The organism is Pseudosulfitobacter koreensis, assembly GCF_024733015.1.
Classification (GTDB): Bacteria; Pseudomonadota; Alphaproteobacteria; order Rhodobacterales; family Rhodobacteraceae; genus Pseudosulfitobacter; species Pseudosulfitobacter koreensis.
In genome coordinates, this window is record NZ_JANKJG010000001.1 from 506147 (window position 1) to 562566 (window position 56420).

The 56420-nt window shown below is 62.5% G+C and carries 54 protein-coding genes (2 of these 54 running past the window's edge); 29 read left to right on the forward strand and 25 right to left on the reverse strand.

The features are described from left to right. Positions 1 to 2187 carry the 5' portion of an FdhF/YdeP family oxidoreductase gene (locus tag NTA49_RS02560; RefSeq protein ID WP_258293081.1) on the reverse strand. It extends 111 nt beyond the left edge of the window, so 2187 of the gene's 2298 nt are visible here — the first part of the coding sequence; its start codon is at positions 2185 to 2187; its stop codon lies beyond the left edge, outside the window. A 638-nt stretch (positions 2188 to 2825) separates the two neighbouring features. Between NTA49_RS02560 and NTA49_RS02565 the strand changes: the two genes are divergently transcribed. Continuing rightward, entirely contained in the window at positions 2826 to 3608 is a 783-nt protein-coding gene (locus tag NTA49_RS02565) for a hypothetical protein (protein WP_258293082.1), read from the forward strand. A 99-nt stretch (positions 3609 to 3707) separates the two neighbouring features. Here NTA49_RS02565 and NTA49_RS02570 read toward each other — a convergent pair whose 3' ends face one another. The 9 genes from NTA49_RS02570 to NTA49_RS02610 are packed head-to-tail and all read right to left on the reverse strand — an operon-like array spanning position 3708 to position 13283. Beyond that, complete coding sequence (locus NTA49_RS02570) at positions 3708 to 3980, reverse strand: hypothetical protein (RefSeq protein WP_258293083.1); 273 nt, start codon at positions 3978 to 3980, stop codon at positions 3708 to 3710. Between the two features lie 27 nt (positions 3981 to 4007). Beyond that, positions 4008 to 4763, reverse strand: a complete 756-nt coding sequence (locus NTA49_RS02575; RefSeq protein ID WP_258293084.1) for a TIGR04290 family methyltransferase — start codon at positions 4761 to 4763, stop codon at positions 4008 to 4010. After that, positions 4763 to 5779, reverse strand: coding sequence for a UDP-glucuronic acid decarboxylase family protein (locus NTA49_RS02580; protein WP_258293085.1), 1017 nt, complete (start codon positions 5777 to 5779; stop codon positions 4763 to 4765). The genes NTA49_RS02575 and NTA49_RS02580 overlap by 1 nt, the downstream gene beginning before the upstream one ends. A gap of 22 nt (positions 5780 to 5801) precedes the next feature. Further along, positions 5802 to 6893: a CgeB family protein gene (locus tag NTA49_RS02585; protein WP_258293086.1), complete on the reverse strand. Its 1092-nt coding sequence runs from the start codon at positions 6891 to 6893 to the stop codon at positions 5802 to 5804. Next, complete coding sequence (locus NTA49_RS02590; RefSeq protein WP_258293087.1) at positions 6890 to 7981, reverse strand: CgeB family protein; 1092 nt, start codon at positions 7979 to 7981, stop codon at positions 6890 to 6892. Before NTA49_RS02590 ends, NTA49_RS02585 begins: the two co-directional genes overlap by 4 nt. Next, positions 7978 to 9090, reverse strand: coding sequence for a CgeB family protein (locus tag NTA49_RS02595; RefSeq protein WP_258293088.1), 1113 nt, complete (start codon positions 9088 to 9090; stop codon positions 7978 to 7980). The genes NTA49_RS02590 and NTA49_RS02595 overlap by 4 nt, the downstream gene beginning before the upstream one ends. 1 nt (position 9091) lies before the next feature. Beyond that, positions 9092 to 10165: a glycosyltransferase family 4 protein gene (locus tag NTA49_RS02600; protein WP_258293089.1), complete on the reverse strand. Its 1074-nt coding sequence runs from the start codon at positions 10163 to 10165 to the stop codon at positions 9092 to 9094. Positions 10166 to 10176: 11 nt separating this feature from the next. Further along, on the reverse strand, positions 10177 to 12183 hold the full coding sequence (locus tag NTA49_RS02605) for an NAD-dependent epimerase/dehydratase family protein (protein ID WP_258293090.1): 2007 nt from the start codon (positions 12181 to 12183) through the stop codon (positions 10177 to 10179). Further along, the gene (locus NTA49_RS02610) at positions 12180 to 13283 is read right to left on the reverse strand and encodes an NAD-dependent epimerase/dehydratase family protein (protein WP_258293091.1); all 1104 of its coding nucleotides are present in this window, start codon (positions 13281 to 13283) and stop codon (positions 12180 to 12182) included. Before NTA49_RS02610 ends, NTA49_RS02605 begins: the two co-directional genes overlap by 4 nt. A gap of 204 nt (positions 13284 to 13487) precedes the next feature. Here NTA49_RS02610 and NTA49_RS02615 point away from each other — a divergent pair, with 204 nt between their 5' ends. From NTA49_RS02615 to NTA49_RS02625, 3 genes are all read left to right on the forward strand, one after another. Continuing rightward, positions 13488 to 14492, forward strand: a complete 1005-nt coding sequence (locus tag NTA49_RS02615) for an MDR/zinc-dependent alcohol dehydrogenase-like family protein (protein WP_258293092.1) — start codon at positions 13488 to 13490, stop codon at positions 14490 to 14492. Beyond that, entirely contained in the window at positions 14483 to 15505 is a 1023-nt protein-coding gene (locus NTA49_RS02620; RefSeq protein ID WP_258293093.1) for a Gfo/Idh/MocA family protein, read from the forward strand. Before NTA49_RS02615 ends, NTA49_RS02620 begins: the two co-directional genes overlap by 10 nt. Positions 15506 to 15898: 393 nt before the next feature. After that, complete coding sequence (locus NTA49_RS02625; RefSeq protein ID WP_258293094.1) at positions 15899 to 16213, forward strand: hypothetical protein; 315 nt, start codon at positions 15899 to 15901, stop codon at positions 16211 to 16213. A gap of 124 nt (positions 16214 to 16337) precedes the next feature. On the opposite strand, the gene NTA49_RS02630 is transcribed toward NTA49_RS02625, so the two are convergent. After that, complete coding sequence (locus NTA49_RS02630; protein WP_258293095.1) at positions 16338 to 17636, reverse strand: surface lipoprotein assembly modifier; 1299 nt, start codon at positions 17634 to 17636, stop codon at positions 16338 to 16340. Positions 17637 to 17714: 78 nt separating this feature from the next. Continuing rightward, positions 17715 to 18404 (reverse strand): hypothetical protein, encoded by a 690-nt coding sequence (locus NTA49_RS02635; RefSeq protein ID WP_258293096.1) that lies wholly within the window; start codon positions 18402 to 18404, stop codon positions 17715 to 17717. 234 nt (positions 18405 to 18638) lie between these two features. Here NTA49_RS02635 and NTA49_RS02640 point away from each other — a divergent pair, with 234 nt between their 5' ends. The 4 genes from NTA49_RS02640 to NTA49_RS02655 all read left to right on the forward strand — a co-directional run bounded on the left by NTA49_RS02640 (position 18639) and on the right by NTA49_RS02655 (position 22678). Next, positions 18639 to 20855, forward strand: a complete 2217-nt coding sequence (locus tag NTA49_RS02640) for a sensor histidine kinase (RefSeq protein ID WP_258293097.1) — start codon at positions 18639 to 18641, stop codon at positions 20853 to 20855. Then, positions 20852 to 21490, forward strand: coding sequence for a response regulator transcription factor (locus NTA49_RS02645; protein WP_258293098.1), 639 nt, complete (start codon positions 20852 to 20854; stop codon positions 21488 to 21490). Before NTA49_RS02640 ends, NTA49_RS02645 begins: the two co-directional genes overlap by 4 nt. A 172-nt stretch (positions 21491 to 21662) precedes the next feature. Then, positions 21663 to 22151, forward strand: coding sequence for a DNA starvation/stationary phase protection protein Dps (dps, locus tag NTA49_RS02650; RefSeq protein WP_258293099.1), 489 nt, complete (start codon positions 21663 to 21665; stop codon positions 22149 to 22151). 185 nt (positions 22152 to 22336) lie between these two features. Then, a complete protein-coding gene (locus NTA49_RS02655) occupies positions 22337 to 22678 on the forward strand; it encodes a DUF2853 family protein (RefSeq protein ID WP_258293100.1) in 342 nt (113 codons plus the stop codon). A 59-nt stretch (positions 22679 to 22737) separates the two neighbouring features. Here NTA49_RS02655 and NTA49_RS02660 read toward each other — a convergent pair whose 3' ends face one another. Genes NTA49_RS02660 through tsaD form a run of 4 tightly spaced genes read right to left on the reverse strand, consistent with a single transcriptional unit; the run spans position 22738 to position 25460 of the window. Further along, the gene (locus NTA49_RS02660) at positions 22738 to 23157 is read right to left on the reverse strand and encodes an EVE domain-containing protein (protein ID WP_258293101.1); all 420 of its coding nucleotides are present in this window, start codon (positions 23155 to 23157) and stop codon (positions 22738 to 22740) included. Then, positions 23157 to 23429: a YciI family protein gene (locus NTA49_RS02665; RefSeq protein WP_258293102.1), complete on the reverse strand. Its 273-nt coding sequence runs from the start codon at positions 23427 to 23429 to the stop codon at positions 23157 to 23159. Before NTA49_RS02665 ends, NTA49_RS02660 begins: the two co-directional genes overlap by 1 nt. A 1-nt stretch (position 23430) precedes the next feature. Continuing rightward, on the reverse strand, positions 23431 to 24393 hold the full coding sequence (locus NTA49_RS02670) for an NAD(P)H-dependent glycerol-3-phosphate dehydrogenase (protein WP_258293103.1): 963 nt from the start codon (positions 24391 to 24393) through the stop codon (positions 23431 to 23433). After that, positions 24390 to 25460, reverse strand: a complete 1071-nt coding sequence (tsaD, locus tag NTA49_RS02675; protein WP_258293104.1) for a tRNA (adenosine(37)-N6)-threonylcarbamoyltransferase complex transferase subunit TsaD — start codon at positions 25458 to 25460, stop codon at positions 24390 to 24392. Before tsaD ends, NTA49_RS02670 begins: the two co-directional genes overlap by 4 nt. A 99-nt stretch (positions 25461 to 25559) precedes the next feature. Here tsaD and NTA49_RS02680 point away from each other — a divergent pair, with 99 nt between their 5' ends. The 4 genes from NTA49_RS02680 to NTA49_RS02695 all read left to right on the forward strand — a co-directional run bounded on the left by NTA49_RS02680 (position 25560) and on the right by NTA49_RS02695 (position 29507). Then, complete coding sequence (locus NTA49_RS02680; RefSeq protein WP_258293105.1) at positions 25560 to 26237, forward strand: uroporphyrinogen-III synthase; 678 nt, start codon at positions 25560 to 25562, stop codon at positions 26235 to 26237. Between the two features lie 71 nt (positions 26238 to 26308). After that, positions 26309 to 27640 carry a COG4223 family protein gene (locus NTA49_RS02685; protein WP_258293106.1) on the forward strand — a complete coding sequence of 444 codons (1332 nt, stop codon included), beginning with the start codon at positions 26309 to 26311 and terminating at the stop codon, positions 27638 to 27640. Between the two features lie 10 nt (positions 27641 to 27650). Next, entirely contained in the window at positions 27651 to 29132 is a 1482-nt protein-coding gene (locus tag NTA49_RS02690) for a heme biosynthesis protein HemY (RefSeq protein WP_258293107.1), read from the forward strand. 231 nt (positions 29133 to 29363) lie between these two features. Then, a complete protein-coding gene (locus NTA49_RS02695; RefSeq protein WP_258293108.1) occupies positions 29364 to 29507 on the forward strand; it encodes a hypothetical protein in 144 nt (47 codons plus the stop codon). A 103-nt stretch (positions 29508 to 29610) separates the two neighbouring features. Here NTA49_RS02695 and ahcY read toward each other — a convergent pair whose 3' ends face one another. Together ahcY and NTA49_RS02705 are read right to left on the reverse strand one after the other, a co-directional pair. Further along, entirely contained in the window at positions 29611 to 31002 is a 1392-nt protein-coding gene (ahcY, locus tag NTA49_RS02700) for an adenosylhomocysteinase (RefSeq protein ID WP_258293109.1), read from the reverse strand. A gap of 176 nt (positions 31003 to 31178) precedes the next feature. After that, the gene (locus NTA49_RS02705; RefSeq protein WP_258293110.1) at positions 31179 to 31466 is read right to left on the reverse strand and encodes a hypothetical protein; all 288 of its coding nucleotides are present in this window, start codon (positions 31464 to 31466) and stop codon (positions 31179 to 31181) included. A 66-nt stretch (positions 31467 to 31532) separates the two neighbouring features. On the opposite strand from NTA49_RS02705, the gene NTA49_RS02710 reads away from it, so the two are divergent. Continuing rightward, positions 31533 to 32141: an HD family hydrolase gene (locus NTA49_RS02710; protein ID WP_258293111.1), complete on the forward strand. Its 609-nt coding sequence runs from the start codon at positions 31533 to 31535 to the stop codon at positions 32139 to 32141. Then, the gene (locus NTA49_RS02715; RefSeq protein WP_258293112.1) at positions 32138 to 32626 is read left to right on the forward strand and encodes a GNAT family N-acetyltransferase; all 489 of its coding nucleotides are present in this window, start codon (positions 32138 to 32140) and stop codon (positions 32624 to 32626) included. Before NTA49_RS02710 ends, NTA49_RS02715 begins: the two co-directional genes overlap by 4 nt. A 4-nt stretch (positions 32627 to 32630) precedes the next feature. Here NTA49_RS02715 and NTA49_RS02720 read toward each other — a convergent pair whose 3' ends face one another. Continuing rightward, a complete protein-coding gene (locus NTA49_RS02720; RefSeq protein WP_258293113.1) occupies positions 32631 to 33185 on the reverse strand; it encodes an ActR/PrrA/RegA family redox response regulator transcription factor in 555 nt (184 codons plus the stop codon). Positions 33186 to 33255: 70 nt separating this feature from the next. Continuing rightward, positions 33256 to 33873 (reverse strand): SCO family protein, encoded by a 618-nt coding sequence (locus NTA49_RS02725; protein WP_258293114.1) that lies wholly within the window; start codon positions 33871 to 33873, stop codon positions 33256 to 33258. 94 nt (positions 33874 to 33967) lie between these two features. Between NTA49_RS02725 and regB the strand changes: the two genes are divergently transcribed. The 8 genes from regB (at position 33968) to trxA (ending at position 45872) form a co-directional block, all read left to right on the forward strand. After that, entirely contained in the window at positions 33968 to 35353 is a 1386-nt protein-coding gene (gene regB, locus NTA49_RS02730) for a sensor histidine kinase RegB (protein ID WP_258293115.1), read from the forward strand. Between the two features lie 77 nt (positions 35354 to 35430). Further along, positions 35431 to 36975 (forward strand): PAS domain-containing protein, encoded by a 1545-nt coding sequence (locus NTA49_RS02735; RefSeq protein WP_258293116.1) that lies wholly within the window; start codon positions 35431 to 35433, stop codon positions 36973 to 36975. 53 nt (positions 36976 to 37028) lie between these two features. After that, a complete protein-coding gene (gene tsaE, locus NTA49_RS02740) occupies positions 37029 to 37502 on the forward strand; it encodes a tRNA (adenosine(37)-N6)-threonylcarbamoyltransferase complex ATPase subunit type 1 TsaE (protein ID WP_258293117.1) in 474 nt (157 codons plus the stop codon). Then, a complete protein-coding gene (locus NTA49_RS02745; protein WP_258293118.1) occupies positions 37499 to 38512 on the forward strand; it encodes an aminoglycoside phosphotransferase family protein in 1014 nt (337 codons plus the stop codon). The genes tsaE and NTA49_RS02745 overlap by 4 nt, the downstream gene beginning before the upstream one ends. Beyond that, complete coding sequence (locus tag NTA49_RS02750; protein ID WP_258293119.1) at positions 38494 to 39177, forward strand: nucleotidyltransferase family protein; 684 nt, start codon at positions 38494 to 38496, stop codon at positions 39175 to 39177. The genes NTA49_RS02745 and NTA49_RS02750 overlap by 19 nt, the downstream gene beginning before the upstream one ends. Beyond that, positions 39170 to 42127 carry a double-strand break repair protein AddB gene (gene addB, locus NTA49_RS02755; protein WP_258293120.1) on the forward strand — a complete coding sequence of 986 codons (2958 nt, stop codon included), beginning with the start codon at positions 39170 to 39172 and terminating at the stop codon, positions 42125 to 42127. The genes NTA49_RS02750 and addB overlap by 8 nt, the downstream gene beginning before the upstream one ends. Further along, positions 42124 to 45513: a double-strand break repair helicase AddA gene (gene addA, locus NTA49_RS02760; RefSeq protein ID WP_258293121.1), complete on the forward strand. Its 3390-nt coding sequence runs from the start codon at positions 42124 to 42126 to the stop codon at positions 45511 to 45513. Before addB ends, addA begins: the two co-directional genes overlap by 4 nt. 38 nt (positions 45514 to 45551) lie before the next feature. Beyond that, positions 45552 to 45872 carry a thioredoxin gene (gene trxA, locus NTA49_RS02765; protein ID WP_258293122.1) on the forward strand — a complete coding sequence of 107 codons (321 nt, stop codon included), beginning with the start codon at positions 45552 to 45554 and terminating at the stop codon, positions 45870 to 45872. Positions 45873 to 45923: 51 nt separating this feature from the next. Here trxA and NTA49_RS02770 read toward each other — a convergent pair whose 3' ends face one another. Beyond that, on the reverse strand, positions 45924 to 46835 hold the full coding sequence (locus NTA49_RS02770) for a glycosyltransferase family protein (RefSeq protein ID WP_258293123.1): 912 nt from the start codon (positions 46833 to 46835) through the stop codon (positions 45924 to 45926). 100 nt (positions 46836 to 46935) lie between these two features. Between NTA49_RS02770 and hslV the strand changes: the two genes are divergently transcribed. The 5 genes from hslV (at position 46936) to NTA49_RS02795 (ending at position 52303) form a co-directional block, all read left to right on the forward strand. After that, complete coding sequence (gene hslV, locus NTA49_RS02775) at positions 46936 to 47526, forward strand: ATP-dependent protease subunit HslV (RefSeq protein ID WP_258293124.1); 591 nt, start codon at positions 46936 to 46938, stop codon at positions 47524 to 47526. Further along, complete coding sequence (locus tag NTA49_RS02780) at positions 47513 to 48583, forward strand: hypothetical protein (RefSeq protein WP_258293125.1); 1071 nt, start codon at positions 47513 to 47515, stop codon at positions 48581 to 48583. The genes hslV and NTA49_RS02780 overlap by 14 nt, the downstream gene beginning before the upstream one ends. Before the next feature lie 13 nt (positions 48584 to 48596). Then, on the forward strand, positions 48597 to 49901 hold the full coding sequence (gene hslU, locus NTA49_RS02785) for an ATP-dependent protease ATPase subunit HslU (protein ID WP_258293126.1): 1305 nt from the start codon (positions 48597 to 48599) through the stop codon (positions 49899 to 49901). 69 nt (positions 49902 to 49970) lie between these two features. Then, positions 49971 to 51059: an alpha/beta hydrolase gene (locus NTA49_RS02790; protein ID WP_258293127.1), complete on the forward strand. Its 1089-nt coding sequence runs from the start codon at positions 49971 to 49973 to the stop codon at positions 51057 to 51059. Positions 51060 to 51061: 2 nt separating this feature from the next. Next, a complete protein-coding gene (locus tag NTA49_RS02795) occupies positions 51062 to 52303 on the forward strand; it encodes an MFS transporter (RefSeq protein WP_261368068.1) in 1242 nt (413 codons plus the stop codon). On the opposite strand, the gene NTA49_RS02800 is transcribed toward NTA49_RS02795, so the two are convergent. Genes NTA49_RS02800 through NTA49_RS02810 form a run of 3 tightly spaced genes read right to left on the reverse strand, consistent with a single transcriptional unit; the run spans position 52300 to position 54589 of the window. Next, the gene (locus NTA49_RS02800; protein ID WP_258293129.1) at positions 52300 to 52890 is read right to left on the reverse strand and encodes a Smr/MutS family protein; all 591 of its coding nucleotides are present in this window, start codon (positions 52888 to 52890) and stop codon (positions 52300 to 52302) included. The genes NTA49_RS02795 and NTA49_RS02800 overlap by 4 nt on opposite strands. Next, complete coding sequence (gene mltA / locus NTA49_RS02805) at positions 52887 to 53879, reverse strand: murein transglycosylase A (protein ID WP_258293130.1); 993 nt, start codon at positions 53877 to 53879, stop codon at positions 52887 to 52889. The genes NTA49_RS02800 and mltA overlap by 4 nt, the downstream gene beginning before the upstream one ends. A gap of 53 nt (positions 53880 to 53932) precedes the next feature. Continuing rightward, a complete protein-coding gene (locus NTA49_RS02810; protein ID WP_258293131.1) occupies positions 53933 to 54589 on the reverse strand; it encodes a Tim44/TimA family putative adaptor protein in 657 nt (218 codons plus the stop codon). Positions 54590 to 54695: 106 nt separating this feature from the next. Here NTA49_RS02810 and NTA49_RS02815 point away from each other — a divergent pair, with 106 nt between their 5' ends. After that, positions 54696 to 55175, forward strand: a complete 480-nt coding sequence (locus tag NTA49_RS02815) for an FxsA family protein (RefSeq protein WP_258293132.1) — start codon at positions 54696 to 54698, stop codon at positions 55173 to 55175. Between the two features lie 85 nt (positions 55176 to 55260). Then, positions 55261 to 55752 (forward strand): protein-export chaperone SecB, encoded by a 492-nt coding sequence (secB, locus tag NTA49_RS02820; RefSeq protein WP_258293133.1) that lies wholly within the window; start codon positions 55261 to 55263, stop codon positions 55750 to 55752. 28 nt (positions 55753 to 55780) lie between these two features. Here the strand turns inward: secB and dnaQ are convergent, their stop codons facing one another. Next, a protein-coding gene (gene dnaQ / locus NTA49_RS02825) for a DNA polymerase III subunit epsilon (RefSeq protein WP_258293134.1) crosses the window boundary here: on the reverse strand, positions 55781 to 56420 show its 3' portion. 47 nt of this gene lie beyond the right edge of the window; 640 of the gene's 687 nt are visible here — the last part of the coding sequence; its start codon lies beyond the right edge, outside the window — the gene reads right to left on this strand; the stop codon is at positions 55781 to 55783.

The window sequence follows — 56420 nt, forward strand, 5'->3', positions numbered from 1 at the left end:
GCCGTTGGGCAGATCGAACGGCGTGACGGTCAGGCCGGTAATCCGCCGCTCTACCCCATCGTCCAGATCGGACACCAACGCGACTTCCTGTCCTTCCTCGAGGTCCAGACGGGCCATCTCTTCACGGTTGATCAAGATCACATCGCGAGAACCCGAAAGCCCCCGCAGACGGTCGCTGAAGCCGTAGATAGTCGTGTTGAACTGATCGTTCGACCGCAAGGTGATCAGGGTCAGACGGCCTTCGGCCTCTTCGGCACCGATGGCCGACAGCACCGTCGGCGCCGTAAATTCGGCCTTGCCGCTTTCTGTCTGCCAATTGCGTTCGCGCGCAGAATTTCCGCGGTAAAAGCCACCCGGCTCGAACATGCGCCCGTTGTAGTCGCGGAAGTCGTCGGGATAGCTTTGCTCGACAAGATCACGGATCAGACTGTAATCCGCCGTCCATTCATCCCACCTTACTTTGGGGTTATGGTCCAGCGTCGCCTTGGCCATGCCCGCAACAATTGCCACCTCGGATTTCAGATGCTCGGACGCAGGCTTGGCCTTGCCGATTGAGCCATAGATGTGACTGAGCGAGCATTCGATGCTGATCGACTGCGGCCCGCTTGCCTGGATGTCTTCGTCCAGCCGACCAAGGCAGGGCAAAAGGTAACAGGACTTGCCCGGCTTAAGGTGCGTCCGGTTCAGCTTTGTGCCCACGTAAACCGTCAGATCCAACGATGACCACGCCTCCTCGATCCGTTCGCGGTCGGGCAACGCGCGGACCAGATTGCCACCCATCAGGATCATGGCCTTCACCGATCCCTCCAACAGTCCTTCGCAGGCTGCCACTGCATTCATCCCTTCGTCGCGCGGGCTGGTGAAGTCGAACATTTCCTCCAGCTTCTCGATCGGCACCAGCTTGGGCTTTTCCGCGATCCCGACCGTGCGCTGCCCCTGCACGTTCGAGTGGCCACGCACCGGGCTGATGCCAGCACCGGGACGTCCGATATTTCCCCGCAGCAGCAGCAGGTTCACGAGCATCCCAAGGTTCTGAAACCCATGGACATGCTGCGTAAGCCCCATCCCGTAGATTCCGATGACCTTTTCGGATTGCATGTAGATATCCGCCGCGCGGCCAAGCATCTCTCGCGTCAGCCCCGAGGCATGTTCGATCTCGTCCCAACTGATCGCGGCGACGGCCTCCCTCATCTCGTTGAAACCGCCCGTCTCGTCGTCGATGAACGCCCGGTCCAGCACCGTTCCGGGCGCCTGATCCTCCGCGTCGAGAACCAGCTTGATCATCCCGATCAAGGCCGAAATGTCCCCGCCGGGACGAACCTGAAAATATTCGGTAGAGATTTTTGTCGGTGTGCCCACGGTCATCTGAAGCAGATTTTGCGGATCGACAAATTCGATCAGACCGCGTTCACGCACCGGATTGAAGGTGACGACCTTGCAGCCCCGCTCGACCGCGCGTTTGAGTGGATGCAAAAAGCGCGGGCTGTTGGAGCCGGGGTTCTGGCCAAAGAAAAAGATCGCATCACATTCCTCGAAATCATCCAGAACGCAGGTACCGACAGGGGTGCCGATGATCTCGTTCAGACCGACGCTGGTGGTCTCATGACACATGTTGGAAGACTGCGGCAGGTTGTTGTGCCCGTATAGACGCGCAAACAATCCGTACAGGAATGACGCTTCCAGACCGGCATGACCCGACGAATAGAAAACCGTCGATTTGGGGTCGAGATTTCGGAGTTCGGCGCCGATGGCGGCGAAAGCTTCCTCCCATGACACCGCAACATACTTGTCGCTGTCCGCATCATAGCGCAGCGGGTGGGTCAACCGACCCTGCTGTTCCAGATCATAGTCATGCCAGTCGCGCAATTCCTCCAGCGTGTGTTCGGCAAAAAACTCCGGCGTGCAGCGGCGGCTGGTCAATTCCCACAAGGTCGCCTTGGCACCGTTTTCACAGAATTCCGCCAGATGCGGCTTGGCCGGCTTGGCCCAGGCGCACGAGGTGCACATCACGCCTTCCGGCTTGTTCTGCCGCTCCAGCGTCCGCAGCGCTTCGGGTGTGCTTGCCTCCTTGCCGAATATCCGCGTGAGGCTTTTCAGCGACCCCCAACCGCCGGTCGAGTGCTTGTATTCGGGGGTTTGCGCATCGTGTTCGGTCGGAAGATGATCGTCTTGGTCATGGTCAGACATGGCACCGCTCCTGTGACTTTCGGGCAGAGCTCTGGTGCTTCAGGCGTCCCGCTCCAGAGCAATCGTGGCCAGGAACGTCATCCCTGCGCCTTGGATCGGAACGTTTGGTTTCGGCGATGGTTCCACCTGAAGGGCACCTTGTGTCCGCGTTCAAAGGGTTGTGGCGCGGAGCGATAAGCCTTGAACGACTGCATGAACTGCCCTTGGGTTTCCGAGAGGATAAAATCCTCAGCGGTGAGATCCCGAAGACGGCCCCACCGCCATGCAGCGATTGCGCGCACTCCCGAGCTTGTCTCGGAGCATGCTAGGCAGGACGCTGTGGACCTCGAAAAGATCAAGACGTCACACGGCAAGAGCCGGGGGCGCCTCTGTGTCCGAAGCGTCTTCCAAGTCCATTTCCGTGGCTGGAACCTGCAAACACATGTGAACGACAGACATCAATCTTAAGCTGAACATCGCACCCCATGTGCTGGATTGAAAATTCACAATGCCCTGCCCGCGAATGGTCCAAGGCTTCGGCAACTGGCAAAGACGGAACCCTGGCGGGAGCCGACGGGTTGAGTGATCGACACAAACGGCAGCGCGAATGAGCGCCGTCCCACACGCTGTTGCCATCCCACAGGCTTGGAAGACCCCGGATGAACGACCTTGAAATCCAGATGCTCGGCTTGTCACGCAGCGGCAATCACGCCATCGCCAACTGGATCTGGCTACAGGCAAAAGGTCCGAAAGTGCTGCTGAATTGCTGCGAAGGAAAGACGAACCCCTACCTGTCGTGCCGTCCGATGGAAGCGCACTTGAAGGGATGGCGCGAAGACGGGCCGGGGCTCTATTCTGGGGGTCGGGATGGGCAACACGCCGATGTCGGGCTGTTGATGCATACCTATGAAGACAGCTGGTTGCGGTATGCTTTCAGCAATGCGCTGCAAGACCAGCATGATACTTGGCTTGGCCTCACGCGGCGCAAGATTTCACTGATTGTCCTGCGCGATCCCTTCAACCTCTTTGCCAGCCGACTGCGGGCGGGCGAAACTATGGCGCCGCATGTACTGCGACGGATGTGGAAGCAACACGCGCGTACCGCGTTTGGTGCAAATGGCACTCTGCCCGGTGAAGTCTGCGTCGTGTGCTACAACGACTGGACCCGTGACCCTTCCTACCGAGCGCGCTTGGCAGCGCGCCTCGGGTTGACCTTTACAGATGCCGGCGCCAACCGCGTGCCACCGACCAATGGCGGAAGCTCGTTCGACGGCACGGCCTTTGACGGCGATGCGCGTCGGATGGCAACGCGGGATCGCTGGCGGCACTACGTCGGTGATCCGTCGTATCGCGCGCTCTTCGACCCCGAGATGGTCGAGATGTCCGCAAAGCTGTTCGGTTCGCCCCCGGATTGGGCTCGGACATCTGCAAATCCTACATGAGAGACCAGTTCGCATGACCGGGCTCCCTTGCGTGGACGGTTACTGAAAGCGTGCGGATTTCCCTGCAGGCGCAGGCCCTTGGGTCAGGTTGCGTCAGGATCACGCATGATCACGCTCCACCAGCTTGTTGAACCGGCTGGTGCTGCCATCCTCCAGCGTGTCCTGATAGACGAGAGCCAGATTGTTCGCCTCGAAGATGCGGAAAAATTCGTCCCACGATATCTTTTCAAGCCGCTCCTCAGGCTCATTGAAATCAATGCGCAGCAGCCCTCCGGTTTCGCCGGTGCCTGTCACGCGGGCGGGGTGGCCGTCGCGCGCCTCGGCCCACTGGCGTATTGTTTTGTGGTCGGTGGTGGTTTGCGATGCAGTCATGATGGTTCTCCTTTGCTTGTGCGGGAATTACCGATCCGCCGCGACAATGCGGGGCGGTTGGTCGGTGTGTTCGGGGCGCGCCTCGCGGCGGCAGAGATAGACTTCGGGCTCGGGATGCGCCTCGATGGCGAAGCCCGAACTGCGCAGCATCGCCTCGGTGGCCGCGCGGTTGGGCACGAACCAATTGGTCGGATCGTGGGCAAAACGGTGTTCGATGAAATGCAGACGCGGCGCGGCATCCTGATGAAACAGGGTGTCGTCGTCGAAATCATAGTCGTGGGCCAGATTGGCCACCGCCTGCGTGCCGCGCTGCATGCACTGGAACAGCATCTGCTTGCCCACCACATGTTCGTGCAGCAGGTCCAGCGCCAGAAGCGGATGGCGCAGGTGGTAAAACACGCCCATGAAGATCACCAGATCGAAACGCCGACCCAGACTGCCAACGTCATAGACGGACATCTGTCGAAAGGTGATATCGGCATCCGCCTGTTCAGCCGCAAAGCGGGCCTGCCGCAGGTAATGCGCGTCACTGTCAATAGCGACCACCTCGGACGCGCCGCGCCGCGCCATTTCAAGCGCGTAGAACCCCGCATTGCAGCCGATATCCAGAACGCTCATGCCGCTCGTGTTCTCGGGCAGAACATGACGGAAACCCTGCCACTTGAACGCGGGGTAGTCCCCCAGAAAATGGTCGGGAGCGGTCTGGATGCCGCCGATCCGCAGGTTGTGAAACCACGGACCCAGCTCGGCGATCCGCCGGGAGAGATCGTCGCTTTCGTCCATCAGGCCTGTGCCCGAGACAACGGCGCGCCTGGGCCAGGTTGAACGCCTGCCGCGCCCACCGCCGCGGCGAACCAGGCGGCAGTTTGCGGCAATCCCTGATCCAGCGTGACCTTCGGGGACCAGCCCAACAATTCGCGCGCCCGCGAAATGTCCGGACGTCGCCGAGTGGGGTCGTCCTGAGGCAGCGGGCGAAACACCAGACGCGCTTGTCCCGGAACCAGCGCCTGCACCTGACGCGCAAGGTCGAGAATGGTGAACTCTTCGGGATTGCCGAGATTGATCGCGGTTTTCGGCGGCTCCGCGACCTCCATCAATGCGTGCAGACCAGCAACCAGATCCGAAACATAGCAGAACGACCGCGTCTGCTGCCCCTTGCCGTAAATCGTGATGTCGTGCCCCTGCAGCGCCTGCACCAGAAAGTTCGACACCACGCGCCCGTCATCGGGGCGCATGCGTGGCCCGTAAGTGTTGAAGATGCGTGCCACCCGCACATCAAGCCCGGCGCGCGCGTAATCGAAACACAGGGCTTCGGCAGCGCGCTTGCCCTCGTCATAACAGGCGCGCGGACCGGTGCAGTTGACGTGGCCAGCGTATTCTTCGGGCTGCGGGTGAATCTCGGGATCGCCATAGATCTCGCTGGTCGATGCCTGAACGAAACGCGCACCGTGATCCCGCGCCAAATCCAGAAGGCCCGCAGTGCCTTCCACATTGGTCAGCATCGTGTGGATCGGATCGGCTTGATAGTGCGGCGGCGAGGCGGGACTGGCGAGGTTGTAAATCCGCTCAAGCCGTTCGCGCAGTATAACGGGCGCGCGCACGTCGCCCCGGACCATGCGGAAATCGCGATAATTGCACAACGGCAGGATGTTTTCCTCGCGCCCGGTCAAAAAACTGTCGAGGCAGATCACCCGATGCCCCTGCTGCAGCAGCGCTTCGCACAGATGTGAGCCGACGAAACCGGCGCCGCCGGCAACCAGGACGGTCTTCTTGGTGGATGGTACAGGTCTCGGGGTCATCGCAAGTCTCCTTTTCTACATGTTACGTTCGCTGCAATCTGTCGGCCCCGACACCGTGCAATACGGCGGCAAGTTCGCGCGCCCGTGCCTGTCCGGTGTGGTTTGCCAATACGCGGCGGCGCGCCGTGTCTCCGAGAGAGCGGCGGGTGGGATCGTCCAGTTCGGTCAACGCGGCCACCACGTCGTTCGTGTCTTGCGCAATCACGATCGCCTCGCCGTCGGGCAGCAGCTCTTCCAGCCCCGGCCATGTGTCGCTGATGATCGGCGTGGCGCAGGCGCCTGCCTCGAACAGGCGGACGCTGGGCGACCAGCCCATCCGCCGCATCGCGTCGCGGGTGACGTTCAGGGTAAAGCCTTGGGCGTTGTAGAATTCCGCGTGGCGCGCGGGCGGCAGATGCTCGATACGCTCAACGTTCTGCGGCCAGTCGATGCTGTCGGGATATTGCGGCCCGGCCACCACAAAACGCCGGTCCGGCAACTGTCGCGCCGGTTCCAGCAGCAGCGCCTCAAGGGTCGGCTGGCGGTCGGGACTATAGGTGCCGAGATAGCCCAGATCCCATCTTTGCGGCACGTCCTCTGGTTCATAGCGATCGGCATCGACCGAACAGTAGAGCGCCTCGGCCCGGCGTGCGCCGCGTTCTTGCTCCAGATGCTCCAGCACCGCGCCGCCTGCAAATGAGAAGTAGATGTCAAACAGCGGCACCTGCCGCGCCGCGATATATTCCGCATCACCCTTGTCCAGCCGGTCCAGCGTCACCGGTGTGTCGATGTCGTAAAAGCACAGAAGACGCGGGTTCAGCCCATGCAGCGCGTCGATGATGCTTATGCCATCCGGCACATATGAACCGACGATGACAGCATCGGCGCGAGCCAGCCTCTTGCCGTGCCGGTCCAGCATCGCAGCGGGGTCGTCGTAAAGCTCAAGCTCGCAGAAATCCGGATCGGGCAGATCACGGTGGGGGGCATACCACGGCACATCGCGTTCCAGAAACAGCACGCGATGGCCCTCGGCCGCCAACCCGCGCAGCAGTGCGCGAAAGGTGGTGGCGTGACCGTTGCCCCAGGACGATGTCAGCGACAGGCCCAGAATGACGATGTCGAGCGGGGCGGTCATGCGATTGCCCTCGCGGCTTTCAGGCGGGCGCGGAACAACTCGTCGGCCAGTTCTGCCCGATCGGTATAGGTGTGTTCGCGCAGAACCCGCATCAGCGCGCGCCGCCCGATCCTTGCGGCATCCTTTGGGGGTGTGTCCCTGACCAGGTCGGCAACGTCCTGCCCGTCGCGAGCGACGAGGATTTCCTTGCCGGGCTTCAGAAACAGTTCGACCCCTTCCCAGGCGTCAGTGACGATGCAGGCCCCTGCTCCGGCGGCTTCGAAAACGCGGGTCGCGGGTGAAAAACCGGTTTCGGCCATGCTGTCGCGGGCGATGTTCAGCACCATGCGCGCGCTTGCGTTCAGCGCGTTGTGATCGCGCGTGGGTACATGGCCCAGCGCGCGGACATTTTCAGGCATCGGATGCCCCTCCCATCCCGATCCGCCCAGCACAAAGCGCGCCTCGGGGCAGGCAGCGGCGGGGGCAAAGAACCAGGCGGCCACCCGCGCGTCGCGGTCGGGCAGGCGATTGCCCAGAAACGCCATGTCGCAGGTCAGCCGCGCTTCGGGGGGGACCGGGTGGTGGGTATCGGGATCAAGCGCATTGTAGACGGGTACGCAATCGCGCGCGCCCAAGGCACGGTAGGCCGCGATGACCGGATCGCCGCCGCCATAGGTCAACACCAGATCAAGTTCCGGCAAGGCTGCGCGCAGCGGGTGATCGGGGGACGCGTGCAATTCGGCCAGCGTGGCGGGCGCGTCCACATCCCAGAAGATGCGCAAGGCACCGGGGCGGGCTGCGGCCATGACTTCGGCAAGCAGCAGGTCGTCCTGAAACCCCACGCCGCTGGTCTTGACCACGATATCGGCGTCGCTGGCGTTTGCTGCCGCTGCGCGCAGGGCAGGAACCGTGCCGTCATAGACCACCACACGCGCCCAGTCGGGCGGGTCGATGTCGCGGTTTTTCTGCCGGTCATGTACATCCGGCTCGTAAAAGGTGATGTCATAGCCGCGTGCGGCAAGCGCCCGCAGGATACCGCGGTAATAGGTGGCCGCCCCGTTCCAATAGGCCGACAGCAGGCTTGATCCGTAAAAGGCGATCTTGGTCATGCGAGGCGCTCCTGTGTCTGTACGTTGATGCCAAGCCCCGTCAGGATCGCCAAAAGTTCCTCGGCGCGGTGACGGCAGGTGTGTCGCGTGCGGATCGTTTCAAGCCCCGCAGCGACGACTTCGTGGCGCATGTCGTCGTCATTCAGCAGTGCCGACAGCTGCGTGCGCATTTCGCTTCCGTTGCGGGCGCGCAGGTGATCAATGCCGGGGCGGAACATCTCTTCGCAATCGTCCCAGGGTGCGCTTACCAGCGGGATGCCGCAGGCCAACGCCTCGAACATCCGGATGGTGGGGATGCCGGGCAGCGCCTCGACATAGGGCGCACGCGGCACGTGCACCGTCACGCGGTGACGGGCAAATTCCCGTGGCACGTCAGCGTTTGCCACCCAACCGCCATAGGCGATGCCAGCACTGGCAAGCCGCTCCAGCGCCGCGTCTGGATAGCGCACGCCGCGCACGGTGGCCGAAAGCTCAAGCGCGGCGACCGGGTCAATCAGGAATTCGGTCAATTCGGCGCTGCGTTCGCCATCGCCCCAGTTGCCGATCCACACCAGATCGGCTTCGGGCGTTTGCGCGATCGGACGAAACAGCGCCACATCCGCCGCCTCGTGCCAGGTAAAGACCTGCCGCCCCCAGCCTGCATCAAGATAGCGGCTTCGCAGGGTCTCGCCAAAGGCCAGGACAGCATCATAACCCGACAGGTCAAGCGCGCCGATCTCACCAGCGGCGCTGACCGCGCGGTGATGGGTGTCGTGAAACAACAAAGTGAAGCGCCCGCCGTGCCGCCGCACTGCGCCAAGCTCGGCGATCAAGGACGGGTCGGTCCACTCATGCACCACCACCACGTCGGCATCGTCCAGCAGATCTTCGTGGCGGGTCCGGTTATCATAGCGGCGCGTGTGCAGCGTCGGAAAGGTGCGGTGAAAGGCGGCGATCGCGTCGGGGCCTTGGTCGGCCAGCAGATTGTCGCGTGACCAAGACACCTCCGGTTCAAGCGCCAGCGCCTGATGCCCGAGGCCCTGCAGTTCCCGCATTACGCCGCGCAGGAAATGCGCGTTGCCGTGGTTCCAGTCCGAGATCAGCGAGTGGGTGTAAAACAGAAAACGCATATTATCGCACCTCCATACCAATGGCATGGGCCGCGCGTGCCCTGTCATAGATCGCGGCCATCGCTTTGGCTTGTGTGGACAACGCGTAGCGTGCGGCGCGTTCTTGTGCCGCTGCACCAAACTGGGTACGCAAGGCCAGACCATCAATCAGACGGTTGACCGTCGCCGCCAGCGCAGACGCGTCACCGGGCGCATAGAACATCGCAGCACCCTCCCAGAGTTCGCGGTAGGTCCGGATGTCGCTGAGCACCAGCGGCACGGCAGCGCGCGCAGCTTCGGCCACGGCAAGACCGAAAGGTTCGTAACGCGAGGACGAGACAAAGATGCCCGCGCCCTGTATCAGCGCCAGCGTATCGCGGTGCGGCAGTGGCCCGAGTTCTTCGGCGTGGGGCAGATCGACCCGCGCGCCATTGCCACCAGACACCGGTCCGGCCATCCGCACCGGCCATGCGATCTGTGATGCGGCAAGGTCCAGCGTGGCTGCGTCCTTGCCCTCGTCCCACCAGCGCGCGGCAGCGGCCACATAGGGGCGCGACTGCGTCTTGCCCTCCGCCTCGGGGCTGGCGTTGTGCACCACCTGCAGGCGGTCAATCGTACCGTAGCGGGCAATCAACGCCTTGGCGTGGGCGCGTGAGGGGGCGATAACGGCATCTGCCGCGTCAAAGCCCGCCCGCGTCAGTTGCGCCTGCCACTGCCAGCTTTCAGGCAATTCGCCGCCCTTGACCGCAGCGAACCAAGTGACAATGCAGGAATGCGAGACCGTAACCACGGGTATATCCAGATCTAGCCCCACGGCCTGACTGGGCAGGTTAAGATGCAAAAGATCGACACGGTGCCGCCGGGCCAATGCCGCGATCTGGCCGGGCACATCGCGCAGGGCGTCAGCGTCCTGCACCATCCAGTCCAACGGCCCGTCGCACCATTCCAGCTGGCCCACCGCTTTGGCCTCTTCGCGTTGTGCCTCGGTGGGGCGGGGACCGAACCCGACAAAGATGACCTCGTGGTCCCGCGCCCGCAGGCCTCGGCCAAGGTCGAGCGCGTAGCGCCATACACCGCCTACTGCATCAAGGGTCATCAGCAGCCGGGTCATGACGCCACCGCCCGCTGCGCGCGGGTGTCTTCGGGCGAAAGCCCCCGGTTCAGGCGCAGCCAATCGGCCAATTGCGCAAGCCCTTCCTGCCAGCCGATGCGCGCCTGCCAGCCGGTGCGCGCGCTCAGCAAGCCGGTGTCGGCGACAAACCACAGCTGATCGCCCTGTCGCCAGCCATGACGGGTGATGTCGCAAGGCCGACCTGTCAGCGTTGCGATCTGGTCCAGCACCGCGTTCAGACTGACCGCATTTCGCGCGCCGCCGCCAAGATTGAAAGCGGTGCCGCTTACCCTGTCGATGTTGTCCAGCACGCTGCGATAGGCTGCAACCGCATCGTCCACGTGCAGCACATCGCGCACCTGCTTGCCGTCGCCATAGATCGAGATCGGTGCGCCTTGCAGCGCCCGGATCAGGAAATGTGCCACCCAGCCCTGATCCTCGGTGCCGAACTGGCGGGGGCCATAGATGCAGCTCATCCGCAAAACGGCGGCCGGAATGTCATAGGATTTCGCGTAGTCCAGTACATATTGGTCGGCCACGCCTTTGGAACAGCCGTAGGGCGTGCAAAATTCCAATTTGCGGTCCTCGCCTATGCCGCCCTCGCGGATGGCCCTGTCAACGGGCAAGTGGCGGTCGGCGTGTTCGGCCATTTCGATATCGTCGAGCGCACCGTAAACCTTGTTGGTGCTTGCAAAGAGCACCGGCAAGCGACGTCCGGTGGCGCGCACCGCCTCAAGCAGGTTCAGCGTGCCCCGCGCGTTGATCTCGAAGTCCTCCACCGGATCGGTCAGGCTGGTGGTCACCGCAGTCTGCGCCGCCAGATGCACCACCGCGGCGGCGTCCTGCGTGGCCGCGCGCAGGCTGGAGACATCGCGCAGGTCCGCTGGCACCGGATGCAGCCGCGCACCGTGGCGGTCGGCGAGCCAGTGCATGTTCTGCTCGACGCCGGGGCGCGCAAGATTGTCATAGACGATCACCTCGCGGCCTTCGTTCAGGAAGCTGTCCGCAAGATTGCTGCCGATAAAGCCGCTGCCGCCGGTGATCATCACGGGACGGGCGGCAGTTTTCAAAGCCGGAGCGGCAAGACGCGTGACCTCGCGCACCCGCTCCACCCCGCCCGACGCCAGCATGCGGGCCAGCAGCTTTGGCCGGTTGCGCGCGTCGACCGCGCCCATGTGATAGTGACGTGGATCGAACCAAAGCCCTTCCTGCACCGCCACGTCCTCGGGCAGGTCGCGCCAGCCGTACCAATAGACACGGTCGGCACCCGCGTCGTAGGCCTCGATGAACCGGCGCATCTGCACGGCTTCGTCCCCGCGCCAGGTGGAATAGCCGGTTTCGGTCAGCCAGATTTCCGCGCCGGGATTGTATCGGTCAAGGATTGCGCGGGTTTCGCCAAGCGCCGCGCTCCAGCCCTGCCACGATCCCTCTTCGCTGTCCCATGTGCCCGGAAAGCCGTGCACGCCGACGGCTGCCATTTCGGCCAGCACGCCTCGCTGACCCATCAGATCCAGCCAGATCGGATCAAACGGAGCGGGTCCGCCCAACACTGCATTCCAGCCGCGCTTGTTGATCCAATGGGCGGCGCCGCCCACCATTTCGCAGAACATCTGGTGATCTGTGTCATGCCTCCAGTCCCAATCCAGCAGGTTGTTGGGCTCGTTCCACAGCTCAACATGGGAAAAGTGACGTCCGTGCCGCGTCAGCACTTGATCAATGAAATCGGCATAGGACTTCAGGTCGTGCGGCGGACCGGAGCTGCGTCCGGTGCGCGACAGCGAAGGCGGCGTGTAGTGCACGCACGGCAGCAGGTCGATCTCGCGCCCCAGATAGGGCAGCAGCCAATCGTACCACGCGGCACCCCCCGGTGCATGATATTCTGCCCACGACAGATGTGTGCGCAGATAAGTCGCCCCGGCGGCGCGCATGTCCGCCAATGCCTGCTTGACGCGCGCGTGTTCATTGGGACGAAACCATTCGGCAAAGCCATATGCGCTGGTCACGATACCAGCCTCCGGGTTTCAAGCTGGCGGCGCATCTCGTTGCCGCGGTCGATGACGGTCTGGCCGCGCACCCAATCGACAAAATCGCCAAGCGAGTTTTCCAGCCGCAGCTCCGGAGAGAAGCCCAGACGCGCCTGCGCCTTTGAGATATCGGCAAAGCAGTTGCGGATATCGCCCGCCCGTGAGCGCCCCAAAATCTCAGGGGTCAGATCGGGGCGCCCCATTTCATCGGCCAGCAGGGCCGCGACGCGGGCGATGCTGTAGGCGTGCCCAGACCCGATGTTGAACACCTCGCCACCGATGTCCGGCGTTTCGAGCGCCAGCCGAAAAGCACGGGCCACGTCCGCCACATGCACGAAGTCACGCTGCTGCGCGCCGTCTTCAAAGATTGTCGGCCGCTCGCCGCTGGCCAGACGCGAGGCGAAATTCGCCAGCACGCCGGTATAGGGGTTGGACAGGGCCTGTCCCGCGCCGAACACGTTGAAGAGCCGCAACGCCACGGTGTCGGGCGCATAGGTGTTGCCAAAGATCAGGACGGCGCGTTCCTGCGCATATTTCGTAAGCGCATAGATCGACGCCAGATCGACATGCTTTGTCTCGTCGGTGGGCACCGCGCGCAAGGGTGCCTCGTCAGGCCCGAGTATATCCCACTGACCGGCGCGCACGGCGGCGGGGTCGCGGCGCGCATCATCGACTGTGTCACCGGCGCTGGTCACATACCGCCCCTCGCCGTAGACGCTCATCGACGAGGCGACCACAACCCGTTCCACCGGATGATCCAGCAGCGCTTCGAGCAAGACCGCAGTGCCCAGATCATTGGCGCCGACATAGCGCGCAATCTCGTACATCGACTGGCCCACACCGACTTCCGCCGCCAGATGCACCACCGCGTCGCACCCCTCCAACGCGCGGCGCAGCGCCTGCGCATCGCGCATGTCGCCGCGGACGAAATCGACATCTTCGGGAAGCGGCGCGGCGTCCTGGTGCACCTGTTCGATCAGGGCATCATACACGCGGACATCATGCCCGTTTTCCATAAGTTCCTTACTGACTTCGCGGCCTATAAACCCGCCGCCGCCGGTGATGAGTACACGTGCCACTTCAACCTCCTCGTCGTATTTTGTCAGATTTAATGGGCGCCTGATTTGGTCTCCCAATCTGGTTCTGTAACCCCCAGTTGTGCGAACGGTTCCCGAATTTTGCTGCAGCATCAGCAGGAACCAAAATCCGTTCCAGTCGTTGGAAATCGAAATACTGGCGGCGCGTTACAGACGGATCTGCTGCCAGACGTGCTGGAGATTTTCATGGACGCCAAGTCACCAAAGGAAATGCAGAGGGCCGGATCAAAGATGATGCTGGCCGCAAGGATGGTCGGGCCGGGGCAAGTCGATCTGGTCGAGCGGCCCATGCCGGTACCGGGTCCCGCACAGGTGCGGATTGCGCTCGAAGGGTGCGGTGTCTGCGCCTCCAATCTCGGTCCATGGGCGGGGCCTGACTGGATGGAATTCCCAACGGAAAGCGGCGCACCCGGCCACGAAGGCTGGGGGCATATCGATGCCTTGGGCAGTGATGTGACCGGGCTGAAGGTGGGCGAGCGTGTCGCCTTTCTGGGGCAGCACAGTTACGCCACCTTCGATCTCGCGGATGCGCGCCACGTGGTGAGGTTGCCGCCGGAACTGGACGGCCTGCCGTTTCCGGGCGAGGCCTTGGGCTGCGCGATGAATATCCTTGCGCGCAGCGGGATCAAACCGGGCATGCGGGTTGCCATCATCGGGATCGGTTTCTTGGGTGCTGCGCTGACCAGACTGGCCGCAAACGAGGGGGCCGAGGTGATCGCCATTGCGCGGCGGGACCTGTCACTGGCGCTGGCGCGACAGATGGGGGCGGCCCATACGATTGCGCTGGAAGACCACTGGGAGACCATCGAAGAGGTGCGCGCGCTGACCGAGGACACGCTGTGCGAGGTGGTGATCGAAGCGGCAGGCGCGCAATGGCCGCTCGATCTGGCCGGGGATCTGGTGGGCACACACGGACGACTGGTGATCGCGGGTTATCACCAGGACGGCCCCCGGCAAGTGAACATGCAGAACTGGAACTGGCGCGGGATCGACGTGATCAATGCCCATGAACGCGACCCCGCCACCTGCGTCGCGGGCATGGAACGCGCGGTAAAGGCCGTGGTCGCCAGAAAGCTGGACATCGCGCCGCTTGTGACCCATCGGTTCGCGCTTGATCACCTGGGCGCTGCGCTTGATGCCACCCGAGACAAGCCCGACGGTTTCGTCAAGGCGTGGGTCGCATGTCGCTAGACGCTGCCGCCATAGCCCGCCCCCGGCTTGGATTTCTAGGTCTGGGCTGGATAGGACGACATCGGATGCAGGCGGTCGCCGAGACCGGTCTGGTCGAGATTGCGGCGCTTGCCGATCCGGTGGCGGACTGTCTGGCCGAAGCCGGAGCACTGGCACCGGATGCGGCGCAGGGCAGTGACATGGAAACCCTGCTTGCCGAAGACTGCGACGGGATCGTCATCGCCACACCCAGCGCGCTTCACGCCCGGCAGACGATCCGCGCGCTTGAGAGCGGCGCGGCGGTGTTTTGCCAAAAGCCGCTGGGCCGTGATGCGAACGAGGCCACACAAACGGTTGCTGCCGCCCAGAAGGCGGACCGTCTGCTGGGCCTCGATCTGTGCTATCGCAAGACCGCCGCTATGCAAGCGATCCGGGATGTCGTGCGGCGCGGCGACATCGGCGACGTCTTCGCCGCCGATCTGGTGTTCCACAATGCCTACGGGCCAGACAAGCCGTGGTTTTACGATGCCGCACTTGCCGGCGGGGGCTGCGTGATGGATCTGGGCGTGCATCTGGTGGACCTGGCGCTGTGGATGCTGGATTTTCCTGTGGTTAAAGACATGTCTGCGCAGCTTTTCGCAGAAGGAAAGCCGCTGTCCACGCGTGACCAGGTCGAAGATTACGCCACCGTCACGCTGCAACTGGATTCTGGCGCAGCGGTGCGTATCGCCTGTTCGTGGAACCTTTCGGCAGGACAGGACGCGGTGATCGGGGCCGATTTTCATGGCACGCGTGGTGGCGTTTGCATGCGCAACCTTGGCGGCTCCTTCTTCGACTTCGAAGCCTGTCACCACACCGGCACGACCAGCCGCCTGCTGTGCGCGCCGCCCGACAACTGGGGTGGACGCGCAATAGAAGAATGGGCAGGACAGCTGGCGCAAGGGGCCTGCTTTGACCCCCGCGCCTTCCACTTCATTCAACTCTCGGAAACAATCGACCGCATCTATGCCGGGTCGCTTCAACAGCGCTCATAAGGTCTTTTGAAGCGACAGCATCGGTGCGACGGCGGGCCGGTTCATCAGCAGTGACATCATTGAGCATCTGCGATCTGGGCAGCTAAATTCTTGAACAATTCTTGGTGGTCTGGCGGCGCAGGCGCCCTGAAACAGGATCGTGGCCGACCTCTTGGAACTTGCAGGGTCTCCTTCAAGCCTTGCTTGGATTGGGTCCGGTGCTGCCTTTCGCCTGCACGGTCAGCGGCTTGCCCCGCTTGCTTGGCGGTGAATGTGGATTTTGGTTTTTCGGGTGTTCAATTAGACCTGCATGATAATGGCGGCGTTCAACCTCGCGCAGAAGCGTCAGACCCGCATCCGAACTCAACTAGGCCCGAGCGTAGAATATAGAGGTTTCCACTGCGGTCTCCTTCCATGCGCTTTGATTCTGACGCACAACCTGAGGTGCTTGTTCCGCACTGCATGGCTGTCGTGGAAAGCGTCGTGGCCAGAGGCGCGGCGGGCGGGAACATTGGCGAACGTCCTGTGTTGTACTTATCTGACGGACAGAGCCATGCTGACAGACAGGCCAGTGCGATGAAGATACCCAAAGACGCCGCCTTCGACAGCACCATGACGCGTAGCCTGTCCTACACTGTGCGAGATCAGAATACAGACCTGGCGGTCAACAGAATTCCTGCGCGCCCCCCGTCGGGGTTTCGCATGACAGAAATCATGGTTCAAAAATGACTGTGGGCCATTCGCTCGCGGAAGAGGCTGACGCTGCCGACAGATCGAAAATTTGCTATTGCGGGTGCATTATGTTCGTCAGAGACGGGCGACGGCGCCCCAGCGAGCGCAAGGACACCATGCCTTAGAACGACCGTGTGACCCCAAGACTGGTCGAGACGTTGCGATAGCTGTTGATGACGATGTTTGAATTCTGACGCTCAACACCAAACTTGATCACAGGGGCGAAACCGCGATAGCTCCAATTCTGGTTGGTGATGTGCACGGTCGCGGCGGTTTTTCGGTCCATGCGCTGCACGCCGTACAGGGGATGAATGCCGTCAAAGTCGTTGTGATCGTAAGAAAGATCCAACCCAACCCGCAGCCCGCCGACAAAGGTGTAATCGCCCCCGATGGACAGCCCCTGTGCGTGGCCCGCAGCGAGGGAATAGGCGCTGGACCGGTTTTCAAACCGCGCACCGGCTCGCAAGACCAACTGCGCCGATGCGGCATAGGCAAGCTGCACGTTTGCCGCAGCCCGGCGCACATCATAGGCGCTTTGGACATAGGAAAGCTGTTCGTGCTGCACGCCGAACGACAGGCGCGCCCGTTGGCCCAACGCAAAGCCATAGCCCAGTGCCAGCCCCTGCGAGCGGGTGTAGGTGCTGTTGTCCAGTCGCCGTTGCGTCGCGAAGACGTCTGCAGTCAGCCTACGCCCCGACTGGTCAAAGTGCACGATCCCCGCGGTTGCGCGCAGGAAAACGTCGTCGGGCGCGCGTCCGTCGAACAATCGCGCCTGCGCGTCGATCCCAAACCTTGCGCGTGTGCGTTCGCCGATCATCGGCAACGCGGCCAGGCCAAAGCCCAGCTCGACGCCGGTGGCGGGTTCTTCGCGGGCGTTTGGGTTGATGTTAAAGACCAGCCCGCCCAGGTTCACGGTTTCCGCCTGGGTCCGCCGTGCGGCGTTGCTTTCTGGGGTCAGGGCAAAGCGGAAATATCCCTGCCAGTTCTTCGAGCGTTCCAACCGGTCGATCTGGTTTTGAACCTGGGTCTGCACCTGCGGCGGCAAGTCCGCCCCCTTGACCTGTTCAAGGTGATAGCGCGCGCGCTTGTGCTGGCCCGATGCGACAAGCGCGCCTGCCAGTTCCAGCCGGAACATGGGGTTGGCGGGCACTTGCGCCACCAGTTTCGACAGCGGCGCCACCGCTGCGTCGGGGCGCCCCGCGCGGGCATTGGCCACACCCAGAATCCACAGACGCCGCAGCGCTTCGGTCTGCGATTTCGGGGCATAGGCTTCAAGCTGCGGGATGACCTGCGCCGCCTGACCGTCGAGAACGGCCTTTTCCGCAGCATCCAGAGTGAAGGCATGGCCAGATTGCGGCCAGGCCAGCGCGACCGCCGTAACCAGAGAAAAAATCAGGAAAAACCGCGCACCGAACGTCAAATCATACCCTTCCCCGTCACACGCCAAAGCGATGGGCGAGAGACCCCGCCCATCTGTTTGGCGCAACGACCTCTTGCCTCATTGCGTTGCGTAGAAGGTGCCACCGATGCCCGCATCGAAAATCTGCTGGCTGGGATTGTCTACATCGTTGATGCCGCCGCTGACCGCACCCACCATCGCGTTGCCACCCGGACCAAAGAAGTTGCCCCCAAACTGCAAGGTTGCGTCGCCCTCGCGGCCTTCGGCATCCACGCGACCGCTCATGTGGAACACGAAGGCACCGGTATCAAGCGCGGGGATGTTTTGTCCCGCGACCACGGTGGCGGGCATGCTGACACGAGAGATCGAGGCCGGCAGGCCACCGTCGACGTTCAGCTCTCCGTTGATTGCCGTCGTATTGGATGTGCCTGCTTCGGTTGCGACGATATTGCTTGCCGTGCCAGAAAACGGGTTGGAAGTCTGACCTTCCGCCCAGGCGACGCTGATGTCGAGATCACCAATGATTTCTGCCATTTGCGGATCGGCATCGGGGCCGAAAATCTCGGCTGTTCCGCCGTTCACGCCAACCTTGAACTGGCCCTGGTAATCAGCGTTGAGGCTGGTGGGCATGTCGGTCGTCGGTGCGCGGCTGGAGGCAGCATCGAAGGCGGCCTCGTAATTTGCCGATCCGCCGACGCCGCCAGTCCCGCCGCCACCGCCCGAAAGGCAGCCCGACAGGCTCATCATCAATCCGGCCGAAATGGCCGCCAAAGAAATTACTTTGCTCATTCTTATTTTCCACTCACAGTATGTTGAAGCTATGCGGCGGACTATCTTGGGCGATGCGCGTGGCGTCTCCCCCCTGTTCAGGGGGGTGCCGCACATGCGTTAGCGGTTCATCATGCAACCGACGCGCAAACCAAGGGAACAAAACGTCAAATTTGCAAACAGGCACACCGTAAAAAAGTGTCTGGAAACACGGTCAGGGCCGCGGAACGGTCATTGCCAACGGGTCAAGGGGACATGATCTTGCGACGCTACTTCGCTCCGGGAACGCATTTTGCGGGGGTTGTACTCGCGGCGCTTGCGCTGGCTGTCAGTTTGACCTGGATCGCCACCAAACAACCCTGGCTGGGCCTGGTGCTGGAGGCTGACAGCTCTGACGGGGTCACGATCGTCGAGGTTGCACAGGGTACACCGATTTCGCAGGATGTGACGGGCGCGCAGCTTTGGGCGCTTGCGCCTGCGCAACCCAGTGGGGCCGATGCGCCCCGCGGGCTGGACATCGAGGCGGTGGATATCATCGAAGAGCCCGACGCCATTGCGTCGGCCGAACTGCTGCAAAGGTTTTATGACCGGCAGGACCAGATCACCACCGCACTGCGCAGCGGGCCAGTCGCCTTGACCATAGAGCGCGCGGGCAGGTTCGAGACCGTGACCGCCACCGCCGCATCGACGCGACCGCTTGCGGATTTGCCCGTGAAATTCTGGCTGCAATTGTTCGTGGCCCTGACTGGTGGCCTTGTCGGGGCATGGGTCGTGTGTCTGCGCCCCAGAGACGCTGCCGCATGGATGTTTCTGGTGGCCGGTGTCGGGCTTGCCATGGCATCGGCTGCCGCGGCGCTCTATAGCGCGCGCGAAATCGCGCTGGGTGCAACGCTGTTTACGACCGCAAGCCGGATCAACAGCAGCGGTTCGCTGATCTTTGGCATAGGGATGGTGACGCTGTTCCTGCTCTATCCGCGGCGGATCGTGCCGCGCCCTGTGCTGTGGCTTCCGGCAATAGCAATCGGGGGCGCGATTGCGTTCATTCAATTGAACAATTGGCCGCGCCATTATGGTTTGCTGCAGGATTTGATCGCGGCGACCATGCTGGTGTTGCTGGCGGTCATCGTTGCGCAGGTCGTTGTGAACCGCAAAGATCCGCGCGCGCGGGCGATGCTGGGCTGGCTGGGTCTGTCCATCGGGGTCGGCGCTGGCGGTTTCGTCATCACCTCCATCGTGCCGATCCTGTTGAACGTGCCGCCCGTTCTGGAACAAAGCACTGCGTTCCTGTTCTTTCTGCTGATCTATGTCGGCATGGCGATGGGCGTGCTGCGTTATCGTTTGTTTGATCTGGCCACATGGTCGTTCGGGATCATGTTCTATGGGCTGGGCATGGCGCTGCTGCTTTTGCTGGACGCGGCGCTGATTTACGGCCTGTCGCTGGACAGGGCCCCCGCACTGGGGATCGCCCTTGCGGCGGTTGGCATTGTCTATCTGCCGTTTCGCACAGCGGTCGGGCACTGGCTACGGCGGGATCGCAGGCTTTCTGCCGAAGAGTTGTACAAGAGAGTGACCGAAATAGCGCATGCAATGGACGCGACAGAGCAACAGAACCTTCTGATCGCTTTCTGGACCGATCTGTTCAACCCGCTGAAAGTGACCCCCATGAACCGGGGCGAAGGGCGGGCGACCAGGCTGATCGACGATGGTGCGTCCTTGACCCTGGGAGCGATTGCGGGGCTGAAAGGCTTGCGTCTGGACTGGGCGCACCAAGGTGCGCGCCTGTTTTCCTCTGCCGATCTGGCGCGGGCCAAGGCGTTGAATGCCATGGTCGAACAAAGTCTGGAACAGCATCAGGTCTATTTAGAAGCAGTGACGTCAGAGCGGATGCGGATCAACCGTGACATGCACGACAACATCGGCGTTCTGTTGTTGGGCGCGCTGCATGCCGCGTCACCGGACCGCAAGGATCTGCTGATCCGCCAAACGCTTTCGGATCTGAGGGAAATCATCTCGAACCCACTGCAGAACAGCCTGCCCCTGCCGCAACTGGTGGCCGACCTGCGCGCCGAGATCGCGGGCCATCTGGAAGCCGCGGAAATCAGGGTCAACTGGCGGGACCACAGCCTTCCCAACGCGCTTTTGCCCGCGCAGCATGTGCATACGGTCCGTTCTTTCCTGCGCGAATCCACCAGCAACATCGTGCGCCACTCTGCCGCGCGCTCTGTCGATGTGGACCTGTCCGAAGCTCAGGGACTGATGACGATCACCCTGCAAGATGACGGTCATGGTTTTGACGTCGAGACCGTGAAGCTGGGTAACGGATTTATCAATCTGGCGGCGCGGGTCGAACGGCTGGGCGGCACGTTTGATCTGACCAGCGCCCCGAGCGGCACCCGCATCAGCGCCTGCATTCCGCTGGATGCCGGGCAAACGACATTGCGAACCCCCGGCGACAGGGAAGCCGCCGAATGAAACGCGTGCTGATCGTGGAAGACATCGCTGAAACCCGCCGCTGGCTGGCCTCGCTGGTGCTGGAAACCTATCCGCAGGCCGAGATTGCACTGGCCGAAACGGTGCGTGGCGCTGCGAAACTGCAGGACCAGTCCTTTGATCTGCTGTTGATTGATCTGGGTCTTCCGGACGGGTCCGGGTTGGAGGTGCTGCGCCTGATGCAGACTTGCAGCCCTGCCGCGATCAAGGTCGTGACGACGGTGATGGGGGATGACGCCAGCATTGTGGCGGCGCTTTCGGCAGGTGCAGACGGCTATCTGCTAAAAGAAACCGCGCCTGCCGTGATTGCACGGCAATTGGCCCAGTTGTCGATCGGAATGCCTGCAATCTCTCCTGCCATCGCGCGGCGGATCATGGAACATTTCCGCTTTACCGGCCCGACGGCGGGCGTGGATGCACAGCTGACCGAGCGCGAAACCCAGGTGCTGGGCCTGATTGCGCGCGGGCTGCGCAATGCCGAAGTGGCGCATGAGATGGGCATCGCGGAAACAACCGTGGCGGGCTATATCAAGATCATCTACCGCAAGCTGGGCATCGGTTCCCGCGCCGAGGCCGCATGGCACGCCAACCGCCTTGGCCTGCGCATGGGAGAGTGATCGAAGCCAAGCGATGCGCGGGTTTCACCCCCGCTGACACTCCGGCAGCCATCCACAGCCCGTCTGGAACCCAAGCGGCCACTGCCGCGTAGTCTCATCATACACTGCGCGGCAAGACAATGCGGCGACAATTTCTGTCGGCCATTGCCGCAATTGACGGAAAGGCATCCACATGACCGAGAAGTTTACAGACTACCTCACCGATAACGCGCGCGAAGCGTCGATCAATCATCTGAACACCTCGCTGGCCACGGGCATTCAGTTGCAACTGGCGATCAAGCAGGCGCATTGGAACATCAAGGGCCCCAGCTTTATCGGCATTCACGAATTGCTGGACGACGTGCGGGCGCGGCTGGACGATCATGTCGACACCATCGCCGAGCGGATCGTCATCTTGGGCGGCACTGCCGACGGTACCGAGGCCGGGATCGAAAAGAACGGCCAGCTCGAAGCCTATCCGCGCGATGCGGTGCATCAGGACGTGCATATCGAAGAGTTGAAAAAGCGCATGATGCATTTCGTCAAACTGGCGCATGAGGGTTTGACCGAAGCCGGTGACGCCGGTGACGAGGAAACCGCCGACCTCTACACCGCCGTCAGCCGTGGTGTCAGCAAGGACGCGTGGTTCATCGGCGCGCATCACACCAACGCCAAGAAGTAACCAGTTTTGCGTCGCAACCTGATCAAGGGGGCGGCCGCTGGCTGCCCCCTTTCGTTTATGAGGGCCGTAGGTAACGCCGTTCGATATGGAACTTTGCAAATTATGTCTTTGTCCACGCTTGGATAGACCTTAGGCTCTGGTCCAAGGCTCAATTTCGGGGCCAGGTCCAAAGTGGGAGACTTAAGATGGGCAAACGTGACGACCTGATTGCGCAATATGCGGACGATCTGAAGAACAAATGTGGCATGACACCGGACATGGACCTGCTGACCAAGGTCACGATTGGCTGCGGGCCTGCGATCTACAACGCCGATGCATCCACAGTGGCCGCGTCTCAGCCTGCCGAACTGGAAACCGTCAAAGAGAATTTTTTGATCAAGAAGCTGGGTCTGGCCGATGGTCCGCAGCTGATGGAAGCGATCAACAGCGTCATCGAGACCTATGGCAAATCCGAGCGCAACAAGTACCGCGCCGTCGTCTATTACATGCTGACCAAACATTTTGGCAAAGACAGCGTTTACGGCTGATTTCGCCCCGTCAGAGACTGGTTCAGGCCCGCATCACGCGGGCCTTTTCTTTTGTCGGGTCAGGGGTCGATCCCGGCAAGATCACAGATGATCCGCCATTCGGCATCGGTGACAGGCTGCACCGACAGACGCGAATTGCGCACCAGTATCATGTCGTCCAGCCGCCCGTCGGCCTTGATCATATCCAGCGTCACCGGTGTCTGTACCGATGCGATGGCCTTGATGTCCACGCACTCCCAACGGTCATCGTCGGTGCTGCTGTCGGGGTGCGCTTCGGCAATCACCTCGACCACGCCGACGACGGCCTTTTCGGTTTGCGAGTGGTAAAAGAAGCCACGGTCCCCGAGCTTCATCTCGCGCATGAAATTGCGCGCCTGATAGTTGCGCACGCCGTCCCATTCCTCGCCCGCGTCGCCCTTGGCCTGCTGGTCGTGCCAGCCCCAGGTGGATGGCTCGGATTTGAACAGCCAGTACGCCATCAGCCGATGACCTTTTTCCACGCGATCAGCTTGACGTCGGCAAAGAGACCAGCCAGCGCATAGGGGTCGTTGTCCGCCCACATCTGCGCGTCGGCCATGCTGTCGACCGACAGGATCACCAGCGATCCCGCCATCTCGCCGTCGCTGTCCAGCAAGGGGCCCGCCTGGGCAACCACGCCTGTCTTCTCGATATATGCCAAGTGGTTGTCCCGGTTGGCCTTGCGCACGTCCAGCGCGCCTTCCTTGTCTGTGGCAATCAAAGCGATCAGCATGTCATTCTTCCTTGAGTGGGCGCGACAACAGGGCCGCCATGGAGGTGGGCACATCCGCCGTGCCATCCAGCAAGCGGGCGACGGTCTGTGTGATTGGCATATCAACTCCGCTGGCGCGCGTCATCTGCACAATCGCGCGGGCTGTCGCCGCCCCCTCGACAGTGGTGGAATGGTCAAAGCTGTTGCCTGCCCCCAGCGACAGGCCAAGCCGATAGTTGCGCGATTGTTCAGACGTGCAGGTCAGCACCAAGTCGCCGAAACCTGACAATCCGGCCAGCGTATTGGCGTCGGCACCCAGATGCTGCGCAAGGCGGGTCATTTCGGAGAACCCGCGCGTCATGAGCGCTGCACGCGCGCTCTGGCCCAGACCGGCACCGATGGCGACCCCGCAGGCGATGGCGACCACGTTTTTCAGCGCACCGCCCAGCTCAGCCCCTTGGGTGTCGGTGGTGCGGTAAAGACGCAGGTTTTGGGTTGTCAGGGCCTGTTGCAGCATCTGCCCTGCCGCATCACTGGCGCAGGCAAGGGTCAGCGCGGTGGGCAAGCCGCGCGCGATATCGGCGGCAAAGCTGGGCCCGGTCAGGATCGCGGCCGTGGCACGCGGGGCGGCATCCCGGATGATGGTGACAGGACCGCGCCCGGTCGAGACCTCGAACCCCTTGCAGCAGGCGACCAGATTGGCGGTACTGCCTTGGGGGATGTGATCGGCCAGAAACCCGGCAAGGTGCTGCATCGGGACGGACAAAAGCACAACATCGGCCACAAGTGCATGTGCGATATCGCCTGTTAGAGACAGGTTTACGGGCAGTTGCACATCCGGCAGACGCGTCATGTTCATGCCCGTCGCCTGCATCTCGGCCACATGGTCGGGGTTGCGCGCCCAGAGGGTGACAGCGCCCTTTCCCGCCAGAGAAATCGCCAGCGCCGTGCCAAAGGCCCCTGCCCCCAGAACCGAAATCTTCATGCCTTGGCCCCTTTTTTGCCACTGCCCAACATCGCGCGGCTGTCCGTGTCCAGCGGCATGCGGGGCCGTGCGGACAGGTCCATGCCATCCGGTGCGCGTGTCTGCATCTGTTCGATGGCGGCATAGGCGATCATCGCGGCATTGTCAGTGCACAGCGCCAGCGGCGGCGCGATGAAGGGAACACCCCGCCCATGCGCAACAGTCTCTAACCCGACGCGAATTGTCTGGTTTGCGGCCACACCACCCGCGACGCACAGGGCGGTGATCGGACCGCTGGCAGCAACCGCGCGACGGCACTTTTCCTGCAAGACATCGGCCACGGCGGCCTGGAACCCGGCAGCCAGATCGTTCTGATCCTGCCCGGTCAGCCCGCCCTTTTGCGCGACCACCTTGTCACGCGCCCGCAGGGTCGCGGTTTTCAGCCCGGAAAACGACATGTCGCAGCCTTCCCTGTCCAGCAGCGGACGCGGCAGCGCAAAGCGTTTCGGGTACCCCTGCAAGGCCGCGCGTTCGATCGACGGTCCGCCGGGCTGCGGCAAACCGATCAGACGCGCCACCTTGTCGAACGCCTCGCCCGGTGCGTCGTCGATGGTGCCGCCAAGACGGCGGAACGTGTCCGGCCCTGACACTTGCAGAAACTGGCAGTGCCCGCCCGACACCAGCAACATCAGATAGGGGTATTCGACCGCATCCGTCAGCCGGGGGGTCAGCGCGTGCCCGGCCAGATGGTTGACGCCGTACATCGGAATATCCAGCGCTGCGGCCATCCCCTTGGCCAGCATCACGCCCGACACCACGCCGCCGATCAGCCCTGGCCCCGCCGTGACCGCAATAGCGTCGATTTCGCCCGCTTTAGTGCCTGCTTCGCGCAGCGCCTGCCGGACCACATCATCCAGTTTCTCGGCGTGGGCGCGCGCTGCAATCTCGGGCACGACGCCGCCGAAGTCGGCATGCAGGCTGGTTTGCCCCAGAACCACCGAAGACAGCACGCTGCGTCCGCGCAACACGGCCGCCGCCGTATCGTCGCAGCTGCTTTCGATACCCAGCACCGTCAATTCGTTGTTCATGATGCGTGTCCGTTGCGCAATGCTTTGCCCCGAGGTAACACCTACCCACCCTTCAAACAACCAGAGCACAGCATGTCACGGCCCCGGATCACGCTTTTGATGACCCGCCCCGAGGATGGCGCGCGCGCCTTCGTCGCCGCACTGCCCGACAGGGTGACGCGGCACTGCGACGTGGTCATCTCGCCGCTGATGCGCATTCAGGCTTTGTCAGTGGAATGGCCAGATTTCGACGCAGCGATCTTTACGTCGGTCAACGGCGTGGCGCATGGGCCAGAGGCCAAAGGTCGACGAGCGTTTTGCGTGGGGCGTGCTACAGCCGAGGCAGCCGCCAAGGCGGGTTGGCGAGCCCAGGCATCAGGACAAGACGCAGAAACGCTGCTGGCTTCGCTGATTGCGTTGCAACCCGAAAGGCGGCTGGTCCACTTTTCCGGGATACATACGCGGGACGATGTTGCAGCACGATTGCGCAATGCCGGGCTGTCTGCGGAGGCTCTTGCCGTCTATGATCAGGTGCCTATGCCGCTGAATGACGCTGCGCAAAATGCGCTAAGCGGGGAAAATCCTGTTATTGTGCCTCTTTTTTCTCCACGCAGCGCGCTACATTTCAGCCAAGGCGTTGTCGGCACTGCTCCTTTGTACCTTGGGGCGATCAGTGCCGCTGCGGCGGAAAATTGTGCGGAAGTCGACAAGTTTGCACTTATTATCGCGCGGAACCCGGACCGGGCTTCGATGATTGAGGTGGTGCAAATACTGTTGGACAAACTGCTATCGGCTTGAAGCACGACGACGCTGGCGGCTAAGTTTGAACTTGCGTGGTCGAACGCGTCCAAGAATCGGAAGGTAATATCGTGGCGAAATCCAAGTCTCCCAAACCCGGCGGTCCTACGGAAGACGAAGATAAGGTCGCCGTCGATGTGACCGATGAGAGCGCCGAGGCATCTTCTGATACTCCCGATGTCGCGTCAGACGACAGCGTCGTGCTGGCTGAACCGGAGGTCGTGAAGAAGCAGCCGGAGACCGGGGAAGACATTACCGACAACCCGCAGCCTGAAATTGAAACACCCGAGTCCGAGGTCGAGACCGCGCATATCGAGCCTGCCGATCAGGACAAAGAGCCGATTGCCGATTACGTCGAGCCGGACACAACTTCGCCGGATACTGTTGTTGAAGATACGGCGTCTGACGACACGACGTATGACCACGACACCAGGGTTGCCCCAATGCCGACACCCGCACCCGAACGCCGCAGCGGCGGGTTCTGGCCCCTGTTCCTGGGTGGCATCGTCGCCGCCTGTTTCGGGTTTGTCGCGGGCAAGACGCAGATCATGGACCCCTTCATGCCGCCAAGCTGGCGCACTGCCGTCGCACCCGTCGAGACCGGAGCCAGTCAGGAAGCGATAGATCAGGCCGTCGCCGGGTTGCGCAACGAGATCGAGGAGCTGCGCGGTCAGATCCCCACTGCACCTCAGGACAGTTCCGAGGCGCTGAGCGACCTTGAGACCACAATCACCGATCTGGAAACGCGCATTTCCGAGTTGGAACAGCGCCCGGAGCCGTCAACCATTACCTCGACCGCGCCCGATGTCGACATTTCGGGCCTGACCGACGAGTTAGCGGCCCAGCAGGCGCAGATCGACCAGCTTCTTGAAGACGCCGAAACCATGCAGGCGACCGCCACTGCGGCCGCGAACACCACCTTGGCACGGGCTGCGGCCAGCCGTGTTCTGGCGGCGGTGGACAGCGGGTCGCCCTTTGCAGCGGCCCTTTCCGATGTCACAGCCAACAGCGATGTCGAAATACCCGCAGTGCTGGACGACGTCGCAGACGACGGGGTCACGACCCTGTCTGAGCTTCAGCAAACGTTGCCCGATGCCGCACGTTCGGCCCTGGCTGCGGCGCGCACCAATGCCACGGACGAGACCGGCGGCTTTGGCGGGTTCCTGCGCCGTCAACTTGGCGCACGCTCGGTGCAACCGCGCGAGGGCAACGACCCGGATGCGGTGTTGTCGCGCGTTGAAGATGCCGTGCGTCAGGGGCGGATCGCCGATGCCCTGGCCGAAGCCGACGCCCTGCCCGAGCCTGCCAAGGCTGAAATGCAATCCTGGATGAATGCCGCACAGGCCCGTCTTGAGGCCATGAATGCCGCCGAAGCGCTGTTCCAGCGCCTGGCCGCGAACTGAGGGGACCCGCATGATCTGGTCACTAGTCAAAATTATCCTGTTCGTCTGCGCCGTTGCGGCCATCGCCTTTGGCGCTGCGTTTCTTTTGGAAACCGACTGGGGCCTGCGCGCTGTTGTCGCAGGCACTGAGGTGACGCTGGGGCCGCTGGAATCGGTCATGGCGCTGGTGCTGTTGGTCCTTGCGGTCTGGCTGACCCTCAAGATCGTTGGCGCGTTGATCGCGCTTTGGCATTTTCTGAACGGCGACGAAACTGCGCTGACCCGGTATTTTGCCCGCAACCGTCAGGCCAAGGGTTTTGACGCCCTGTCCGAAGGGATGATGGCGCTGGCGTCCGGCGAAGGGCGCCTGGCGATGACCAAGGCGGCAAAGGCCGAGCGGTATCTCAACCGGCCCGAGTTGACCAACCTGCTGACGGCGCAGGCCGCAGAGATGTCGGGCGACCGGCGCAAGGCCGAGGAAACCTATCGCAAGCTGGTGCAGAACGAACAGACCCGTTTTGTCGGCGTGCGCGGCATCATGAAGCAGAAGCTGGCCGAAGGTGACACCGTAACGGCGATGGAACTGGCCAAGAAGGCCTTTGCGCTGAAACCACGCCATGAGGAAACCGGCGACGTCCTGCTGCGGCTTCAGGCGCAGTCATCAGACTGGAGCGGAGCGCGCAACACGCTGAACACCAAGCTGAAAACAGGTGCCTTGCCACGTGACGTGCACAAGCGGCGCGATGCAGTTCTGGCCTTGTCCGAAGCGAAACAGGTGTTCGAGGCCGATCAGACCATCGAAGCACGGGAGGCCGCAATCGAGGCCAACCGCCTGTCGCCCGATCTGATCCCTGCCGCCGTCATGGCCGCGCAAAGCTATATCCAGCAGGGCAACAAGAAATACGCGACGCGTGTGATCAAGAAAGCCTGGGAGGCATCGCCGCATCCCGATCTGGCCGCCACCTTTGCCGCGATCGAGCCGGATGAGACCGCTGCCGCGCGGTTGAAACGGTTCCAGACCCTGACGAAATACCACCGCGATCACCCCGAAACGCGGATGTTGCTGGCAGAACTGCACATCGCCAGCGAAGATTTCCCGCAGGCGCGGCGGGATCTGGGCGATCTGTTCGAGACTGATCCGACCGCCCGCTCCGCCACTTTGCTTGCTGCAATCGCGCGCGGCGAGGGGGCCTCGGACACCGTGGTCAAGGGCTGGCTGACACGCGCGCTGACCGTGCCGCGCGGCCCGCAATGGGTCTGCGAGAACTGCCTGCACATTCATGCCCATTGGCAGCCGGTTTGCGAAAACTGCGAAAGCTTCGACACGCTGGCCTGGACCAAACCGCCGTTGGCCGAGGTTTCCATGCCGGGCAGCGTGGGAATGTTGCCGATGATCGTGGGCAGCCCCGATCCGCAGCCCGCGCCTCCGGCCGATCTGGACATGATCGAGGACGCCGAACTGCTGGACCCGGATGTCGACGACTCCGAAGGCCGACCAAACAGCCGCACCTGATTAAGAAAGGCCGCAGGGCATAACTCTGCGGCCTTGTACATATCCCCAAAATCAAACCATTCCTGCCCCATTCCTGTCGCAGTGTCAGGGCATTTCTGTTGCTGATCAGGACACTATTTTAATTTTAACAATTACGCAGCGGCGGGCAATAAAATGACAGTCTCCGACAGTTTTCAGGAACGGCTTAAACGGCTGGATGCAAAGCATAAGCAGTCAACCCATGTACCACATATGGATCGCAACCCTGCGCCATTGCAGACCGGGCATGGAGTCGAATTCATGCAGCCCAAGACGCTGATACTGGCCTTTGGCGGGCTGGTGTCCCTGGTGGTTCTGGGATCTGTTCTGATGGTCGTGCTGACTGTGGCGCAATAGATCTCGCATTGGCCAGATGCGGCCCTGCACTGCGGTTTTGCAACGAAAAAAGCCGCCCGAACAGGGGCGGCTTTTAGCTTTGCTATGCTAAGGGTACGCCCGATCAGTAGCGATAATGCTCGGGCTTGAACGGACCCTCGGGCGTGACACCGATATAGGCGGCTTGCTCCGGGTTCAGTTCGGTCAGCTTTACGCCGATCTTTGCCAGGTGCAGGCGGGCGACTTTTTCGTCCAGATGCTTGGGCAGGATATAAACATCGTTTTCATAGTGGTCGCCGCGCGTCCACAGTTCGATCTGCGCCAGAACCTGGTTGGTAAAGCTGGCGGACATCACGAACGACGGGTGGCCGGTGGCATTACCGAGGTTCAACAGGCGGCCCTCGGACAGAAGGATCAGACGGCTGCCGGACGGCATCTCGATCATGTCCACCTGTTCCTTGATGTTGGTCCACTTGTGGTTCTTCAGCGCCGCGACCTGGATCTCGTTGTCGAAGTGGCCGATGTTGCCGACGATCGCCATGTCCTTCATCTCGCGCATGTGCTCGATGCGGACAACGTCCTTGTTGCCGGTGGTGGTGATGAAGATATCCGCGTCGGCAACCACGTCTTCCAGCAGCACGACCTCGAAACCGTCCATCGCGGCCTGCAGGGCGCAGATCGGATCAACCTCGGTCACTTTCACACGGGCACCGGCACCGCGCAGTGACGCGGCAGAGCCTTTGCCGACGTCGCCATAGCCCATGACCACTGCAACCTTGCCGGCCATCATGGTGTCAGTGGCGCGACGGATGCCATCGACCAGCGATTCCTTGCAGCCGTATTTGTTGTCGAACTTTGACTTGGTTACGGAATCGTTCACGTTGATCGCGGGGAAGGGCAGCTGGCCCTGCTTTTTCAGATCATAGAGACGGTGAACGCCTGTCGTGGTCTCTTCGGACACGCCGACGATCTGGGTGCGCATCTTGGTGAACCAACCGGGGCTGGCGGCCATGCGCTTTTTGATCTGGGCGAAAATCGCCTCTTCCTCTTCCGACTTCGGAATGGCGATCAGCTCATCCTCGCCCTGTTCGACGCGCGCGCCCAGCAGGATATAAAGCGTGGCATCGCCGCCATCGTCCAGGATCAGGTTCGGGCCCTCTTCGAACATGAACGACTTGTCGAGATAATCCCAATGTTCGACCAGCGACTGGCCCTTGATCGCGAAAACCGGAACGCCGCTGGCCGCGATGGCCGCAGCCGCGTGGTTTTGGGTCGAAAACACGTTGCACGAGGCCCAGCGCACATCGGCGCCCAGTGCCACCAGCGTTTCGATCAGAACGGCGGTCTGGATCGTCATGTGCAGCGAGCCGACGATGCGCGAACCTTTCAGCGGTTTGCTTTCGCCGTATTCCTCACGCAGGGCCATCAGCCCCGGCATTTCGGTTTCTGCGATGTCCAGTTCCTTGCGGCCATAATCGGCCAGCGCGATGTCCTTGACGATATAGTCGTTTGCCATGAGGGCCCTCGTGGGAGTTGTTAAATTTGCCCAGCGCATATCAGTCAGGCCTTAATGAAACAATGCATAACGCCGCTTGGGTCACGCACATGTTGGACCCCTGGCCGCCTCAGGCATGAAAAAACCGGCCAAGCGTCTGCCGGGCCGGTCGGGCATTTCGTTCTTTCAGGTGTCTGTCAGTTCAACTGCGCCAGCAAAGCGCCCGCATCACTGCCATCGTTCCAGTCTTCGCCGGTCTCCAGCACGCAGCTGTTGCCGTCGGGCAGATACTGAACCAGGGACCATGTCCCATTGCGCTCTGACGCCCAAATCTGGGTGTCCTTGTTTTCCTGTCCGGCGACGGGCGCCTCATCATACCAATCGACAAGCGACGCTTCCATTTCGGCGCTGGACATGCAGACGCTGTCAGCCATTGCGGCCGAGGCAGAGAAAATCAGTGCAGTTATGGTCAAGACGGGTTTCATGATGTGCTCCTTCAGGGATAGAACTCTTGGGGCATCATACGGTTCCTTTCTTTTCCAAGAGGTTAAATGGCACGCGCATCCAAGATGGCACCAAGAGCATGGCAAAGAATGCTTTCAGGGCGGCGGCTGGACCTGCTGGACCCGACGCCCGTGGACATCGAGATCGAGGATATCGCGCACGGTCTGGCCTTTGTCGCGCGGTGGAACGGGCAGACGCGGGGCGACTATGCCTATTCCGTCGCCGAACACTCGCTGCTGGTCGAAACCATCTTTGGCCGCATCGCCCCCAATGCCCCAGCCAAGTGGCGGCTGGCGGCACTGCTGCACGATGCGCCCGAGTATGTGATCGGCGACATGATTTCACCGGTAAAGGCGGCCATCGGCCCAAGCTATGGCGTGCTGGACGAACGGCTGGAGGCTGCGGTGCACCTGCGGTTTGGCTTGCCAGCCAAGGTGCCTGTGGCGGTGAAAAAGCAGATCAAGCGCGCGGATACCGTCAGCGCGTGGATGGAGGCGACCGAGATCGCGGGCTTTTCCAAGGCCGAGGCCGACAAGATATTCGGCACACCCGATCCTGCGCTGATGGAGGGGCTTTCGATTGTCCTGCGCCCGCCGGTCGAAATTCGCGCCGATTTCACCGCGCGACACGCGGAACTGCTGGGGGCAATGCCATGATCCGGGTGCGTCACGCCATGGCGCTGGATGCAGGATCAATGGCGCGGCTGTTGAACGCGATCATCGAAAAGGGCGGGACGACTGCGATGACCCGTGCGGTGACGGCCATGGATATCAAGAACTTGATGTCTATCGAACCTGATCGCTCGGCCTGGCAGGTGGCGTTGGACGGTACTGAAGCGGTGGTAGGATTCCAGTGGATCGCGCCGCACGTGAAACTTCCGCCCGAGGCCTGCGATATCGCCAGTTTCGTGCAATTGGGCCGCACCGGGCTGGGCATCGGATCAGCGCTGTTCGATGCGACACGCAAGGCGGCGGCGGACCTGGGATATACCTGGATCAATGCCACCATCCGCGCCGACAACGAGGGCGGGCTGACGTATTACCAAAGCCGCGGCTTTCGCGACTGGGCCATAGACCACGACGTGAAGCTGGACAGCGGACAGGTCGTGGACAAGATCAGCAAGCGGTTTGACCTTAAATAAGGCTCTAACGCGGCGAGCGTTTCGCCAAGATCCGCTGCAGGGTGCGGCGGTGCATGTTCAGACGCCGTGCGGTTTCGCTGACATTTCGATCACACAGCTCGTACACCCGCTGAATATGTTCCCAGCGCACACGATCCGCACTCATGGGGTTTTCAGGGGGCGGGGGCAGGTCGTCGCCGCGTGCCAGCAGCGCATTCGTGATGTCTGTCGCATCCGCAGGCTTCGACAGATAATCGGTCGCGCCGATTTTGACGGCGGCGACGGCGGTGGCAATCGCGCCGTACCCCGTCAGCACCACGACGCGCGCATTGGGGCGGCGTTCGCGCAGAACTTCGACTATGTCGAGCCCGTTTCCATCCTCGAGCCGAAGATCGACCACGGCATAGGCAGGGGGGCGCGCGGTGGCGATGGCGCGGCCTGCGGCGACTGAATCGGCGGTCTCGATCTCGAACCCGCGTTTCTCCATGGCTTTGGCCAGACGGCGCAGAAACGGCTCGTCGTCATCAACCAGCAGCAGCGACTTGTCTTCACCGATATCCTCTGGGCTCACCTCGGCCATCCCGTCTCTCCTGCATGTAAAATCCTGTCAGCGAACTATGTAGCGCGGCCGGGGCTGCGTCAAATATCACCTATGCGTGTTCGACATAGCACTGAACGCGCTCCGCCATCTGCGCGGGTGTCGCTTCGCGGCGGAAAAAGTCGACGACGCCATGTTCCGGCAACGCGAGGTAGGTGAAGGTGGTGTGGTCGACCAGATACAGATCATCGTCCGAAGGGTGCGCCTTGTAATAGGTCTTGTAGGCCTGGCTTGCCGCCTTGACCTGTTCGGGCGATCCCGTCAGGCCGATCATCTTTTCGTGCATGGCTTGCGCATATTCGCCGACGACTTCGGGTGTGTCGCGCGCAGGGTCGATCGAGATGAACGCGCCCGTGGCCGAAATGCCGTTGTCCGCCAGAAGGTCCAGCGCGTCGGAATTGCGCGCCACGTCAAAGGGGCAGACATCGGGACAGAAGGTATAGCCGAAGTAGATCAGCGTGGGTTCGGTGATCACGTCCTTGTCGGTCATGGTTTCACCCTGGCCATTGACCAGCTCGAACGGTCCGCCGATCTGTCCGGTACCCCCGGCCACGGCACTGCCGCTGCACTGTGCAAATTGATCATCTGTGCCCATGCGGGTGAACAGATAGGTGCCGCCAACCACGGCGATGGCGGCGACTGCCGCAAGAATGGCGATAAGACGGGTCATCAGGACCTCCGGCTAAGGATTGCGCCGCTTGGCGCTGCGTGGAACACTGGTATGCAGCCCTAAGGCGGATTTCAATGAACAGCATCGTGACATAATGGCCCAGCCCGATCTTGACCTGATGACGCGTGCCCAGCGGTCCAGCTGGATACGTCTGCGCACGCTGATCCTGTTGCGTTGGGTGGCGATCATCGGGCAGTTAACAGCGATAACCGTGGCGCAGCGTCTCTATGGTCTGCAGCTTGAGCTGGGGCTTTGCTATCTCGCGATCGGCGTGTCGGTGATCGCCAACCTGATCGCGATCTTTGTCTTTCCCGAAAACAAGCGTCTGAGCGAAGTCGAAAACCTGATGATGGTGATGTTCGACTTGCTGCAACTGGCATTCCTGCTGTTTTTAGCGGGCGGGCTTCACAACCCCTTTGCGCTTCTGATGCTGGGGCCGGTGACGATTTCGGCGGCCGTGCTGACTGCGCGCTCGGCGATCATGACCGGAGGCACCGCGATCATCCTGGTGACGATCCTGTCAGAGGTCCATTTTCCCCTGCGCACCAATCAGGGCGAGACACTGCGCATCCCCGATATCTTCGTATTTGGTCAATGGACCGCTCTGGTGATCGCAATCGTGTTCATCGGTGCCTATTCACGGCGTGTGACCTCTGAAATGGATTCGATGTCCGATGCGCTGTCTGCGACGCAAATGGCGCTGGCGCGCGAACAAAAGCTGACCGATCTGGGAGGCGTCGTCGCTGCCGCCGCGCATGAGCTTGGCACGCCGCTTGCGACGATCAAGCTGGCCAGTTCCGAGTTGATCGAAGAGCTGGAAGACCCCGATCTGCGCGAGGATGCTTTGCTGATCCGTGATCAAGCCGACCGCTGCCGGGACATTCTGCGCGACATGGGGCGGGCGGGCAAAGACGATCTGCACCTGCGGCACGCACCGCTGATGGCCGTAATCTCGGAAGCGGCTGAACCGCACAGCCAGCGCGGCAAGCACATCCACTACACGCATGATCCGGACGCGGGGGACGAGATCAACCAGCCGTCGATCCTGCGCAAGCCCGAGATCATCCACGGGCTGCGCAACCTTATACAGAACGCGGTGGATTTCGCCGCCGCGAACATCTGGATCGAGGCGCATTGGACAGACGGCACGATTTCCTTGCGAATCATGGACGACGGGCCGGGATATCCGCCGCAGATGCTGGGCCGGATCGGCGACCCTTTCGTGACCCGAAGACGGGGCATAACCGACAAACAGCCGCGGCCCGCATATGATGGCATGGGCTTGGGTCTGTTCATCGCCAAGACCCTGCTGGAACGGTCGGGCGCAGAGCTGACTTTTGAAAACGGATCAGACCCTTACACCCCGCCGCGTCACGCCAGACAGGCCCAGCTGGGCGCCATCGTCGAAGTGGTCTGGCAGCGTCGCCTGATCGAATCCCAGGGCGAAAAGCTGGGACCGAACCAGCGCTTTTCGATGTGATCCGCGCCAGCAGTTAATATCCTGTTAACTTCTTCTTGCTTTGGTTGAACCGGTTCAAACAGAACCGGGGCCCTGCCATGCCGCTGACCGATATCCTTACAAACGCATTTGTCGCCTGCGTCGCGGCCACCGTTGCGTTGGCGGTCTGCACGTGGACCTCGTCCAGACAAAAGGCCAGGCCAAAGGGGCGCAAGGGCGGTATCAGCATCCTGTTCGAAGGGGAGAATGCAGCCCACGCCAGCCCCTCTACGCTTATCGCCCTGAAGAGCACGCTTGAGGATCTGACATGGGAGAAGGCCCACGACCAGTTGCGCCACAGATTTCAGCGCTTGCCGCCCAAACCCGCGCTTTTGAACGACGGCATTCATCATATTCCCGCCATGCTGGACGGCGATGCTGCTGTTCTGATCGTTGACCGACGCGGCGACATGACGACGCTGCAACTGGCAGACGAACTGCAAGAGGTGGTGGGGCAAAGCGCACGATTGCGACTGCTGCAGGCCAAGATCGACACACTGGAACGGTCCAGCGCCTCGGCGCCCTATCCGATGTGGCAAATGACCCAAGACGGGCACGTTATCTGGACAAACGCGGCCTATGACGCTTTGGCGGAAAGTGTCGCGCGTGATGAAACACGGCCTGCCCTGTTCGACGATGTTCTGGGCACCGGCACGGCGCCGGTGCAGCGTCGCGCCACCGTGACGACACAGGAGGGTGGCATGAAACACTGGTTCGACGCGTCGCAGCGCGGCATCGACGGGGTTATCGTGGCGCATGCGGTCAATATCGACGCGGTGATCGAAGCTGAAGCCGCCCAGCGCAACTTTGTGCAGACGCTGGCCAAGACGTTCGCGCAGCTGTCCATCGGGCTGGCGATCTTTGACCGCAAGGGGCAGCTTGCCCTTTTCAATCCGGCCTTGGTGGACCTCACGCGGCTGTCAGCAGAGTTTCTGAGTGCGCGACCCGATCTTTTGTCCTTTTTCGACCGGCTGCGCGACAGCCGGATGATGCCCGAGCCCAAGAATTACGGATCGTGGCGGCAGGACATCACCGAACTGATCAAGGCCGCCGCAGACGGGCGTTACCTTGAGACTTGGACACTGGAATCGGGTCAGACCTACCGCGTCAGTGGCAAGCCGAATCCCGACCGCGCCGTGGCGTTCCTGATCGAGGACATCAGCGCCGAAGTTGCCCTGACCCGTAACTTTCGAGCCGAACTGGAGATGGGCCAGTCGATGATCGACGCCCTGCCCGAAGGGCTGGCGGTATTTTCGGCGGCCGGGGTCCTGACCATGTGCAACCGCGTCTATTCGGCTATGTGGGGCGTTGACCCCCAGCGCAGCTTTGCCGATATCACCATCGTCGATTCCGTTCAGCTGTGGCACGCCGAATGCGGACCGAATACCGCTCTTGCGAAGATCGACGCCTTCGTGAAAGCACCCGGCAAGCGCGATGAATGGGGGTTCGATCTGAAAACCGCCAAAGGGGCCGAAATGCGCTGCACGCTCACCCCGCTTCTGGGGGGTGCGACCATGCTTCAATTTCGCGACCTGAGGCGCGGCTTGCCCGAACAGCCCCCGCCGTTCAAAACCGCACTCTCAAAAGTCGCAGCTTCCAACTGAAGCCGCACCGCCATTTTGCTTGCGGCTGGTGACACGCAAGGTAGGTTGACGCCATGGCGGCACACCACTTTGAAACCCTGTTTCCGAACCCAGAGGCGACAGCCGCATTCGGCGCGGCGCTGGCCCTGCGCCTGTTGCCCGGCGACACCGTCTTGCTGGAGGGGCCGGTCGGCGCTGGCAAGACGCATCTGGTCCGCGCGTTGATCCGCGCGATCCTGCTGCACGATGAGGATATCCCATCGCCCACCTTCACGCTGGTCCAGACCTATGACACCCGGAACGGCGCGGTGTGGCACAGCGATCTGTACCGCCTGACCTCGACATTCGAGGTCGAGGAACTGGGCCTGACAGAGGCCTTCGACGACGCGATCTGCTTGGTGGAATGGCCCGACCGTCTGGGCGATCTGGCGCCCATCGGGGCGCTGCATCTGACGATGACCCCCGAAGCAGACGAGGGCGCCCGCACCTTGCACGCGCAGTGGAGCGATGCCAAATGGCGTGACCGACTGGCAGGATTACCAAAATGACCGACCGCGCAGGCCACATGGCCGATTTCATCGCCAAGGCAGGCTGGCAATCGGCGCGCCGCACGACCGTCGCGGGCGATGCGTCGAACCGGCGTTATGACCGGCTGACGGAGCCAGAAGGCGGCACCGCCATCCTGATGGACGCACCGCCGGACAAGGGCGAGGATGTGCGCCCCTTCGTGCGGATCGCGACGTTCCTGCGCGCGCAAGGCCTGAGCGCGCCTGCCATTCTGGCGCAGGACGAAGCCCACGGGTTCCTGTTGCTTGAGGATCTTGGCGACGATCTCTTTGCCCGTGTCGTGCAGCGCGAACCGGCGCTTGAACTGCCGCTCTACCAGGCGGCGACCGACGTGCTGATCCGGCTGCATAGCGCGCGGCCCCCGGCGCTGGCCACCTATGACGCCGACACGATGACACCGCTCGCCGCGCTTGCCTTTGACTGGTATCAGGCCGGGGCGACGGGGGTCACGAACCACGCGGCAAAGTCGCGGTTCAGCGCGGGCTTTCGTGCGGCGCTGGCACCTCTGGACGGGGCGTCGCCCGTGCTGATCCAACGCGATTACCATGCCGAGAACCTGCTGTGGCTGCCCGACCGGGACGGCACCGCCCGCGTCGGCCTGCTGGATTTTCAGGACGCGATGGCGGGGCATCCGGCCTATGATCTGGTGTCGATCCTGCAAGACGCGCGGCGCGATGTTCCCGCCGACATCGAGGCGCAGATGATCGCGCGCTATACCGATGCCACCGGATTGGACCTGACCGAATTCACCCGCGCCTATGCGCTGCTGGGCCTGCAACGCAACCTGCGAATCCTGGGCGTGTTTGCCCGCCTGTGCATCCGCGACGGCAAGGCGCATTATGTCGATCTGATCCCGCGCGTCTGGGGCCACATCCAGACCAACCTGAACCATCCCGATGCCGCCCCTTTGGTCGACCTGCTGGCTGGGCTGCCCGCGCCCGACGCCGAAACCCTGAGCCGGATCAAGAGCCAATGCGCGAAACAGCCGTGATGATCTTTGCCGCCGGGTTCGGCACGCGGATGCGTCATTTGACCCAAGACCGGCCCAAGCCGCTGGTGCCTGTCGCGGGACGCCCGCTGATCGACCATGCACTGACGCTGGTACACGCGGTCTCGCCCGACCGGATCGTCGCCAACCTACACTATCTGCCGCATATGCTTGAGACGCATCTGGCAGGAACCGGCGTGCAGACGGTGACCGAAACCGGTGCAATTCTGGAAACCGGCGGCGGGCTGAAAAGCGCCTTGCCAATGCTGGGCACAGGGCCGGTTTTCACCGTGAACCCCGACGCAATCTGGACTGGCGCGAACCCATTACAGGCGCTGCGCGATGCATGGGACCCGGCGCAGATGGATGCACTGCTGATGTGCGTGCCGCTGGCGCAGACCGTGGGATACGCAGGGCAGGGCGACTTTGCGCTTGGCGATGACGGACGGCTGCACCGCGGGCAGGGCACAGTTTACGGCGGCGTGCAGATCATCAAGACCGCGCGTCTGGCCAAGATTGAAGAGGCCAGCTTTTCACTCAACCTGCTGTGGGACCTGATGCTACAAGACGGTCGGCTGTTCGGACTGATGCACCAGGGGCGCTGGTGCGATGTGGGCCACCCCGAGGGCGTCGCACTTGCCGAAGAGATGATCGCCGCCGATGTTTGACACATCCGACACGCCACGCCTGTTTGGCCTGCCCCCCGGCGTGGATTTCCCTGCAGCCCTGATCGACGGACTGCGTGCCCGGCTGCCCGACGGTGACCCCACGGCCATCGCCCGCGTCGATTTGATCGTGAACACCACGCGGATGCAGCGGCGGCTGCGCACGCTGTTCGATGCGGGGCCTGCGGAGCTCTTGCCGCGGGTGCATCTGGTGACCGGCCTCGACGGTCTGTTGACCGGCGCGGTGCCGCCACCTGCCGTGCCGGCGCTGCGCAGACGTCTGGAACTGATCCAGCTGGTGTCGGGCCTGCTGGACCGGCAGACGGAACTGGCCCCGCGTGCATCGCTCTTTGATCTCTCGGACAGTCTGGCCGCCCTGCTGGATGAAATGCAGGGCGAAGGTGTACCGATCAACGCGGTCACCGAACTGGACGTCTCGGATCAGTCAGGCCATTGGGAACGCGCCAAGGCGTTCATTCGCATTGCCGAGACCTATCTGGGGCCGCGCACCGACCAGATGGACGGGCAGGCGCGGCACCGAGCGGTTGTCACAGCGCTGATCGACCAATGGGAGCGTGATCCGCCGCAGCATCCGGTGATCGTGGCCGGTTCGACCGGGTCGCGCGGCACCGTGCAGATGCTGATGCAGGCGGTTGCGCGGCTGCCGCAGGGGGCGGTGGTTCTGCCCGGTTTCGATTTCGACATGCCGCCCGAGGTCTGGTCGAACCTGTCCGACGGTCTTCTGGCCGAAGATCACCCGCAATACCGCTTTCAAAGCATCGCCCGCGCGTTGGACATGCACGCCTCGCAGGTGGCCGAATGGACCGCGACTCCGCCACCGGACCCGGTGCGCAACAGGCTGATATCGCTGGCGTTGCGCCCAGCGCCCGTCACCGATGCCTGGCTGGTCGAAGGGCCGAAGCTGGACGGGTTGGGCAGTGCGCTGGACGGTGTGACCATGGTCAACGCCGAAACCCCGCGTGCTGAGGCGCTGGCGATTGCCATGCGCCTGCGACTGGCCGCCGAACGGGGCGAGACGGCGGCGCTGATCACGCCCGACAGGATGCTGGGCCGACAGGTCACCGCTGCGTTGGACCGCTGGGATATCCTGCCTGACGACAGTGCCGGCGTGCCGCTGCATCTGTCGCCGCCGGGGCGGTTGTTGCGGCACACCGCGTCCTTGCTGCGCGACACGCTGGATGCCGAGGCGCTGCTGACCCTGCTGAAACACCCGCTGGTGCACAGCACGGCCACGCGCAACCGGCACCAGTTGAACACACAGCGGCTGGAATTGCAGATCCGCAAGGATGGGCTGCCGTACCCCACACTCGACACGCTGGTGGCGACAGCGGGGCGTGCAGTCAGCGACCCCGAAGAGGCGGCGCGGATCATGGTCTGGGCTGAGTGGCTGGCCGAAACCGTCTGCAACAGAGACGAAAGTGACAATTGCGAACTGGCGGATTGGGTCGCGCTGCACCGCAATCTCACCGAGGCATTGGCAGGCGGGCAGGAAGGCGCGGACAGCGGGGGCCTGTGGGACAAATCCGCGGGGGCCGAGGCGCGGCGGATCATGGATGCGCTGGCAGACGAGGCGGAACTGGGTGGCACCATGTCGGCGGCGGATTACGCTGATCTGATCGGTGCGCTTCTGGCACAAGGAGAGGTGCGCGACCGCGATGCGCCCTTTGCCGGTGTAATGATCTGGGGCACGCTCGAGGCCCGCGTTCAGGGGGCCGATCTGGTCATCCTAGGCGGCATGAACGACGGCACATGGCCCGAAGCGCCCGCGCCCGACCCCTGGCTGAACCGCGTGATGCGCCACAAAGCGGGCCTGTTGCTGCCGGAACGGCGCATCGGGCTGGCCGCACACGACTTTCAACAGGCGGTCGCCGCACCCGAGGTCTGGATCACCCGCGCGGTGCGGTCGGACGACGCCGAAACCATCCCTTCGCGGTGGATCAACCGGATGCAGAACCTGCTGCAGGGGTTGCCATCGCAGGGCGGACCGCAGGCTTTGAAGGCGGCACAGGCGCGCGGCGATGACTGGCTGGCCAAAGCGCGGGCACTGGAGGAGGCGACGCCGATTGCGCACGCGCCGCGTCCGTCGCCACGGCCGCCCGTCGCGGCACGGCCCCGCACGCTTTATGTCACCGATATTCAGCGGCTGATTCGTGATCCATATGCGGTCTATGCCAAGCATTGCCTGCGATTGCGCCCACTGAACCCGCTGGTGCAGGACGCAGATGCACGGCTGCGCGGCGTTGTCCTGCACGAGATCATGGAACGCTTTTTGCCGATGACGCTGGCCGATCCGGCCACGCTGACCGCCGCGCATCTGGTGCAAACCGCCGATGCGGTGCTGGCCGATGTGGTCCCGTGGCCCACGTTCCGCACGCTGTGGCAGGCGCGCATCGCCCGTGTGGCCGACTGGTTCGTGGCGCAGGAACAGGCAAGGCGCAAGACCGCCACGCCGCTGGCGCTCGAAAAGGACGCGATGGGGTCTCTGACGCTGGAGGATATCGGCATGACCGTCGCCTGCCGCGCCGACAGGATCGACGAAACCTCGGACGGGTCGGCGATTTTGTACGATTACAAGACCGGATCGGCCCCCGCGCAATCCGTTCAGCGGTATTTCGACAAGCAGCTTCTGATTGAGGCGGCCATACTGGAAGAAGGCGGGTTCAAGTCAGTCGGCATGCGCCCTGTCGCCAGTGCCGTCTATATCGGCCTTGGGTCGGTCCCTGAAGAGGTCGCGGCCCCTTTGCTGGAAGAGCCACCTGAAAAGACACTTGAGGATCTGCGGACCTTGCTTTCGGCTTATTTAGACCCTGAAAAGGGCTTTACCGCCCGCCGCGCACCCCGATCAGAGATGGACGAGGGAGATTATGACCAGCTGGCCCGCTACGGCGAATGGGACACCGGCACCAAGGCCACGCCCGAGGATGTGACATGACCGTTGTGGACGAAGCCACCCGCCGCCAATTGGAAGCGGCGCGGCCCGATGCATCGACATGGCTGTCCGCCAATGCCGGTTCGGGCAAGACGCGGGTGCTGACCGACCGGGTGGCGCGTCTGTTGCTGGACGGGGTCGAGCCCCAGCACATCCTATGCCTGACCTATACCAAGGCGGCAGCGTCCGAGATGCAGAACCGGCTGTTCAAGCGGCTGGGGGCCTGGGCGATGCTGCCCGACGCCGAGCTGGCAAAATCGCTGGCCGATCTGGGGGCAGGGCATGCCACCACGACCGAAGCCTTGCGGAAGGCGCGCACGCTCTTTGCCAGTGCCATCGAAACCCCCGGTGGGTTGAAGATTCAGACCATCCACTCGTTTTGTGCGTCTCTGCTCAGGCGTTTTCCGCTTGAGGCGCAGGTCAGCCCGCAATTTACCGAGATCGAGGACCGCGCCGCCGATCTGCTGCGCGCCGACATTGTGGACCAGATGGCGCTGGGCCCCGAGCATGACATCGTGCGCGGGCTTGCGGCGCAATACACCGGCGAGGATTTCGGCAAGCTGACGCGCGAAATTGTGGGGCAACAGACGGGATTTGGCAACGCGCTGGACTGGGCGGGCTGCCTGAACCTGTTCGATCTGCCGCCCGACCTGACTGCCGATGCAGTTGCCGCCCGTGTGTTGCTGGGCGACGAGGCGGAAATACTGTCTGCGCTGATTCCGCATTTGCTGGCCAAGGGCGGCAATGATGCCAAGGCGGGATACAAGCTGCAACAGATTGACCAGATGGACCTGTCGGCACTCGCCATGATGGAAGAGGTGTTTCTAACCGGCGCGGGTGCAAAAGAGCCGTTTACCGCCAAATTAGGTAGCTTTCCGACCAAACCGACTCAGGCCAAACTGGCCGATCTGATGCCGACGCTTGAGGATCTGATGCGCCGGGTCGAGGACACGCGGGCGATGCGGCTGGCATTCAACGCAGCGCGCAAGACGCACAGCCTGCACCGGTTCGCGCAGCCGTTTCTGGCGCATTATGCGCAAGCCAAGCAATTGCGCGGATGGCTGGATTTCGACGATCTGATCAACAAAGCGCGCAGCCTGCTCTATGACAAGAAGGTCGCGGCCTGGGTGCTTTACCGGATCGACGGCGGTATCGACCATATTCTGGTAGACGAGGCGCAAGACACCAGCCCTGCGCAATGGGACGTGGTGCGCAAGCTGACCGAGGAATTCGCCAGCGGCGACGGCGCGCGCACGGATGTGCTGCGCACGGTCTTTGTGGTCGGGGACACGAAACAGTCGATCTATTCGTTCCAGGGAGCCGATCCGCGCGAATTTCACCGGATGCAGGAGGACTTCCAGACCCGCGTCGAGGGCGCAGGGCAGCTATTCCAGAACCGCACTCTTGATTTCTCCTTCCGGTCCTCCCCCGCGGTGCTGCGGCTGGTCGACACGTGCTTTTCCGGAGAGGCGCGGCCCGGCTTTGCCAAACACGCACAACATATCGCGTTCAAATCGGATCTGCCGGGAAGGGTCGATCTGTGGCCATTCCTGGAAAAGGCCGCGAAAGAGGAGGAAAACGTCTGGTACGATCCGGTTGATCGCCTCAGCCCGACGCACCACAATCTGGTGCTGGCGCATAAAGTGGCCGACCATATCCAGCATCTGATGGAGAATGAGACGATCCCGGAGGATGGTGCGACCCCCGGCACCTATGTGCGGCGGCGCGTGCGCGCAGGTGATTTTCTGATCCTGGTGCAGCGCCGCTCGACCCTGTTTTCCGAGATCATCCGTGCCTGCAAGGCGCGCGGGCTGCCAATTGCTGGCGCCGACCGGTTGAAGGTCGGGGGCGAACTGGCGGTCAAGGATCTGGCGGCGCTGCTGTCGTTTCTGGCCACGCCCGAGGACAGCCTGTCGCTGGCCACGGTGCTGCGGTCGCCGCTGTTCGGCTGGACCGAGCAAGAGTTGTTTGCGCTGGCGCACGGACGCACGCAAAGCCACCTTTGGCCCGCGCTGCGCGACCGGGCTGCGGAATTTCCGCAAACCTATGCCATTCTGCGCGATCTGCGCGACAACGTCGATTATCTGCGGCCCTATGACCTGATCGAACGGGTGCTGACGCGCCACGATGGGCGGCGCAAGCTGCTGGGGCGGCTGGGGGTCGAGGCAGAGGACGGCATCGACGCGATGCTGTCGCAGGCGCTGGCCTATGAGCGGACGGATGTGCCCAGCCTCACCGGGTTTCTGGTTTGGATGCGCACCGATCAGCTGGAGATCAAGCGCCAGATCGACAGTGCGTCGGACCAGATCCGCGTGATGACAGTGCACGGCTCAAAGGGGCTGGAAGCGCCGATCGTGATCTTGCCCGACACGGCAAAACGCGACATTCGGGTGCTGGACGAGGTCATTGATGCGGGCGGCCACCCGGTCTGGAAACCCAAGGCGGCGGAGATGCCGCAGATGGTGGCGGACACGCTGGACCGGATGAAACTGGACATCGCCGAGGAACGTCTGCGCCTGCTCTATGTGGCTCTGACACGGGCGGAAAAGTGGCTGATCATCGCAGGCGCGGGCGAGGCGGGCAAGAACGGCGACAGCTGGTACGAGATTGCGCAGACCGCACTGGGCCAGATGGGCGCAGTGGACACGCTGACCGATCAGGGTACGATCCAGCGGTTCAGTCACGGCGACTGGACCGCACCGCCGCTGGTCGAGGTTTCGGCCAAGGTGGCGCAAACGGCAATCGTCGATCCGTTGTTCCACACAGCCGCCCAGCGCCCGCCCGAACCGCGCAAGACGCTGTCGCCCTCGGATCTGGGCGGGGCCAAGGCGCTGCCGGGTGATCTGGGTGCGGATGAGGACACGGCGAAATCCTTTGGCGCAGCAGTGCATCTGCTGCTGGAACGCATGGCGGGGCGCGACAACGCGCAGTGGCCCGCGATCATCAAGGTGTGCCGCACTGAATATCCCGACATGCCGGAGGCGATGTGGGACACTGCCGTCAGTGACGCCCGCGCCGTCCTGCAAGCGCCGCATCTGGCTGGACTGTTCATCAAAACCGCATTGGCCGAGGTGCCGGTTACCGCCGATCTTGGCCCTGAGCGTCTGCACGGGGTGATCGACCGGCTGCTGGTGCATGAAGATCACATATTGGCGATAGACTACAAAACCAACCGCGTGGTTCCCGCCACGCCCGAGACGTGCCCAGACGGGCTGCTGTTGCAAATGGGCGCCTATGCGCAGGCTCTGACACAGGTGTTTCCGGGCAAACGGGTCGAGGTTGCGATCCTTTGGACCACCGACCAAAGGCTGATGCCGCTGCCTGAAACACTTGTCACAACTGCACTGCGGCGGGCGGGGTATCTTGACGATCCTTTGGGTGCTACTTAGGTTCACAGTCCACATTCAAGCTGGCAGGAGACACCCCTATGGCCACCGTTGCAGTTACAGACGCTACCTTTGACGCCGAAGTGAAAAACTCGGACATCCCCGTTGTCGTGGATTTCTGGGCGGAGTGGTGCGGCCCGTGCAAGCAGATCGGCCCGTCGCTGGAGGAGTTGTCCGCCGAGATGGAAGGCAAGATCAAGATCGTCAAGGTGAACGTCGACGAAAACCCCAATTCCCCCGCCCAGATGGGCGTGCGCGGCATTCCGGCGCTGTTCATCTTCAAGAACGGCGAAGTCGTGTCGAACATGGCGGGCGCCAAGCCCAAGGCTGCACTGCAAAACTGGATCAACGAGTCGATCTGAAGCGGCACATCCCTGTTGACCGACATGAGGCGCCCTTTCGGGGCGCCTTTTTCATGTCACGGGCCAACCGAACCGGGCCAGCCGCGCCGCGATCCTGGCTTCGGCGGTCGGGTGGCCCGCGTTGATTGACTGATCCTGCCAGAACCACCAGATGTATTTGGCGTAATCCGGGCGGTGATCCGCGACGCGCCGAAAGCTGGCGGAATCGTCGCCGCGAAGGGCGATATGGTGAAAATCAACCTCTGCGAACAGGATCGCGGGCTTGCCGAAGAAGTAGCCGTTGAACGCCGCTGACGAGTTTTGCGTGACCACGCAATCGCAGGCAGGCAGCAGGCGGTCCATCTCGCCGATGCGCACCTCCAGCAGCGGATCGCGGTCGTCTATGGCCTTGAGTGCTGTGATCTCGGCGTCTGTATAGACCTCTCTGGGGTGCAATGTCGCCACGATCCGCCGGTCGGGCCATGCGGCGCGGGTGCGGTGGATCATCTCAAGCGGCGCGCAGGACTGAAACGACCGATGCTTCGTCAGCCGCCCTTGCAACGGCATGTAGACAAAGCCGTCATTGTCGGCCCGCGCCGGGGCATCGGCAAACAACCGCTTTTGCCAAAACGCATAGAAACGCTGCGCCTCTTTCGGGTCGATCTGATCGGGGGAGAAGTCGGCGCGCGCCACGTCCCAGTCCCAGCGCCGGTCGGTCTGGTCGATCTGCCAGAACGGATAGTGATAGACGCGCCGAAAGGTCAGGCCACGCGGCCCCACGGGCGGTTTCATATGGCTGAGCGACAGGTGGCCGGAGGCGGCACCGGCCAGGCGCGCGGCCTTGGTGCCGTGGACAAATTCACAGCGCAGCCCTGCATCCTCAAGCACACCCGCGATCTTGCCGATGAAGTTGTGCCCACCCGCCGCCGCGCTGTCGCGCAACCCTGCTTCAAGGTAAAACCTGACCGTCTCTTGGGTGCCCATGCGCCATTGCTAGCCGTCCGCCCCGGTGCGAACAAGGCCTGACCCTTGTGTGCGGATGCGGCCACCGCCATATAGGCCCTCAAGGCACAGGAGAGCGAACATGGAAAAATCCGACTTTCCCGGATGGCACGGGACCACGATTATCGGCGTCAAGAAAGACGGCAAAGTGGTGATCGCAGGTGACGGCCAGGTGTCGCTGGGCCAGACGGTCATCAAGGGCACGGCACGCAAGGTGCGCAGGCTGTCCCCCGGCGGCTTCGACGTGGTCGCGGGCTTTGCCGGATCGACGGCCGATGCCTTTGCTCTTCTGGAACGGCTGGAGGCCAAGCTGGAAGCGACGCCGGGACAGTTGGCGCGCGCAAGCGTGGAACTGGCAAAGGATTGGCGCACCGACAAGTACCTGCAAAAGCTCGAAGCGATGCTGATCGTGTCGGACGGGTCCGAGATGTTCGTGATCACCGGCGCGGGCGACGTGCTGGAACCCGAACATGACGTCGCAGCCATCGGGTCGGGCGGCAACTATGCCTTGGCTGCGGCGCGCGGCATGATGGACAGCGACCGCGACGCCGAGGCGGTGGCCCGCGCGGCGATGGCGATTGCATCGGACATCTGCGTCTATACCAACGGCAACCTGACGATTGAGACGATCTCTGCCGACGGCGACGCAAAGTCCTCTCATGTCGGAGTTTGACCGCAACGACCTGCGCGCGGCAGTGGGTGCGGGCGTTCTGAGCGAAGCACAGGCAGCATCGTTGCTGGCCCTGGCCCAAAGCCGCAAGGGCGCGCGCGAGAACCTGCCCGAGGGCGATGAGCCTTTCGAGCTGTTCAAGGGCTTCAACGAGATATTCATCGTCATCGGCCTGATCATCCTGTCAGCCGGTTGGAGCGCAGTAACGGGCATCTCCGTCGCAGCTTCGATCGGCTCGTTTCAAAGCAAGATCGTGATCTCGGCAGGGATTGGCGCGGTGGCTCTGTGGATATTCTCCGAATACTTCGTGCGCCGCCGCCGCATGGTGGCCCCCGCAATCGCGCTGTCGATCCTGTGGACGATGAACGCCGTGGCCGGTCTGAGCGCACAATTGGCCGAGCCGTTCATGGTGGCACAAGCCGACTATAGCAGTCTGCTGCTGCCCATGGGGCTGAGCACGGCGGCCATCGCAGTCTACTGGCTGCGCTTCCGGGTGCCCTTTGCGATGGCGCTGATTGCGCTGGGCGTATTTGCCCTGTCGCTGATGATGGGTGCGATCCGCATGGGCACGCCTGCGAATGTCAGTGATTTCTTTTTGTTGTCGGCCAGCGGTCCCTTTGCCTGGATCACGCTGCTGGTCGGTCTGGTGGTCTTTGCCGTCGCGATGTTCTTTGACATGAGCGATCCGCACCGCGTCACCCGCCGCTCGGCCCAGGGCTTCTGGCTGCATGTCGTCGCCGCCCCGGCGCTGGTCAACACCATCGCGCTGAGCCTGCTGGCCAGCGGCACCGGCAATGCGTACCTGCTGTTGCTGGCAGTCCTGCTATTGTTTGCCATCGTCGCCATCGTGATCGACCGGCGGTCGTTCCTGATCGCCGCCATCGCCTATAGCGTCACGCTGGCCGGCACCGTTTTCGGCGGCGATGGCGCCGCGACCACGGTGCTGGTGCTGGGCATCTTCCTTGTCGCGCTCGGCGCGTTCTGGACACCGATCCGCGCCGCGCTTCTTTCACCATTGTCCAGGGTGTTGCCGCTTGACCGGCTGCCGCCCTCACACTGATACGGGAACTCTTATGACCGATCTTACACCCCGCGAAATCGTATCTGAACTTGACCGCTTCATCATTGGCCAGAATGACGCCAAGCGCGCCGTGGCTGTCGCCCTGCGCAACCGTTGGCGGCGCAAGCAGTTGGCCGACGATCTGCGCGATGAAGTCTATCCCAAGAACATCCTGATGATCGGGCCCACCGGCGTCGGCAAGACCGAGATAAGCCGCCGTCTTGCGAAACTGGCCCGCGCGCCATTCCTCAAGGTCGAGGCGACGAAATTCACCGAAGTCGGCTATGTCGGGCGCGATGTCGAACAGATCATCCGCGATCTGGTGGACAGCGCCATCGTCATGACCCGCGAACACATGCGCGAGGACGTCAAGTCGAAGGCCCGCGCCGCCGCCGAAGAACGCGTGATCGACGCCATCGCCGGCACCGATGCGCGCGACGGCACCCGCGACATGTTCCGCAAGAAGCTGAAAGCGGGCGAGCTGGACGATACCGTGATCGAGCTTGAGATAGCCGACACCACCAACCCCTTTGGTGGCATGGACATTCCCGGCCAGCCCGGCGGCGCCAGCATGATCAATCTGGGCGATATCTTCGGCAAGGCGATGGGCGGCCGCACCGTGCGCAAGAAGCTGACCGTCGCGCAAAGCTATGACGTGCTGGTCGGCGAGGAAGCTGACAAGCTGCTGGACGACGAGATCGTGAACAAGGCCGCCGTGGCGTCGGTCGAAAACAGCGGCATCGTGTTTCTGGACGAGATCGACAAGGTCTGCGCCCGCTCGGACGCGCGTGGCGCCGATGTCAGCCGCGAAGGCGTGCAGCGCGACCTGCTGCCGTTGATCGAGGGCACCACCGTCAGCACCAAGCACGGGCCGGTCAAGACCGACCACATCCTGTTCATCGCATCGGGGGCTTTCCACGTGTCGAAACCATCGGACCTGCTGCCGGAATTGCAGGGTCGTCTGCCGATCCGGGTGGAACTGCGGGCGCTGACCGAACAGGACTTCGTGCGAATCCTGACCGAGACAGACAATGCGCTGACCCGGCAATATACCGCGCTGATGGGCACTGAAAACCTGACCGTCAGCTTTACCGAGGATGGGATCAAGGCACTGGCCAAGATCGCCGCCGAGGTGAACGCGAGCGTGGAGAACATCGGGGCACGGAGGCTTTATACCGTGCTGGAACGTGTGTTCGAGGAGCTCTCGTTCACGGCACCAGACCGCGGCGGCGAGGAAGTGGTGGTGAACGCCGAATTTGTCGACACCAACCTGGGCGAGCTTATGGCGTCACCGGATATCAGCCGCTACGTCCTGTAGACGCCTGCGATTGCAGACCTTTCCACCCTTCAGTTTTCCGCCTAGGTTGTGACGAAGGGTGGGCCGAAGGTGCTGCGTTATCTGATCATGATCGTATTCGTGCTGTCGGGCTGCACCGACCGCACCTTTGCGCCTGTGGTGCCCTCGGCGCTTGAGGTGGGCACCAACCAGAACATCTTTGTCGGAACCACCCGCAAGGAAACCCCGGCAGGCGCGTTCGGAATAGAGCGATCCCAGCAGCTGAAACTGCTGGAGGTTCAGATTTCGATTCCGCCGGGCCACGCGTTCGGCGAGATTTCGCACGGGCTGGAGGACCCCAAGCCGCTGCGGGATTTCGTAATCGCCCAGCGCAGTGATTTTCAGACGCCTGCAGCGTTTCGCGATGCATTGAACCGCGAACTGAACCAGATCGACGCGCAGGACCGCGAGGTGACCGTGTTCGTACACGGGTTCAACAACAGCTTCGCCGATTCCGTGTTCCGCACGGCGCAGATGGCACATGATCTGAGACTGCCGGGATCTTTCGTGACCTACGCCTGGCCCAGCCGGGGCAATCCGCTGGGCTATCAATATGACGCCGACAGCGCCCTGTTTGCCCGCGATGGCCTTCAAGAGCTGCTGTACGACGTGCAACGCGCCGGAACCAACCGGATCGTTCTGGTGGCGCATTCGATGGGCAGCACGGTGCTGATGGAGACCCTGCGCCAGATCGAGATCGCCCGTCCGGGCTGGACCTCGGACAACATCGCGGGTGTGGTGCTGCTGTCGCCCGATCTGAATGTTGACGTGTTCCGTGCGCAGGTAAGCGCCTTTGAAAAGCTGCCGCAGCCCTTCATGGTCTTTGTCTCGCAACGCGACATCGTGCTGAAATTGTCGGCATTCCTGCGCGGCGAAGAAGTTCAGTTGGGCAATCTGAATTCGACCAAACGGCTGGACGACCTGCCGGTTCAGGTGATCGACGTGTCAGCCTTCGAAGACCGCCAGAGCGCCGGACATTTCGTCACTGCCGGCTCGCCGGCGTTGGGGGCCCTATTGAGCAATCTGGGGCGGCTTGACCCCGATTTCATCAGCGGTGGAACGGGTGCGAGCCTCAGCCTGCCGGGCACCCGCCGGGTTTACGGCGACGCCACAGAAATCACCGTGCGCCCGCCGACCTGATCATGCACACAGGACCGTTGGCTGGGTCACAGCCATTGACCAAATTCATCGCAGGAAATGCGCGCTGGCTGGGCGCGGGGGCGCTGCTGACGCTTCTATCGTCTTTTGGGCAGACATTTTTCATCTCGATCTTCGCGGCAGAGATCCAGAGCGCGTTCGATCTAAGCCACGGGGCCTGGGGTGGCATCTATTCGCTGGGCACCACCGCATCGGCGGTGGTGATGATCTGGGCGGGCGGGCTGACCGACCGGTTCCGCGCGCGCCATCTGGGGGCGGGTGTGCTGATGCTGCTGGCGGCTGCCTGTCTGATGATGGCCGCAAACCCCTTTGTCTGGGCGCTGCCGGTGGTGATATTCGCGCTGCGCCTGACCGGGCAGGGCATGACCAGCCACATCGCGATCGTGGCCATGGCGCGCTGGTTCGTGGCGACACGGGGCCGTGCACTGGCACTGGCAAGCCTGGGCTTTTCATTGGGTGAGGCGCTGTTGCCGCTGTCCTTCGTGGCGCTGATGACGGTGATGGACTGGCGGCTGCTGTGGGTTGCTGCCGCGATTGTCGCGCTGATCGGGGTGCCGGTTCTGTTGTCGCTGCTTCGAACCGAACGCACGCCGCAGTCGATGGCCGAGGAAAATGCCAGCCTTGGCATGCGCGGACTGCACTGGACGCGGATGCAGGCGCTGCGGCACCCGCTGTTCTGGTTTATGTTCCCGGCGCTGCTGGGGCCATCGGCCTTCAACACCGCGTTCTTCTTTCATCAGGTCCATTTTGCCCAGGTCAAAGGCATCACGCATCTGTCGCTGGTTGCGTTGTTCCCGGTCTATACGCTGTGCTCCATCGGGTTTCTGATCATCTCCGGCTGGGCGCTGGACCGCTTTGGCACCGCACGTCTGCTGCCGTTTTATCAGCTGCCGATGGTCGCCGCGTTCACGCTGTTCGGGTTGGGGCAGGGCATCGTGCCGCTGATCGCCGGTTTCTTCTGTCTGGCGATGACGACGGGGGCCAATTCGACCCTGCCCAACGCGTTCTGGGCGGAATTCTACGGCACGTGCCACATCGGCTCGATCAAGGCGATGGCCGCCGCAGTGATGGTTCTGGGATCGGCCATCGGGCCGGGCATCACCGGCGTAATGATCGACGCAGGTGTGACGCTGAATGTGCAATATCTGGGGATCGCCGCCTATTTCATCTTTACGTCCGCGATGGTCGGACTTGGCATTGTGCGCAGCCGCGCCGACAGGGCCTAGCGCCGTTTGCGCAGATAGACGTAATAGGCCCCCGTGCCGCCGTGCCGGATATTGGCCGGGGTAACCTGCAAGACCGCCTGCGCCAGTGGCGGCATCGACAGCCATTGCGGCACCTGATGACGCAGCACGCCGAAGCGCACCGGTATCGGCCCGCCCTCGTCGCGGGCCTTGCCCTTGCCGGTGATCACCAGAACCAACCGCCTGCCAGAACCCTGAGAGGCCAGAATGAACCGCGTCAGCGCTGGATGGGCGTGGTCCAGCGTCATCCCGTGCAGGTCGATGCGGCCCTCGGGCTTCAGCTTGCCACGGCGCATCTGGTCGAACGCCTTGCGGTCCATCTGGACCTGCGCCTTCGACAGACGCTCGGCCACCGGGCGCAACACGTCGCGGGTGATGGTCGGCTGGCCCTTGGTGCCCGCAGGCTTGGGCAGGGTTTCGAACCGCGATGCGACGCGCGGCTGTGCGGGATCGACCCGCGTAACCTCAAGCGCCTGTTTCATCGCGGCACCTGTGTCCAGCTTTTCGGCCTTTTCGGTGACCTTGCGCCACAGTTCAAGCTCGTCCGGTCTGAGTTTGCGCCGTGTCATATCGCACTTTCGGGCAGCATCGCATAGGCGCGCTGGATCGGCAGCAGCACATACATCCGCCCCGGATCGCGCAGCTGCCCCGCAAAACGCCCCGCGTCGTCACCGGTGCCGATGAACACATCCGCGCGCTGCGCGCCCTTGATCGCCGATCCGGTATCCTGCGCGATCATCAGGCGCCGCATGGGCGACTCGCCGTCTTTTTCGATCCAGACGGGCGCGCCCAGCGTGACAAAGGCCGGATCGACCGCAATCGAGCGCATCGTGGTGATCGAGCGGTTCATCGCCCCCAGCGGTCCACGGTCCGCAGGCACTTCGCTCACCTCGCGGAAGAAAACATAGGATGCGTTGTGCAGCAGCAGTTCGCGCCCGGCATCGGGATTGCGGCGCACCCAGTTCTTGATCACGTCGGCGCTGACCTGATGCACGGAATATGTGCCGCGCCGCACCAGTTCCGCCCCGATGGAACTGTAATCGTGGCCATTCGATCCCTCGTAGCCGACGCGCAAAAAGCTGCCATCGGGCAGACGGATACGCCCGGACCCCTGAATTTGCAGAAAGAACAACTCGACCGGGTCATCGACCCAGGCAATTTCCAGCCCGCGCCCTGACATCGTTGGGCCGTTCAGAATGTCACGTCGGGTCAGCCAGGGCCGGTTCACGCGGGCCTCGGGCGGCATCGCATAGACCGGATAGCGAAAGCGCGAGGTTTCCCAGCGCGATCCATCCAGTTCGGGCTCAAAGTAGCCCGTGAACAGAGCGTCGTTTCCGTCTTCGATCAGCACCGGGCGAAACAGCAGTTCGAAAAACGCACGCGGCTCTGGGTTCTGTGCGGCAAAGGCGCACAGGGCGCGCCAATCCGGGTCTTTCAGATCCTGACAGGTGTTCCTGAACACGGTAAGTGCTGCGGCGTGGTCATCGGCGGCCCACCCTTCAAGCTGGTCGAAATCAATGACCTGCACCCGCGTTTCAGACTGGGCCATTTGTGTCATCGCCCCCCCCATGAGGACAGAGGCGACGACACACCGCCAGCTCGCGCGCCAATTCAAGCGTCTGTGGAAACCAACAGCCAATTTGGATCATCCGAACCCATTGTCCGCGCAAAGGCCCAAGTGTCCTTCTGGCGTTTGATTTCGGTTGCGCTGCCTTCGACGATATCACCACCCTTGTCGCGCACAGCCGAGGTCAGCTCGGCGACAAAGCGGATGGTCAATTCGGCCTCGTTGGTTTCGGCGTCGAACGTGGCGTCGTTCAGCTTGATCTCGGAGACGCCGATAAAGTTGACGTCGATGGTCAGGCCTTGGTCCTCGCGCGCGGCAACGCCGTCGACAAAGCTCTCGTAGACCTCTTCCGACAGGAACGGCTGGATCTGTGCCAGATCGCCACGCTCGTAACCTAAGACGATCATCTCGTAGGCACCGCGTGCGCCGCCCAGAAAGTCGGCGACGTTGAACGACGGCTCGACCCGTTTCATTCCTGCCAATGCCTTGGCGGCATCGCTGTCTTCGGGGACGTGGTCGGTGATGTCCAGATCGGGGCCGCCTTCGATCACTTCGAATTCGGGGCGAATGGACCCTGTCTGCTGCTTTGTCACGGGCGGCTTTTCAAAGCCTTCGCGGGTGCCCAGAACGCTTTTCAGCCGCAGGATCAGAAAAATGGCGATGCCAACCAGAACCAACAGTTGGAGGAGGGGCGTTTGCATTGAAAAAACCTCTTTCAGGCGGAAAAGTGGTAACCCGCGGTGCTGGACATTATGTAGGGGCTGAGGCGCACCAAGTCCACCGCGCCGGCAAGAAAGGAACGTTTGTATGTGGTTGTTTTTGGCATTTCTGGTCGTACCACTGATCGAGATCACGCTTTTTATCCAGATCGGCGGCGCAATCGGGCTGGGCTGGACCCTTCTGACCGTCATCGTGACCGCGATCGTGGGCACCTATCTGGTGCGCCAGCAGGGTTTGCGCACGATCGACAAGCTCAGATCGTCGGTCAACGAGTTGCATGACCCGACAGAACCGCTGGTGCATGGCGCGATGATCCTCTTCGCAGGCGCGCTTTTGCTGACGCCCGGTTTCTTCACCGATGCGGTCGGCTTTTCGCTGATGATACCGCAGGTGCGGTCGCGAATGTTTCAGGCCCTGCGCAGCCGTATCAACGTCGCCAGCTTTGCCACCGGGCCGCAAAATCCGCCGCGCAGGCCGGGGCGACCCGACGTCATTGATGCCGATTATCACGACGTGACCCCGGATGACAAAAAGCCGCAGGGGCCCTCCGGCTGGACCAAGAATTGAGCCACCCCAGGCCAAGGCCCAGCATTGAGACCAGCCGAGCAACCTGCTAAAGCGACAAAAAACCGCAATTCAATGGGAGAGTTCAATGGCTGAAACTGACGGTCAGGCACCACAGCAACAGGCGCAACCGAACATGCGCATTCTGGGCCAATTCATTCGCGACATTTCGTTCGAGAACATCATGGCGCAAAAAGGCGCGCCGCAGGATGTGCAACCCGACGTGCAGGTTCAGGTGAACCTGGACGCCAAGAAGCGCACGACCGAGAACCAGTACGAATCCGCGATCAAACTGAACGTGACATCCAAGGCCAAAGACGGCGGCGCGACGCTGTTCTTGCTGGAAATCGACTATGTCGGCATTTTCCATATCGAAAACGTGCCTGAAGACCAGATGCATCCGTTCCTGCTGATCGAATGCCCGCGCATGATCTTTCCGTTCCTACGCCGCGTGGTCAGCGACATCACCCGCGACGGTGGCTTTCCGCCGCTGAACCTGGAAAACATCGACTTCATCTCGATGTACCGCAACGAAATCGCGCGTCGTCAGGCGGAAAACCCGCCCAAGGCCGACGCCTGATTGATCTGCTGAAGGCCGCCCCTGGCCTTCAGCCCTTTGCCCAGAGTGCCGCCTCACCCATCTTTTCGACGAACATGGCGTGGGCCCGCTGCTCTTCTTCGGTTATGCGCGGCGGCAGCGCATTTGGGCGCGGTGGCGGTGTCCAGTCGGGCAGGTCGCCATCCGACTTTTGCGATCCGGTGGAGGACAGGCCAAAATCAGGCTGCCGTCCGCCGATAAGCTCCAGATAGACTTCGGCAAGAATTTCACTGTCCAGCAAAGCGCCGTGCAGTGTGCGCGCACCATTGTCGATGCCAAACCGCCGACAAAGCGCATCAAGCGACGCGGGCGATCCGGGAAAGCGTTTTCGCGCTATGTCCAGCGTGTCGATGGCCCGGTTATAGGGGATCTCCGGCAGGTTCATCCACTTCAACTCGGCGTTCAGAAACTTCATATCGAACGCCGCGTTGTGGATCACCAGCTTTGCATCGCCGATAAAATCCAGAAACGCCTGCCCGATGGCCGCGAACTTGGGCTTGTCACGCAGGAAATCATCGCCCAGCCCGTGCACCTGAAACGCCTCGTCCGGCATGCCGCGTTCGGGGTTGATGTATTGGTGATAGTTCTTGCCGGTCGCCATGTGCCCCATCAGCTCGACCGCCCCGATCTCGACGATGCGGTCACCGGAA

What these genes read in the sequence shown, in the direction of transcription:
- NTA49_RS02585 (WP_258293086.1), bottom strand. Translation starts at nt 6,893, where the DNA reads ATGACCGCCCCGCTCGACATCGTCATTCTGGGCCTGTCGCTGACATCG.
- NTA49_RS02715 (WP_258293112.1), top strand. Translation starts at nt 32,138, where the DNA reads ATGATCCGGGTGCGTCACGCCATGGCGCTGGATGCAGGATCAATGGCG.
- trxA (WP_258293122.1), top strand. Translation starts at nt 45,552, where the DNA reads ATGGCCACCGTTGCAGTTACAGACGCTACCTTTGACGCCGAAGTGAAA.
- addA (WP_258293121.1), top strand. Translation starts at nt 42,124, where the DNA reads ATGACCGTTGTGGACGAAGCCACCCGCCGCCAATTGGAAGCGGCGCGG.
- NTA49_RS02615 (WP_258293092.1), top strand. Translation starts at nt 13,488, where the DNA reads ATGGACGCCAAGTCACCAAAGGAAATGCAGAGGGCCGGATCAAAGATG.
- NTA49_RS02780 (WP_258293125.1), top strand. Translation starts at nt 47,513, where the DNA reads ATGTCGGAGTTTGACCGCAACGACCTGCGCGCGGCAGTGGGTGCGGGC.
- NTA49_RS02590 (WP_258293087.1), bottom strand. Translation starts at nt 7,981, where the DNA reads ATGACCAAGATCGCCTTTTACGGATCAAGCCTGCTGTCGGCCTATTGG.
- NTA49_RS02595 (WP_258293088.1), bottom strand. Translation starts at nt 9,090, where the DNA reads ATGCGTTTTCTGTTTTACACCCACTCGCTGATCTCGGACTGGAACCAC.
- NTA49_RS02570 (WP_258293083.1), bottom strand. Translation starts at nt 3,980, where the DNA reads ATGACTGCATCGCAAACCACCACCGACCACAAAACAATACGCCAGTGG.
- hslV (WP_258293124.1), top strand. Translation starts at nt 46,936, where the DNA reads ATGGAAAAATCCGACTTTCCCGGATGGCACGGGACCACGATTATCGGC.
- NTA49_RS02575 (WP_258293084.1), bottom strand. Translation starts at nt 4,763, where the DNA reads ATGGACGAAAGCGACGATCTCTCCCGGCGGATCGCCGAGCTGGGTCCG.
- NTA49_RS02690 (WP_258293107.1), top strand. Translation starts at nt 27,651, where the DNA reads ATGATCTGGTCACTAGTCAAAATTATCCTGTTCGTCTGCGCCGTTGCG.
- hslU (WP_258293126.1), top strand. Translation starts at nt 48,597, where the DNA reads ATGACCGATCTTACACCCCGCGAAATCGTATCTGAACTTGACCGCTTC.
- NTA49_RS02815 (WP_258293132.1), top strand. Translation starts at nt 54,696, where the DNA reads ATGTGGTTGTTTTTGGCATTTCTGGTCGTACCACTGATCGAGATCACG.
- NTA49_RS02600 (WP_258293089.1), bottom strand. Translation starts at nt 10,165, where the DNA reads ATGACCCTTGATGCAGTAGGCGGTGTATGGCGCTACGCGCTCGACCTT.
- NTA49_RS02670 (WP_258293103.1), bottom strand. Translation starts at nt 24,393, where the DNA reads ATGAAGATTTCGGTTCTGGGGGCAGGGGCCTTTGGCACGGCGCTGGCG.
- NTA49_RS02640 (WP_258293097.1), top strand. Translation starts at nt 18,639, where the DNA reads ATGATCTTGCGACGCTACTTCGCTCCGGGAACGCATTTTGCGGGGGTT.
- NTA49_RS02655 (WP_258293100.1), top strand. Translation starts at nt 22,337, where the DNA reads ATGGGCAAACGTGACGACCTGATTGCGCAATATGCGGACGATCTGAAG.
- NTA49_RS02635 (WP_258293096.1), bottom strand. Translation starts at nt 18,404, where the DNA reads ATGAGCAAAGTAATTTCTTTGGCGGCCATTTCGGCCGGATTGATGATG.
- NTA49_RS02770 (WP_258293123.1), bottom strand. Translation starts at nt 46,835, where the DNA reads ATGGGCACCCAAGAGACGGTCAGGTTTTACCTTGAAGCAGGGTTGCGC.
- NTA49_RS02795 (WP_261368068.1), top strand. Translation starts at nt 51,062, where the DNA reads ATGCACACAGGACCGTTGGCTGGGTCACAGCCATTGACCAAATTCATC.
- NTA49_RS02710 (WP_258293111.1), top strand. Translation starts at nt 31,533, where the DNA reads ATGGCACGCGCATCCAAGATGGCACCAAGAGCATGGCAAAGAATGCTT.
- tsaE (WP_258293117.1), top strand. Translation starts at nt 37,029, where the DNA reads ATGGCGGCACACCACTTTGAAACCCTGTTTCCGAACCCAGAGGCGACA.
- NTA49_RS02645 (WP_258293098.1), top strand. Translation starts at nt 20,852, where the DNA reads ATGAAACGCGTGCTGATCGTGGAAGACATCGCTGAAACCCGCCGCTGG.
- NTA49_RS02800 (WP_258293129.1), bottom strand. Translation starts at nt 52,890, where the DNA reads ATGACACGGCGCAAACTCAGACCGGACGAGCTTGAACTGTGGCGCAAG.
- NTA49_RS02620 (WP_258293093.1), top strand. Translation starts at nt 14,483, where the DNA reads ATGTCGCTAGACGCTGCCGCCATAGCCCGCCCCCGGCTTGGATTTCTA.
- secB (WP_258293133.1), top strand. Translation starts at nt 55,261, where the DNA reads ATGGCTGAAACTGACGGTCAGGCACCACAGCAACAGGCGCAACCGAAC.
- NTA49_RS02580 (WP_258293085.1), bottom strand. Translation starts at nt 5,779, where the DNA reads ATGACCCCGAGACCTGTACCATCCACCAAGAAGACCGTCCTGGTTGCC.
- dps (WP_258293099.1), top strand. Translation starts at nt 21,663, where the DNA reads ATGACCGAGAAGTTTACAGACTACCTCACCGATAACGCGCGCGAAGCG.
- NTA49_RS02565 (WP_258293082.1), top strand. Translation starts at nt 2,826, where the DNA reads ATGAACGACCTTGAAATCCAGATGCTCGGCTTGTCACGCAGCGGCAAT.
- NTA49_RS02680 (WP_258293105.1), top strand. Translation starts at nt 25,560, where the DNA reads ATGACCCGCCCCGAGGATGGCGCGCGCGCCTTCGTCGCCGCACTGCCC.
- regB (WP_258293115.1), top strand. Translation starts at nt 33,968, where the DNA reads ATGGCCCAGCCCGATCTTGACCTGATGACGCGTGCCCAGCGGTCCAGC.
- NTA49_RS02735 (WP_258293116.1), top strand. Translation starts at nt 35,431, where the DNA reads ATGCCGCTGACCGATATCCTTACAAACGCATTTGTCGCCTGCGTCGCG.
- NTA49_RS02625 (WP_258293094.1), top strand. Translation starts at nt 15,899, where the DNA reads ATGCGCTTTGATTCTGACGCACAACCTGAGGTGCTTGTTCCGCACTGC.
- NTA49_RS02695 (WP_258293108.1), top strand. Translation starts at nt 29,364, where the DNA reads ATGGATCGCAACCCTGCGCCATTGCAGACCGGGCATGGAGTCGAATTC.
- ahcY (WP_258293109.1), bottom strand. Translation starts at nt 31,002, where the DNA reads ATGGCAAACGACTATATCGTCAAGGACATCGCGCTGGCCGATTATGGC.
- NTA49_RS02810 (WP_258293131.1), bottom strand. Translation starts at nt 54,589, where the DNA reads ATGCAAACGCCCCTCCTCCAACTGTTGGTTCTGGTTGGCATCGCCATT.
- tsaD (WP_258293104.1), bottom strand. Translation starts at nt 25,460, where the DNA reads ATGAACAACGAATTGACGGTGCTGGGTATCGAAAGCAGCTGCGACGAT.
- NTA49_RS02660 (WP_258293101.1), bottom strand. Translation starts at nt 23,157, where the DNA reads ATGGCGTACTGGCTGTTCAAATCCGAGCCATCCACCTGGGGCTGGCAC.
- mltA (WP_258293130.1), bottom strand. Translation starts at nt 53,879, where the DNA reads ATGACACAAATGGCCCAGTCTGAAACGCGGGTGCAGGTCATTGATTTC.
- addB (WP_258293120.1), top strand. Translation starts at nt 39,170, where the DNA reads ATGTTTGACACATCCGACACGCCACGCCTGTTTGGCCTGCCCCCCGGC.
- NTA49_RS02665 (WP_258293102.1), bottom strand. Translation starts at nt 23,429, where the DNA reads ATGCTGATCGCTTTGATTGCCACAGACAAGGAAGGCGCGCTGGACGTG.
- NTA49_RS02750 (WP_258293119.1), top strand. Translation starts at nt 38,494, where the DNA reads ATGCGCGAAACAGCCGTGATGATCTTTGCCGCCGGGTTCGGCACGCGG.
- NTA49_RS02720 (WP_258293113.1), bottom strand. Translation starts at nt 33,185, where the DNA reads ATGGCCGAGGTGAGCCCAGAGGATATCGGTGAAGACAAGTCGCTGCTG.
- NTA49_RS02705 (WP_258293110.1), bottom strand. Translation starts at nt 31,466, where the DNA reads ATGAAACCCGTCTTGACCATAACTGCACTGATTTTCTCTGCCTCGGCC.
- NTA49_RS02745 (WP_258293118.1), top strand. Translation starts at nt 37,499, where the DNA reads ATGACCGACCGCGCAGGCCACATGGCCGATTTCATCGCCAAGGCAGGC.
- NTA49_RS02725 (WP_258293114.1), bottom strand. Translation starts at nt 33,873, where the DNA reads ATGACCCGTCTTATCGCCATTCTTGCGGCAGTCGCCGCCATCGCCGTG.